The sequence below is a fragment of the Embleya sp. NPDC059213 genome (genome assembly GCF_042754445.1).
In the GTDB taxonomy this organism is placed as follows: domain Bacteria; phylum Actinomycetota; class Actinomycetes; order Streptomycetales; family Streptomycetaceae; genus Embleya.
In genome coordinates, this window is record NZ_JBHZAV010000064.1 from 1 (window position 1) to 51,357 (window position 51,357).

Sequence of the window (51,357 nt, forward strand, 5' to 3'; positions counted from 1 at the left end):
ACCACCGAGCCGATGCCGAAGAACGCGCCGTGGGCGAGGGAGGCCACGATGCGGCCGGCGAGCATCACGCCCATGGTCGGTGCCACGGCGGAGAGCAGGTTTCCCGCCACGAACAGGCCCATGAGGACCATGAGCATCGTCTTGCGGCCGATCCGGGTGCCGAGCACCGTCATCAGCGGGGCGCCGATGACGACGCCGATCGCGTAACCGGTGACCAGGAGCCCGGCGGAGGGGATGGACACCCCGTAGTCGGCGGCGATCTCGGGCAGCAGGCCCATGATCACGAACTCGGTGGTGCCGATCCCGAAGGCCCCGATGGCCAAGGCCAGGAGCGCGAGAGGCATGGTGTGCCACCCTCCATACGATTGCTGTTGCGCCTTACGTGCTCCGACAATAATTGCATGCGCTGGCTAATGCAAATGCGGGCATTCGCCTATAGCTGATGGTGGGCGATGGCGGTGGGCATGCGAACGCGGGTGGGGTCCGGGATCGTGTCGGTCCGGATCCCACCCGCGCCGGTCGGGCGCTTCAGGCGGCGAAGCCGCCCTCGGGCCGGATGATCTCCAGGTTGGTGCCGTCCGGGTCGTTGAAGTAGGCGACCCTGGTGCCGAGCGCCGCCTCGGGCGTCACCTCACCCGCGATGAACGTGTAGTCGTCGCCGAGGAAGCCGTAGCCCGCGTCCTTCATCCGCCGGTACACCGCGTCGAAGTCGTCCACCCGCAGACACAGGTGCATCGAGCCCGGACGGTTGGCGGCGCCCCGGGTCGGCTCGCCGGGCGGGTTGCGGAACTCGATGAGGTCGATGCCGAGGCTGTTGTCGAGGTTGATCGTGGCGTAGCGCAGCTCCGCGGTGGACAGGCCCTGCGACCCGCCGAACGGCACGCTGTGCATGGTTCCCGAGGCGACGGGCTCGCGCCCGGTGAGGGCCTGATAGAACGCGATCGAGGCGTCCAGGTCCGACACCGAGATCCCGACGTGGGCCGCCCGGGTGAGGTTCATCGGGGTGCTGGAAACGGCCATGACGATTCCCTTCGTTCCGAGCCCTGTGCGGCGGCGATCGCCGCGCGGGTGCAGGGGGGATTCCTGGGGGCCAGGTAAGGACGATTCTCCGGACGGGCGGCGGACCGCGCATCCGGGCCGCCTGGAGGCTAATACTTGTATGAGCGGGATACATGCACTGGCCGATATTTGCGTAAGGGCTTATTCTGGAGGCGCCCTACCCGGAAGGAGCCTCGCCCATGACCGCCACGGACCCCGCGCTGACCGCCCTCGCCAACGGATGGGCCGCCCTCTACCTCCTGGCCGGCCGGATCGAGGCGCGCATCGAGCGCGCGCTCCAGGCCGAGCACGACCTGAGCGTGCGCGAGTACTCGCTGCTGGACGTGCTCGGCCGCCAGCACGACGGCGAGGGCGGGCACCTGCAGATGAAGCAGGTCGCCGACGCGGTGGTGCTCAGCCAGAGCGCCACCACGCGCCTGGTCACCCGGCTGGAGGACCGCGGCCTGCTCTCGCGCTACCTCTGCGCGACCGACCGCCGCGGCATCTACACCGATGTGACCGGGCCGGGCCTGGAACTCCTGGAAGCGGCCAGGCCGACCAACGAGGCCGCCCTCCGGGAGGCACTGGACGAGGCCGCCAAGAACCCCGAACTGGCCCCGCTGGTCGCCACCACCGAGGAGATGAACACGTCGCGACGGCTCCCGGAGCCCGCCGCCACGCGCTGAGCACGACGAAGCCCCGCGGCCTCGCCAAGGCGGCCCCGGGGCTTCGTGCCGACCACTGCCGCCCGTCCTCGACCGGGCCCACTCCCGGAAAGCAGCCCGCCGACCTCGACTACCAAGAGGGGCGGCGCCCGACACCGGGAGACTCCGCGATCGCGCGGCGTGCCGGACGCCCCCGCCGCGCGCCCTCCACGCCGCCCGCCCGGCGAACCAGGGGAATGCGGGAACAACGACTTCGAACACCCCAGCGCTCACCCGGCCACACTCAAGGCCCGGGCCGACATGAAACCGCGGCCCACGACGCCGAGCGGCGGGCCGCGGCGGACGCGGCGGAGGAACGGCTGCGGATGGCCCGCGAGTTGCACGACGTGGTCGCGCACAGCATGAGCCTGATCACCGTGCAGGCCGGCGTCGCGCACCTCGTCGGGGCCCGAGCGGCCCGAGGAGGCGCTGCGCGCTCGGCTCGATCGAGGCCACCGGGCGCACCGCGCTGCGCGAGATGCGCCGCCTGCTCGGCATCCTGCGAGAGGGGAGCGATACCCCGCAGAGCGCCGACCTGGCCCCGGCGCCCACGCTCGCCGCCGTCGATGACGCGGCGGCGGCCGGACTACGGGTCGAACTGATCGTGCACGGTGAACGACGTGAACTGCCCGTCGGCATCCCGACGCGTCCTTCGGGGGATCGGGTGCCGGCGGCACGCACGGGCTCGAACTCGTTGCGAAGGGCGCGCGAGATCAGGCCGCGCCCGGGCTCTCGTCGTGGGTGGACCCGCCCCCGTCGAGCAGGTCGCCCGATCGACGATCCGATCGTCGGCCCGCGCGTGACGTACGCCGAGAACACCACGACCTCCGGGCTGCCCGCGACGTTCACCGGAGTCGCCGACGCGAACCTCTTGTCGTTGGTATGCGCGTTGTATACATTGTGTTCATGAGCAGCGTACGAAAGCCCGCCGGCGGTGGATCCGCCCAGGACATCACCTATCGATGGCTCAAGAAGCACATCTCCGCCCTGCCTCGGGACGGGGGAACCTTCCTGATCGAGTCCGAGGTCGCCCAGGCGGCGGGCACGTCGCGAACTCCGGTGCGCGAGGCGTTGCTGCGCCTGGAAACCGAGGGATTCGTGCAGATCATGCCGAAGAAGGGCGCCTTCGTACCGCCCATCTCGGACGCGGAGGTACGCACCGTGATGGAAGCCCGCGAACTGATCGAGGACTGGAGCATGCGGCGCGTGGTCCCGGCCGGCGAAGCGTTCCTGGACGAGCTCGACGCCCTCGTGGCCGCCCAGGAGGGCCTGGTCGACGACGCGGTGGGATTCATCGACTGCGACCGGGCCTTCCACGGCGCGATCGTGCGGCAGGCCGGCAACCCGGTCCTCGCCGACTTCTACGAGGCGTTGCGCGAGCGCCAGGTCCGGATGGGTCTGCGTGCCGTCGTCGGCGACGAGGGCCGTTTCCGCAAGGTCTTGGCCGAGCACGCGGCGATCGTGTCCGCTCTGCGCACCGGTGATCCGGACCGGGCGGCCCAGGCACTGGGGACCCACCTGGGCAGCACGCTCGCCGCGCTGCACCTGCCCGAAGTCGCCCGCCGGGGCTCCGACGACTCCCTGGGGGCGTGATGAGGATCGCCCTGGTCCAGGTCGCCAGCCCGCCGACCGAAACGCCCCGAGCCCGCCGCGAGCGGGTGGGCTCGATGGTCGAACAGGCCCGCGGGGCCGACCTGGTCGTGCTCCCCGAACTGTGGGCGGCCGGCTACTTCGGCTTCGAGTCCTACGCCGAACACGCCGAGCCGCTGAACGGTCCCACGGTCACCGCGGCCCGCGCCTGGGCCCGGGCGCTGGACGCGCACGTGCACCTGGGCAGCTTCGTCCAGCGCGACGACGACGGCCGACTGTTCAACACCGCCGCCCTGATCACCCCGGACGGGCTGATCGCGCACACCTACCGCAAGATCCACGTCTTCGGCCACGCCTCCCGCGAGGCCGAACTGCTCACCCCCGGCGACCGGATCGACGTGGCCGGCACCGCCCTCGGGCGCCTGGGCGCCACCACCTGCTACGACCTGCGCTTCCCCGAACTGTGGCGCGACCTGGTCGACCGAGGGGCCCGCATCGCCGTCGTACCCGCCGCCTGGCCCGCCGCCCGCCGCGAGCACTGGCAACTGTTCACCTCCTGCCGAGCCGTCGAACAACAACTGCTCGTGATCGCCTGCAACGCGGTCGGCGTCCAGGACGGCGGCGTCGAACTCGGTGGACACAGCCGTGTCGTCGACGCCTGGGGCCGCGTCCTGGTCGAGGCCGGCACCGAGGAGGGCGTCACCTTCTGCGACGCCGACCCCGCCGACGTCGACCGGGTACGCGCCCAGTTCCCGGTCCTCGCCGACCGTCGCCCCATCTCGTCGTTTCCACCCCGGGGGAGCGCGCCGGACCCACGCTAAGGAACCACTTGTGAGCACTTCGATACCACCGCTGCGTATGCGCGTGGTCGACACCGACGAATACCTGGACGTGCGGCCGGCGCGCCTGGTCGTGGCGGGCTACACCGCGCGCGACGAGGCCGCCGCACGACGCCACATCGAGGAACTCGCGGCCATCGGCATCCCGCCACCCGCGACCGTGCCGGCCTTCTACGATCTCGACCCGTCCCTGCTCACCACCGAACGAACCGTCGCGGTGGACGGCGAGGCGACCTCGGGCGAGGTGGAACCCGTGGTCATCCGCCACCGAGGCCGCCTATTCCTGGCGGTCGGCTCGGACCATACCGATCGCGAACGCGAACGCCTGGACATCACCTCGTCCAAGGCCGCCTGCCCCAAGCCGCTGGGCACCGACGTGATCGAACTCGACGCCGGCACCCGCCCACCGAACTGGGAACAGCTGACCGCCGAATCCGCGATCGACGGTCGCCCCTATCAGCACGGACCACTGTCCGCGCTGCGCCACCCCCGCGAACTGCTCCACCGGATGACCGCGGCCATCGGCGACGTCGCCGGTGACCTGGTGTTGTTCTGCGGCACCCTGCCCCTGCTCACCGGCGACTTCGTGTACGGCTCCCGCTGGCTGCTGTCCATCGAACTGCCCGGCGGGCCCTCCCTGACCCATGACTACACCGTGCACCAGAGGAGTTCGTGATGCGCACCGGAGCCGAATACCTGGCCTCTCTCAAGGACGACCGTCGTGTCCACGTCGACGGCGAGGTCGTCGCGGACGTCGCCCACCACCCGGCCTTCACCCCCATCGCGACGACGATCGCCGAACTCTTCGACATCGCCGCCGACCCCGAATCCGGCTTCACCCGCCCCGACCCGGAGACCGGCGAGCCGATCAACCTGCTGTTCACGGCCCCGCGAAGCCGGGACGAACTCACCGCCTACCGCACCGCCGCGACCCGCTGGGCCAGACACACCCACGGCTGGGTCGGACGCAGCCCCGACCATGTCGGTGCGTTCGTCGCCGCGTTCGGGGCCCACCCGGAGGCGTTCGCGAGCGGCGAGCGCGATCTGGCCGCCAACATCGTCGCCTACCGACGCCGGGTCGCCGCCGAGAATCTGTACGTGTCCTACGCGATCATCCCGCCGCAGGTCTCCCGGGCGACCACCGCACACGCCTGGGAAGGCGAGTTGGTCCAGGTCGGCGTGGCAGAGGAGCGTCCCGACGGCATCGTGGTGCGCGGCGCGCAGATGCTGGCCACCGGCGGCGCGGTCGCCGACGAGATCCTGGTGTCGTGCATCAAACCGCTCGGCCCCGAGGACACCGACTTCGCGCTGAGCTTCGCGGTGCCCGTCGGCGCCCAGGGCCTGAAGCTGTACTGTCGACGCCCCTACGCGCCGGCCGCCACCAGCGCCTACGACTACCCGCTGACCACGCGCTACGACGAGACCGACGCACTGTTGGTCTTCGACGATGTGTTCATCCCGTGGGAGCAGGTGTTCGTCTACCGCGATGTCCCCGGACTGCGACGCCAGTTCTTCGACACCGGCGCCCACGTGCTGGGCAACTGGCAGGCCCAGATCCGACTGAGCGTCAAGCTCCAGTTCCTGGCCGGCCTGGCCCGCAAGGTGGCCGCCGTCAACGGAGTCGATCGTTTCCCGGGCGTCGTCGAGAAACTCGGTGAACTCGCGAGCCTGGTCTCGCTCGCCGAGTCCGCGGTCCTCGCCGCCGAATACACCGCCGAGCCCGACGAGCAGGGCATGTGGCGCCCCGGCTCCCGGGCCGTCTACGGGGCGATGGGTATGCAGTCGGAACTGTACCCACGCGTGCTGGCGATCCTGCGCGACCTCGTCGGCGGGGGAGTGCTCCAAGTGCCCTCCGGCATCGCCGACATGACCAATCCCGAAACGCGCGCCGACATCGATCGCTACATCCAGAGCCCCGGTGCCACGGCCGAGGAGCGGGTCAAGCTCTTCAAGCTGGTCTGGGACGCCGTCGGCAGCGAGTTCGCCGGGCGCCACCACCAGTACGAACTCTTCTACGCGGGCGCACCGTTCGTGGTGAAGGGCTACGCCTACCGCAACTACGACTTCGACGCGCCACTCGCCGCGGTGGACGCCTTCCTGGCGAGCTACCACGTCGAGAGCACCGTGTGAAACCACAGGAGCGTGACCAAGTGAGCAAGCCCGAACGCGAGTTCTTCCCCGTCTCCGACATCGAGTTCACCCTGTGTCCGGGCGACGACCCGGCGATCACCGAACGAGTCCTGGCCAAGGACCCCGCCACCGGGGTCGCGACCCGAATCCTGCGCTACGCGCCGGGCGCCGATTCCACCCCGATGGGCGTGCAGCGCCACGACTTCTGGGAAGAGGTGTACATCCTGGAGGGCTCGTTCACCGACATCACCCTGGGCCGCACATTCACCGCCGGCATGTACGCCTGCCGCCCGCCGGGCATGCCGCACGGGCCCTGGCGAACCGACGAGGGCGTGGTCACCTTCGAAGTGCGCTACCGCGCCTGAGCATCGGAGACAACGACATGGCTTCCACCCTCGCGTCCGTGGACCCGCAGACGATGCGCCGGACCATGGGCCGTTTCGCCACCGGGGTGGCGGTGGTCACGACCTACGCTCCCGACGGCACGCCGCACGGGATGACGGTCAACTCGCTGACCTCGGTGTCCCTGGACCCGCCGCTGCTGCTGGTCTGCCTCAACATCGGCGCGCGCAGCACCGACGCGATCACCGCTTCGGGTCGATTCGCCGTCAGCATCCTGTCGTCGCGTCAGGAACCGATCGCGATGCGCTTCGCCCGGCGCGCCGAGGACCACTTCGCCGGCCTCGAACCCGCCTACGGAAGGCACCACGTACCGGTGATCCCGGATGCCCTCGCCCACCTGGAATGCGACGTGGAGCGCCACTTCGTCGCCGGAGACCACATCGTGGTCGTCGGCCGCGTCCTGGACACCTGCGAGCGCGCCGGCGAACCGCTGGCCTTCCTCGGTGGACGCTTCGGCGACCTCGTCGACCGCGGGCACGCCCAGGTGCCCTGGTACTTCTGAACCCCACTCGGCCCGACGCTCTCGGGGCCTGATCGCCCCGAACGGCCGAACGGCGGACGCCGCCGCAATCCGGGCTGCCCCCACGGGTCGCAGCCCCCGATCCGCAACCGACAAGCGCCGCCCCGCGGCGCCCCTGCGAAGGCGAACAGACATGCCTCTGACAGTGGAAGACAAGCTGGCGATCCAAGAGCTCGCCGCCCGGCAGTTCAAATACCTCGACGCGCACGACGTCGATGCCTGGGCACAGTGTTGGATCCCCGACGGAACGTTCGTCGCGAACTACGGGACCTTCCAGGGCCACACGTCCATCAAGGAGTTCCTCCGCGGTCACATCGCGGCGGGCAAGGAGGACGGCGCGCGACACCTGGGCGTCAATCACGTGATCGAAGGCGACGCCGAGCGGGCCGAGATGTACAGCGTCGTGGTCAAACTCCAGGTCGTGCAGTCGCCGTTCATCATCGCGACGGGCATCTACCGCGACACCCTGGTCCGCACGCCCGACGGTTGGCGATTCGAGTCCCGCCGGCTCGACATCGACCCGGGTGTCTTCGCCGCCGGCCCGCGTGCCTGAGCAGAACGGAGTACGTCGTTGAACACGCTCGCCTCGGAGCGATGGGGTGATCACGGCCCCCGGCTCCTGCTGATTCACGGCAGCCTGAACTCCGCCGCCGCCGCATTCGTGGAGCAGCAAGCCTTCGCGGACGAATGGACCGTGATCGCGCCCTATCGACGCGGTTACCGTCCGAGCCCGCACACCGATCGCATCGACCCCGATCGCGATGCCGAAGAGATCGTGGAACTGATCGGTTCCGGTGCCCACCTCGTGGGCACCTCCATGGGCGGTGTCGTGGCCATGCGGGCGGCGGCGCTGGTCCCGGATCGTGTGTGGTCCCTCACCGTCATCGAACCACCCGCGCTGCCCAACGGGATCGGCCATCCCGCGGTCGACGAGCTGCGCGAGGCACTGATGCGGCACTGGGAGCGGAACGTCTCGGCCGACGACGAGACGTTCCTGGCGGGATTCCTGGAGGCCCTCGGCGTCAAGCTTTCGCTGCCGAGCCCGCTTCCCCCGGAGTTCGTGGAGGCCGTACACAATCTGAAGACGGAACGGCCGTGGGACACGGGAGTTCCGTTGCCGTTGCTCGCCGGGACCACCTTCCCCAAGCTCGTCGTATCGGGCGGCGGAACCCCCGCGTTCGAAGCGGTATGCGACGTGCTGGCGACACACATGAACGCCGAGCGCAGGCTCTTCCCGGGAAGCCCGCACGCCGTACAGCGGATCGGCCGACCGTTCAACGACGCGCTGAGAGCCTTCCTCACCGCGGCCGAATCCCGACGGGGCAATCCCGAATAGCCGAACACGTCAAGCCGGGACGGCCGCCCGGCGAAGACGACCGATCCCGTCTCGACACGAGAGGCGCGAAGCAGCCGGGGCGACGACCAACGTCGCCCCGGCTCCTCGGCATGCGGCCGGCGCCGGTGAGCCCGTCCTGCGGTTGTTTTCGGGACCCCTGGCCGAGAACGCCGAACAGGCAGCCCCTTTCGTGCGCGCGACGGCCCTCGCCCGCGGGGACTACGCACTCGCCCTCCTCGAATCCTGCGCGGACGACAAGCGCTACCAGGCCTCGGCGGCGTGTTGGAGGAAGGCATGGCGCGGCAAGGGGCCGTGGCCGAGCCGGCGTGCGTCCATCGCGGCCTCGATCACCGCCCTGGTGCCGGGCAGGTCCCGGGCCTTGCGGTAGCGCTCGATCACGGCGGGAGCGTCCGCCGGATATCGGGTGACGCCCCCTGGGGAACCCCGGCGACCTGCGCGACTGCGCCTCCGCGGGCACCCCGGGCGGCGACGACGACCCCCGCCTCGTGTCGTCACCGTTTCCGGCGCCGGGCGCGCGGTCGTGACCGCAGCGGGGCCGGACGTTCGGGCGACCGCGTCGGTGGGGGTGGCCTCGCGCCGGTCTTTGTCCGACCGCTCCCCGTACCGATGTCCCTCTTCGTTCGGTGGCGCCCGGCAAGCAGGCGCGGACCTTGCCGGGCGCCTCGGGCGGATCACGGGGCGGCCCCGGCCGGACCGGCGGGGCCGCCCCCGGCGTGGGCGGGACGGGTCAGGACTGTTGTGCCGGGCCGAACGAGGCGATCGGGGACCACGTCGTGCCCAAGGTGGGCGGTGTGACGGGGTCGGCGGGCGGCGGCGGGACGTAGGCTGCGAGGATCGGCGCCCAGGCCGGGTTCCTCAGGATGGACAGGGCCTGCTCGTCGGTCAGCGGCAAGGTGCTGCGGGTGGGCTTGCCGTTGTCCGACAGTTCGCCGTTTCCGTAGCTCAGTTCGACCATGGTCTCCCCGGTGACGTAGTTGACGCTCTTCCAGGCGATGCCCTTGTCCGGAAAGGGCTTCTCGAAGGTGCCGAGCAGCGTTCCGTCCGGTGCGTTGCGGCAGCCGCCGAAGTTGTTCTCCTTGGGCTTGGGCCTGCCGTCGGCCATGGTGCACCCGAAGAACCGCTTGCCCACCATGTGGAAGGTCACCTCGACCACGCCCTGGCCGGTGTCCCAGGTGACCTTCGCGTAGAGGCCGCCGTCGACGGCGGTGTTGGTCGTGATCTGCTTCGCCCCCCCGGGCAGCAGGTTCCTGATGATCGGACCGAGCCGATCGGCGAGGGGATTCGGTGCCACCGGCTGCGCCGGCAGTTCCGGGTTCACGCCCCCCAACCGTCCGTCGATCCGGGACGGCGACGGATCCGCCGCGGGCCCCGCCTTGGTCGCCGGACTCGTCCGCAGCTGTGCCGCGCCCAGCCCGCCCGCCACGATCACTCCCACCGCCAGGGTCACGCCAACGGTCTGCCCCAACGCACGCCGCCGCGCCCGGCGGCGGCCGCCCTCGGCCGCCCGGGTAGCCAGCCCCGCGCCCGGCGGGATCACCAACTCGTCCACTTCGGCGCGCAGTTCGCTGCGAAACAGGTCCTCGGTCTCCACTGCCTGCCCTTCCACGACGTCGGTTCCCCTCATGTGTGCCACTGTGTCCGCCGCCGGCCATTCCGTTGTGCGCCGTTTCCTCACGGCTGTCCCTCCGCAGCGGCCTCGCGGGTCAGCTCCGGCACGCGCTCGCGCAGCCTGGCGAGCGCGCGCATCGTGCCGGTCTTCACGGCGGACACGCCCATACCCAGCCGCCGTGCGGTCTCCTCGACGCTCAGGTCCTCCCAGTACCGCAGCACCAGCAGGGCGCGGTCGCGTGGTTCGAGGGTGCGCAGCGCGCCGACGAGGGTGAGCCGCAGTTCGGGGTCGCCGTGAACGAGGGCGGGGGTGCGGGCCAGCACGTCGGCGTCTATGCCCGTCATCTCGCCGCTGCTCTTGCGGCGGCGCCCATCCAGGAACGCGTTGATCAGGACGCGCTTGGCGTAGGCCTGCGGGTGCTCCTGCCGCTCGAGCTTGGGCCACACGACGTAGACCTTCTCCAACGCGGTCTGCGCGAGGTCCTCGGCCGCATGCCAGTCGCCGCAGAGCAGGAAGGCCGTGCGGCGCAGTACGGTCTGGTTCGCCTCGGCGAACTCGGCGAATCCGATGCGCTCCCTGTGGAACCAACCCATCCTTCTCCCCGCTCCGTCGTCGACCTCACAGAGTCTTGACGGGTCGAACCGCCGGTTCGGTCACACCTGGCTGCGCAGGCGAGAACGAAGAGCGGTCGATTGATCATGTGTTGACCATTGGATTTGCAGGATCTGGGACTTTGGATCCTGGCTGCGTGGCCTGGGTTTTGCTGCGGTGGTCCGATATCGCGTGCGGTTCACCGACAGCGCCGAGAACAACATCGCGAAACTCCCCGCCGCGCGCCGGCAGCAGAGCAATAGTGCGGCCGACAGCGCACTCGGTTCCGACCCGTACGGCAACGGCTCCTCACCGGTGCGTGGCGACCGGGACCGCCGCGACGTCACCCTCGCCGACGCGATCCCGACCTACGAGGCCGGCCCGAACGTGGTGGTCGTCGCCCCCTTCGGGTGACCTCCGCCCCCGGCGGTGTCGCGTGGCGCTGTCCGACCCGGTGGTGGGGGTTGGGCCGGGTGCGGGAGGTCGCCACCCGACTCGAAACCTGGACGGGTTGAGTCGATCACCGTGACCCGCGAGGATGGTCGCGTCACGCTCGGTCGTCGAACCCCCACCCCGGAGGCGGATGTGCGCGCATGTGTGAAGCGTCGAATCGTGTTGGGCGTCGCGTCGATCGCGTTGGGCGGTGGCGTCGTGATCGGCGCCGCGGCCCAACTGGCGAAGATGATCGTGCCCGGCGCGGCGTGACGTGGGGCGCCGGGCCGCGGGCGTCACCCGCCCGCGCCCGGCGCGGCCGCACTGCCCGACACGGCAGGAGCCTCGTTCTCTCTACCGGGTGCGGCGCCGCGTGTACCGAGTCCGAGAGACCCGGACATCCCTGCCCGGGTGGCGGGTGGGCGGGGCGACGCCGCGATTACTCTCGCGCGCACTGCGGGTTCGCCCTACGCGAGCACTGTTCGGGGCGGGTCTGAAGATGAGGAAGGGGTTCGCGGTGCCCCTTCCGCAACAGCCGACGTGCTCGTCGTAGTCGGCGAGCAAGGGGGCGGGCGGGGGCGGACGAGGGGAGGTCTGAGGGGTGCCGCTAGCGTGGCCGCATGGTGCGCAGCCCGCTGGACGAATGGCAAGCGATGCGTCGCGTCGTCGACGGCGTTCGGCGCGACGGCGCGTTCGAGGCGCGGACCTCCACGAAGGCCCTCGCGGCCATTGCCGGCTGCACGGTGCCGTTGCTCGCGGCGATGGCGGGGTCGTTCGCGAGTCCGAATCCGGACATGCCGAAGGTGCTCGTTCCGGTCGTGGCGGTGCCGCTGGTGGCCGTCGTCGTGTGGATCGTGTGGCTGGTCGTGCCGCGCGTGCGGCTGCGGGTGGACGCGGACGGCATCGCGGTCCGCGGGCGGCGCGTCGTGGCGTGGGGGGACGTGGCCGAGTTCCGGACCGGGATCGCCGCGGGGCGGGCACCGCAAAGCTACGTGCTGGTCGAACGCGGCGGCGCCGCCGGCCCGCTGCCGCCCGTGAAGCTGCCGATTCTGCTCGACGTCGACACGGCGATTCTGCGCGCCGCACTCAACACCCTCCTCGTCGAGCGGCGCGAAGGAACACGGCCCGGCCCCGGGCCCGTCCGGCCGCGCCCGAGCCGGCCCTGACGCGGCCCACCGCGCACGCGCTTCCCGCACATCGAATCGGACGAACTGGCTTGCGCGGTCCAGGCGTTCGTCGCCCACTCGGTCTCGGAGTGACCAGCGCGGCGGCCTCGGCGGAACTTGCCGGCGCGCCGCCGCGATCACCGCGCTCACCCGCGCTCGGGACTCCGACCGCCACGGGCACGACGTCCGCGCCGCCCGCAAGCGCCTTTCTCGACCGACCCGGCCCCGCCCGACTCCGCGTCGTCGTATCCGAGAGGACAATGAATCGCCCAACTCGAGGCGGTCCCACAATCGGCCGTCACCGCCAAGCGCGACGCCATGCCTGCCGAGGTTCGTCACGACATTCCCCAGGCCCGGATCCTCGACAGCAACGACAGCTACGGCGGTTCGAGCCGGACACGAAGTCCCACCTCGTCCGTGCCGCCGCGGCGTCCACGGCGCGCGGCCTGCGCACCGCGTTCGATACACGGACGTCCGAACCGGCGGAGGGGGCTGCGACAGGGTCTTCCCGAAGATCGGTACGTCGCCGCTGTCCTGGCCCCTTCGGGGAGTGGCGGGGGAGTCGGCCGAAGCCCCGACGCCGCGCGGCGCCGGGGGCTGTATCCGGGCAGTCGAGTCATGCGGAGGGAGAGGGGTGCGGGGCCGGGGTCGGCTCGGTGAGCCGGCCGGTGCGGCGGGCCCAGGTTTCGAATGCCACGGTCATGAAGGGAGGTATGGCGGCGAGCAGGGCGAAGAGAGTCGTCCGGCCCAGCCGCCACTTGAGCCGGATCGCCACCAGAACGGTCAGGAGCAGGTAGGCGATGAAGGCGGCTCCGTGGAGTGTTCCGAGGATCCGTACGCCGAGTTCGGTGGTCTTCGGGATGTACTTGACGTACATCCCGATCAGCAGGCCGGCCCAGGTGCATGCCTCGATGACCGCGATCCGGGTGAAGGCGCGCAGCAGGCGCCCGGTCGGGATCGTGGTTCCGCCGGCGGGCGGGGCGACGGCGGGCGTGGGAGGTGTCTTGCGGCTGGGGCGTGCGGGCCACAGGGCGTGGTCACCGAGAAGGCGGACGATGGCGGGGACCAGGAGCGGCCGGATGAGGAAGGTGTCCAGCAGGATGCCGAAGGCCATGGCGAAGCCGAACTGGAACAGTTCGCGGATCGGTTGGGTCATCAGGACGGCGAAGGTCGCGGCAAGGATGAGGCCCGCGGAGGAGACGACGCCGCCGGTGCGGGTGAGGGCGGCGCTGATGGCCTTGTCCGGGGGCAGGGTGCGCAGCTCCTGTTTGAACCGGCTCATGATGAAGATGTTGTAGTCGACGCCGAGTGCGACGAGGAAGACGAAGATGTATGCGGTGACGCGGTTGCCGATGCCTTCGTCACCCAGGACGGTGACGGTGAGGAAGGTGGTGGCGCCCAAGGTGGCCAGAAAGGACAGGAGGAGGGTTGCCACCAGGTAGAGCGGTGCGAGGAGCGAGCGCAGCAGGAGGATGAGGACCGCTGTGACGATGGCGAGGACCAGGAACACGATGAAGGTCGTGTCGCGGTCGAGGGCTGAGCGGATGTCGGCGGTCTGTGCCGTCTCTCCCGCGATGAACACCGTGGTGCCCGTCACGCCGGCGGCATCGGCCGCGGCCCGCGCGGTCTCCTTGAGCGGACCGATGGCGTCGAGTGCCTTCGAGCTGTACGGGTCGAGGCTGAGGACGACGTCGTAGAAGACCGTTGTGCCGTCGGGCCCGAAGCGGGGGTGCCGTCCGACCCTGCCGACGTCGTCGACGCCGGCGAGCGCGGCGGCGATGGCGGCGGGCGCGGTGCCGGATCTCAGGTCGTCCCGGGACCGGACGACGACGGTGCCGGGCGCGATCTCACCCGGGCCGAACTTCTCCTGGATGAGGTGCTGCCCGCGCTCGGACTCGGTGGCGGCACGGAAGCCGCCGAGCGTGTTGAAGCTCTCGTGGTAGCCGAGCAACCCGGCACTCATCACCACGAGCAGCGCGACCACGGCCATGCCCACTCGGACCGGGGCCCGGGCGACGAGAGCGGCAACGCGGTGCCAGACGCCCGTGCCGCGGCTTCGTTCGGCGGCTTTGGTCGCGCCACCGGGCCAGAAGACGCTCCCGCCCAGCAGCAGGATCAGGGCGGGGACGAAGGTGAACGCCACCGGCGCCATGACGGCCACGCCGAGAGCGAGGTAGGGCCCGAAGCCGTGCAGCGCCGGGGAGACGGCCACGAGCAGGGCGAACATGGCGAGCACGATGGTCAAGGCGCCGGCGAGGACGGATTCGGTCGTTCGGCGCACGGCGGTCTGCATCGCGCGCGGACGGTCCGTCTCGTCGAGGAGGGCCTCGCGGTAGCGGGCGGTGATGATCAGCGCGTAGTCCGTGCCCACGCCGAACAGCAGCACGGTCATGATCGAGGCGGTTTGGGAGCTGACCGTGATGATCCCGGCGTCCGCGAGGAGTGCTCCGGTCGTCTCCGCCACGCGCATGGCCACGCCGACGGCGAGGAGGGGCACGAGGGCCATCAGGGGTGAGCGGTAGACGGCCAGGAGGATGACGAGGACGAGCAGGATGGTGGCCAGGAGCATGACCTTGTCGCCGCCGCTGAAGACTTTCACGGTGTCGGTGGCGATCCCGGCGGGGCCGGTCACGGCGACTTCGGTGGGACCCGCACGGTCGGCCGCGAGGGCGCGTACCTCGTCGACGGCGTGCTGGAAGGACTCGTCCGAGGGGCTTCCGGTCATGGGCACGATGACCAGTTGGGCGCTGCGGTCCTGCGAGACCAGTTCGGCTACGGCGTCGGGAGCGGTCACCGTGGAGATCACGCTCGCCACATGGTCGGGCCGGGTGGATTCCGAGAGCGCCGAGGTGATGCGAGTGACGGCCTCCCCGGCGCTTGCCGCGGCGTCGGTTCCCTCGCCGCGCACCACGATGATCGCCGGCGTCGCGTCCTGGCCCGGAAGCTGCGCACGGACGAGGGCGCGGGCCTTCATGGAATCCGAGGCGGCGGGCGGAAGGTTGGCGGAGGCGTTGTCCTCGACGGATTCCAGAGCGGGGGCGACCCCGGCGAGGAGGCCCGCGATCAGTACCCAGAACGCGACCACCACGGCGGCACGTTTTCTTGATCCCAGGAGACATCGGAGCATGCGGGAGTACATCGGTTGCATCGGGAAGCCTTCGGCCGGAAGCACGGACAGAACTTAGCGACAGGGGTGTCGCTAAGTTGCGGCCAAGTTAGCACGGGCTCTCTCGGCACCCCGGATACGGCGGTAGATTGGCGCGGGGGACAGCGAATGGCCGAGGCGGAGCGGGGAGAATGCCCAAGATCGAAGCCGGCAGTGTGCGTGAGCACCGGGCCAAGCGGCTCGCTCGGCTGATCGACGCGGCCGAGGCGATCCTGAACGAGGACGGCGTGGAGAACCTCACCGCCGGCGCGGTCGCCGCGCGGGCCGGTATCGCCCGCAACAGCATCTACCGCTACTTCGACTCCATCGAAGACCTGCTCGAACTCGTCGTGACCCGCGAGTTCCCCGCCTGGGTCACCGTCGTCGAGGACGCCATCGCCGCCGAGGCCACACCCCGGGCCCGGGCCGCCGCGTATGTGCGGGCGAATGTCGAGCAGGCGGCCCGCGGTACCCACGGCCGGCGCGCGTCGCTGTCCCGCGGCTCGCTGTCCGATCGCGTCCGGCAGCGGGTCAGGGATCTGCACGGGTCGCTGCACAGGGCGCTGGAGGGCGTGGTCGCCGAACTCGGTACGGCGCAGCCCGAACTCACCACAGCGGTGATCCAAGCGGTCGTCGACGCGTGCGTCCGCAGGATCGACCAGGGCGACGACCCCGCGGAGGTCACCTCGTTCGCCCTGCGCGCCGTGCACCGATTGCTCGCCCCGGACGCCGACCGACAGTGAGCGTCGGCGTACACCTGTACGTCGCCCCGTGTCGGGGACGCCGAACCCGGTCGCCGGCGTCGGCTGTTCGTTCGCCGTCGGTGCCGGCCTCGGGTCGCCGGCCCCGCGCGGTTGGGGTCGGTGCCGGCCGGTGCGCGGGGCGGTGTCGTCTTCCGGGCCGGCTGCCCGCTGTTCCCTGATCGCCGTCTCCACCAGGGCGCGTGCGGCCCAGGTGATGGCCTCCTGCTCGGCCTGTGGGCCGAGTCCGCGGACGTCGCGCAGGGCGATCGGTTGCGTGCGGCCGACCAGCATCCGTCGAAGGCGATGCACCTGCGGATCCCGACCGTCGGATGGTCACATTCCGACGAAGCTCACTGTTTCGGTCGTGTCCGCCCGCCCGGTGCGCAGCCGTGGCGTGCCTTCCTTCTCGAATCCCACGGAGACACCGCAGAACAGCACGAGCCCCTCGTCGGCTCCGACCATTTCGTTGACGGTCTTGCGATACATCGTCCACATCACCTGCGGACAGCTGTGCAGCCCTTCCGCCCTCAGCAACAGCATGACCGTCTGCAGGTACATCCCCGCGTCCGCCCACTGCCCGGGACCCATCGTCTCGTCGAGGTAGCAGAACAGCACGACCGGCGCCCCGAAGGCCCGCGAGTTCAAGGCGGCGATCTTCATGGGCCTTTCGGGGTCGTCGCGCTCGATGCCCAACGCTTCGTAGCGCTGGGCGGCCGCGGCGGCGAAGCGGTCCGTATACGGCGAGGTCAGTTCGGCCGGGTACATCGGATACTCCCGCTCGTCGCCCGGGTCGCCCGACAGGGCCCTGGCCGTCGCGCGCCTCTTCAGTTCGGCCAAGGGCTCGCCCGCCACGACATAGGCATGCCACGGCTGGAGGTTCCCGCTCGACGGAGCCCGCGTTGCCGCGGTCAACACTCGTTCGAGAACCTCCCGGGGTACCGGCTCGTCGCTGAACGCCCGCACGGCCCGGCGGCCGTCCACCGCTTCATACACATCCACGTGGTTCTCGTCCTCTCAGTCGACGCAGCTCGACCTGTCGGTCGGCAAAGGCTCTTCGTCGGTCCCGGGTCGTTTCGGTTCAGCTCTTCCTCGACGGTACGGATGGTGGTCACGGGGTTGTCGGCCGGCTCGCGGAAACGGTGTCCTTCGTCGTCAGCGTGTTGCCGGACCAGCACAGCCGGTAGAGGTCGACCTCGGTCAACAGGTCGCGGCCGGATCGGTAGAACTCGCAACGGACACCGGGCGGTTGAGGTGCGAAACGGGCATGGTCGGGCGGGTACGGGTAGGCGTGGTCCGGCAACAAGGAAGCGAGTTCGGCGCGGGGCCGGCCGATGGTCAGCTCGTCGAACCGGGACGGCGGCAGCACGCTGGTTGTCAACTGCCAGGCCAGGTAGACGGCTGAGGGTACGAAGAAGGCGGCTGCGACGACGGGAGCCGCGAAGGCGGCGACGGAGCGGCGGCGGGCGGCATTTCGTACGGAGGCGAGCCGTCTGACGGACTCCGGTACGACGGTGTTCGTATCCGGCCGCGCGGATCCTGCGTGCGGCCCGCGAGGTGCGGGCGCCGTCTTCGGGTGCGGCGTCGGCGTTCCCGGGCAAGCCGCGACCTGGTGCGGGAAGACGGCGGTGACGCGGAATCCGCCCTGGTGGGGGCCGGTCCACAAGGAGCCGCCGAGTACCGTCACCCGTTCCCTGAGCCCCGTCAGGCCCCGGCCGCCGGCACCGATCGTCGGGCCTTCGGCCGCGAACGCCGGCCGGTCGGCCGGCGGAGCTGCGTTCACGACGTCTACGCGGGTACGGTCGGCCGCGTGCGAGATCCGCACCCGGATCTCGCCGTCCGGTGCGTGCTTGACCGCGTTGGTGAGTGCCTCCTGCACCGCCCGGTAGACACCTCCTTGGACCAGGGCGGACAGTATGGGCATCGCCCCGTGCCGCTCCCAGCGCACCGGCACTCCGCAGGCGGCCGCCCGCCCGAGGAGGTCCTCGACGGTGTCGGTGACGGGCAGGCCCGTTTCGGCCGGGTCGTGCAGGACCGCGACGGTCTCGCGCAGTTGCTCCACGGCGTCCGCGATCGTCGCGCGCAGCTCGGCGAGGTCGGTGCGGTCGCGGTCGGTGAGGTCGGGAGAGAGTTCCAGGGCGCCGGCGCGCAGGGCGACCAGGCTCAGCACGTGCCCGAGAGAGTCGTGCATGTCGGCCGCGATGTCCGCGCGTTCGGTCAGCCGCGCCTGCTCCGCGACCAGGTGCTGGTGTTCCTCCAGGCTCCGGGCCAACTGCCAGCCTTCCCTCACCAGTTCGTGCCGCCCGCGCCAGTGCCGTCCGGCCAGCCAGGGCAACACGAGAGCGGCGGGCAGCACGGTCGACGCGTAGAACCACCACACGGCCGGCGTCCGCAGCACCGCGCACGTCGCGAGAACGACGGCGAAGCAGCCGGCCAGCACCAGGAGCGGGCGTCGGGCCGCAGCGACCCGGAGTCCCAGCAGAAAGCTCAGGGCGGCCAGTGACAGGACGTGGGCGTTGGCAGGGGTCGCGGGGTCGGCCATGCCCAGCGCGCACAGTCCGTTGACCAGGACGACCGCGGTTCCCGGCCGGCGGCGGGACAGCGGGACGGCCACCGCCAGGACGGCCAGCGGCAGACACAGGTCCTCGACCGGCGAGGCCGCGGCGCCCGCGTCCCGGAACCCGTAGCCGGTGGCAGCGGCGAGCACGCTCGACAGGGCCACGTCACCGCACACCTGTCTGACCGGGGGCATCCGTATGTAGGGCATGGTGCGTCGATCGTCCTTCCGGCTCATGTCCTCACCTTTCGGGTCGATTCTGTGGGACGGCCCCGGACGCCCGGCGCGGGAGTGGGCCCGACGAGGGCTGCGGGTCGCCCCGGCGCCGGTCAGGCGTCCCGTCGACGCAGCACGTACAGGCCGATCAGGTGTGCGGTCGCGGCCCACGCCGTCACGATCAGGACCGCCGTTGCCGGCCCGTACGGTGCGTCGGCCTCCAGACGCATGAAGTGGCCCCCCGCACCCTGCGGTAGCCGGTCGTCGAGGTCCGCGAGCGTCGGGCCTCCCAGGCCCAGGAGGATGCCGGGCAGCGCCCACAGGAGGGTGGCGAGGATCGAGAGAGCGCCTGCCGGATGACGCGTGGCGAACGCCACCCCGATGCTCAGCACAGCGACCAACGCCTCGTAGAGACCGACCGCGAGGACCTGACGCAGGCTCGCGCCGGCCGCGAAGGAGGCCCGTCCGTCGAACCCCACCCAGGCCACGGCCGTGCCCACGACGGCGAACGTGGTGCCGGCGACGAACGCCACTACGGCTGCCACCAGGGCCTTCGCGGCGTGGACCCGATGCCGCCGAGGAACCGACAGGAGGGAAGTCCGCACGCTGCCCGTCGCGTACTCGGAGGTGACCGCGACCGTGGCCAGGACGACGACGGCGAACTGCACGAGGACTGCGGAGGAGGCCGCCGCGTTCCCGACGGGCTGCACCGGATGCTCGTTGATGCGGGCGATCGAAGCGTAGTAGTAGGTGAAGACACCGGTGAACGCAAGGCCCGCCACAAGACAGAGATAGGAGGCTCGGAGGGACCACAGTTTGGTCCACTCGGCGGCGACGGCCCCGGCGAAACCTGCGGGTGCGCCCCGACCCGGAGCCTCAGGAACGGCGTGTGGCGGGTCCGCGCGCCTGACGGGTGTCGTCGGGATGGTCATGCTCGTCCCGCTTCGTTCGGCGCCGCGAGTGCGGCGGTCGGGTCCGCGGCGCTGCTGCCCGCGGTGTACTCGGCGCTGCGTGCGGTCAGGTCCATGTACGCCTGCTCCAACGAGACTTCGACGTCGCTCAGCCGGTGCAACCGGACTCGGCAGTAGTGGGCCAGGTCGCCGATCTCCGCGGCGGTGCGGCCCTCGACGGTGAGTTCGCCGGACGCGGACACCTCGACGCTCACCCCGTCGATGCTCGTCAGGCGACGGATCAGCGTCGCCCTGCCCTCGGGGTCGGGCACCACCGTGCGCGCCGACGCCAAAGAAGCGGCGGCGAGAAACTCCCCCATGGAGGCGTCGCTCAGAAGCCGGCCACGTCCGATGACGACGAGATGGTCGGCCGTCAGTTGCATCTCGCTCATCAGGTGGCTGGAGAGGAACACGGTGCGTCCTTGGGCCGCCTGCTCACGGACCAGCCGGCGGATCCACCGCACGCCATCCGGGTCGAGGCCGTTGACCGGCTCGTCCAGGACGAGTACGGACGGGTCGCCGAGCAGTGCGCCCGCCACCCCCAGCCGCCCGTTCATGCCGAGCGAGTACGTGCCGGCGGGCCGCCGGGCGGCCTTGGCCAGGCCCACGCGCTCCAGCACCTCGTCCACGCGCCGCGCCGGGATTCCGTTGGCCCGGGCTTGGGCGACAAGGTGGGTGCGGCCGGAACGGGCCGGGTGGACGGCCCGCGCATCCAGCATCGCGCCGACCTCGCACAGCGGCCGCCGCAGGCTTGTGTAGGGCCGGCCGCCGATCAGGGCCTCGCCGCGCGTGGGGTGGTCCAAGCCGAGGATCATCCGCATGGTGGTGGATTTGCCGGCCCCGTTGGGGCCGAGGAAGCCGGTCACCCGGCCGGCTCGGACATCGAAGGTCAGGTCGTCCACGGCGAGGATGTCGCCGTGGCGTTTGGTGAGTCCTCGGACGGTGATCACGGAGATCCTTGCTGTCGGCCGCTGACCGCGGAAACGAGCTCGCGGAAGTCGACAGCGGCGCACACCGACGCACGGTGGGTCTGGGCCGGCCGCTTCGTTTCCCGTACGAAGCGACGCTAGGAGTTCGCGGCGTCGGTGCCCATCGGTCGAACGGCAGGGATGCCCTGCCGTTCGTCGGGGGTACGCTCCGACCCGGGGCGGATCCGAGGTCTCCCGGTCCGCCGCCGGAGCACGCCGCCCGTAGGCTCGCCGGGTGACGGATACGACACCCGGCGATCGACCGGTCCGAGTCCTGGTGGCCGACGACGAGGCGATGGTCCGGGCGGGAGTGCGGGCCATCCTGGCCAGGGCCTTGGACATCGACGTGGTCGCCGAGGCGGGTGACGGGCACGAGGCCATCGCGCTCGCCCGCCGACACCGGCCCGATGTGGTCCTGTTGGACATCCAAATGCCCGGCCTGGACGGGCTCACGGCGGCTGCGCTGCTGCACCGGGATCGGACGGCGGCCGGTGTCGTCATGCTGACGACCTTCGGTCAGGACGAGTACATCACCCGCGCCTTGGAGGAGGGCGCCGACGGCTTCCTGTTGAAGGCGGACGACCCGAGGGAACTGCTCAACGGGGTACGTGCGGTGGGAGCCGGCGGGGCCTACCTGTCCCCGCGGGTCGCGGGCCGGGTCGTCGCCGGCATGCGTGCGCACCGCGCGGCACATCCCCACCGCTCTCTGGAACGGCTCACGGATCGGGAGCGCGAGGTCCTGGCCGGACTCGGGACCGGCCTCTCCAACGCGGAGATCGCGCGCCGACTGCACCTGGTCGAGGGCACGGTGAAGGCACACGTGAGCGCGGTACTCGCGAAACTGGGCGCTCGCAACCGGGTCGAGGCGGCCATCGCCGCCTACGAGGCAGGCATGGTCCCATCACGCCGCGGCTGATCCGACATCACGTCACGGGTCACGTTTCCGTCATGTCCACGGCCGCGTGATTACGCGTCGAGCGCGAGGCGTGCCCACCCTCCAGGCCCTGGAGGCGCCGCCCGGGCGGAGATCCTCGCGCTCCTCCGTGCCGCCTTGGCGCACGGACAGAGCGACGCCCCCACCACCCCGAATACGGAGAACCTCAAGCATGCGAATCACCGAGCCGCAAACCGGCGAGCTGACCTACACCGACCTGATGGAGGGATGGCGCAAGGTCGGCGTCCGGGACGGCATGTCCGTAATCGTTCACTCGTCCTTGTCCAGCATCGGCCGTGTCGACGGCGGCGCAGCCACCGTGGTCGACAGCCTGCGCGCCGCACTCGGACCGGCCGGAACGCTCCTTGCCCCCACCTTCACGTGGCAGGTCGCCGATCCCGACCCTGATCACGTCGGTATCCCCGACGCCGCAGTGATCGAAAGGCGCGCGGCCGTGCCCGTGTTTCATCCCGACTTGCCGTCCACCGGGATGGGCGCCGTCCCCGAACTCTTGCGCTCCTTGCCCGGGAGCGTGCGCAGCTCGCATCCGCAGGCGTCCGTCACCGCCATCGGTGTTCGGGCAGTCGACGTCGTTCGCCGCCAGACGCTCGGGTTCGCGGTCGGCCGCGCGTCGCCGTTCGGGCGTCTGCACGACCTCGGGGGCCACGTCCTCCTCGTGGGCGTCGGCCACGACCGCAACACCTTCCTGCACCACGCCGAAACACTCACGCCCCGTCCGCGCCTGAAGGTCCGCCGCTTCCCCCGGGAACTCGAAGGCGAGCGGGTGTGGGTCGAGGCGCTCGACGTCGGCAACGACAACGGCAGGTACTTCCCGACGATCGGCCGCGAGTTCGAGGAGCAGGCCGGCATCGTCGAAGTCCTGGTCGGCGACGCTCCATGCCGACTGATCCCGGTGCGGGAGCTTGTCGCTTTCGCGGTTGGCCGTCTCACCGAACTACTCGACGCGGAGCGCACAACCAACAGCCTCCGGTCCATGGATGCCCGCCCGCGGCCTGGTGAAGACCGCCCCTGACGTCGACCGGCCCACCAGGCCCGCCACGCGCAGAACACGCGCGGAAGAGCGCCGAGGATTTCGATTTCCGAGCCGTAAACGAACGGGAACTCGACGCGGAGCGCGAGCAGATCGCGAAATCGGTACTCGACATCCACAACGAAGCGAACCGGGTCTCTGTGCGGGATCTCTCGTCGGCTGCGGCATCTTCGACAGCGGGCGCAGGAACCGGGGGAGAACTCGTACACAGGCTTCCATCCGTTCGGGCGTTCGCCCACTTCGACGGGCGCTAAAGCCGTACGCTGACACAACCACGCGTGATCCGGATCCTCCCGGGCCGTAGCGCTACCGGATGGTCCCGTCCCGGCGCGGGCGTGTCGTGCGGCGAGTCTTGGTCTTTGTCAGGCCGAGGTGGGGAGGTGGAAGCGGCGGCCGGTGTCGGGGTCGCCCTCCCACACGTACTGCTCGTCCCGGCCGATGGTGATGCCGTGGTCCCAGCGGCTTACCTGCCCGTGCGCGATCCATGCGTCCCAGGCGGTCTCGAGCGCGTCGAGCAGGCGCAGGGGACCGCCTTGTTCGGTGCGGGCGCCGCCGTCGGGCTCGGTGGTGACGACGGCCCAGGAGGAGGTGCCGTCGTGGATCCAGGCGTTGACGCCGTCGTCGTCGGTGTCGGTGGTGTAGAGCACGTCGGGCAGCGCCATGCGCAGCGCCCACAGGAGGTTCGGGTCGGTGTGCAGGGGGGTGATGTCGCGGTGGACGGCGCGTTTGTCGTCGGGGGCCCGGCCGGCGCGGACCTGGGTCCAGGAGCGGACGGTGGCGGCGGGGGCGGGGGTGCCGCGTGCGTGCATGAATTGCGCGAGGCCGTGCATCCAGCCCCGGGCGCTGCGATGGTCGTCGGCGACGGTGACGGCGAAGTGCCCCATGCGGCCGAGGGGGAAGACCAGGTCGCCGCCGGGGACGGTCTGTTCGATCCAGGCCCAGGGGACGTGGTCGACGGCGTAGGTGGCGATCACCCTGTCGTAGGGGGCCGTTTCGGGCCGCCCGAGGTTGCCGTCGCCGACCGAGACGTCGACGCGAACCCCGGAACGCCGCAGCCTCCCGTCCGCCGCGTCCGCGAGTCCCGCCGCAGCCTCCACACCGGTCACCCGCCCGGAGCCGCCGACGCGGTGTGCGAGCAGTGCCGCGTTCCAGCCGGTCCCCGTGCCCAACTCAAGCACGCGGTGGCCGGGTTCGACGTCGAGGGAGTCGAGCATGGTCGCCACGACCGCAGGCGCCGACAGCGACGACGACGGGATGCCGTCGGTGATCTCGGTGACGGCCGCGTCGTCGGGCCCGGCGTAGACGAGTTCGGCCCATCGGTCGGGGTCGGCGGTGCGGTCGACGGGTACATAAGCGGTTTCGTTCCAGTCCCAGAGCCGGTCCGGTGCGAACGCGTGGCGGGGCAGCGCGTCGAACGCGTCGCGAACCCAGGGGGCGTCCTCGGGCCAAGCGTGACGCGCCCGCATCGCCTCGTCCAGGGCACGGCGACGAACTTCGAGGACGCCGGCCATCTACTTCGGGTCCTTCTTGTGGCGGCCGTCCGGGGTCGGCTCCGGAGTGGGCTGCCCGTCCTTGTTGCCTGGCGGGGGGTTGCCCTTGGACGGGTCGGGGGCCGGTTTGTTGTGCTCGCCCATGATGGTGGTCGCCCCTTCTCGGGTCGTCACAGTCCGAAACCTCATGATGACGCAACCGGGAGCGGAGGGGGAACGGTTCGTGACGACCGAAGCCATCACGCGACAGGACACAGTGTCATGGCCGCCTTCCCGTGCCGCCGCCGTCGAGGACCACCTCGCTGTGTTCGTACGCATCGCGGCGGGTCGGGCGGACGCGGTGGTACTCCTGCATGAGTAGAGACGCCGAGGTCATCGTGCCGGCCCGTCATGCGGACGAGGTCATGGAGCCGCTGACCTGGCAGGACACGGAACGCACCTGGCGGGGCCATGTCGGGCCGATCTCGGGTCGGTGGGGCTTCGACTTCGGGTGGGCCCTGGAGTTCGACAAGGCCCGGGCCCGCCACGGCCTGCTCAGGCATCTGGAGTCGCTGCCGTCGCCGTATCCGGGAACGATGCGGGTGCTGCTCCGCGACCAGGACGACGACTGTTTCGGGTTGTGGATGCTCCGGGACGGCAGGCTCGTGGAGATCGCCATCGAGCGCACGGAGCGGTTTCACCGAGCTTCTCCGCCCAACGAGCGGTTCGAGCCCGCCCCGGGGCTGCTGCTGCGGACCGATCCGGGCGCGGATCTGCCCGAGCAGACGCCGGAGGAACTCCGCGATCCCCGCCCGGCCCGGTAGGCCCCCGACCACGACCTCGTCGGGCCCCGCCGCCCGGCGCCGAGGGCCGGCCTTCGATCCGCGCCGAACGGCCGAGGGTGTGGTGTCAATGCCGGGCGGGCCTTCCCTGCGGGTGTCTGCTGCTCGGCGCGGACGCGGACCTGCTCGAGCGCGTTGCCCGTGGCCTCTGCGTGTGACGCTTATGAAGCAAATATGTGGGCGCCTGGCGCTCCTGTGCGCGGTGGTGGCCGTGGTCGTCGGCAATCTGCCGCTCTTCCTCGTCCCGCCCAAGGGCGCAATGCTGTATCCGGCCGTCGCGGCGCCCGCGTTCGCCGTCGCCTGGGCCGCGTTGTCCGCGTCCGACCGGCGCGGTATCGCGCGTGTGGACCTCGACAAGCCGGACACCCCCCGCCAGGCGCGTCCCGGCTCCGCCTGGCCCGTACGCATCGGCCTCGGCAGCGGTGCCGCGCTGATCCAGGTGATCGGACCCGACGGCGAGTACGGGCGCCGCGTGGCCGAGGTCCGCGAGGCCGGCGGCGGACGCCACACCCTGCCCATCGACAGCGTCGTCGGCACGGCGCGCCGAACCGGCACGAGCATCAACGAGCAGGACCAGTACGCCGCCACGGTTACCGTCACCGTCCCGTTCACCGACGGCCCGCGCAGTGTCACCGTGTCGGGGGTGCGCACGCTCGATGCGCCCGCCCCTGGTCGCGCCGCACATCTGGTCTATGCCGCCGATCACCCGGAACTCGGCGTCCACGACGACCCGTACGGGTTCTTCGACACCACCTTCCCGATGATCTTCATATGGGCGTTCACCGGCGTTCTCACGCTCGTCCTCGCCGGCGGCCTCGCCACCGTGAACATCGGCCGCCTGCGGATCTTCCATCCGCGTGTGCACCTGCCGGCCATGCTGATCCTCGGCGCGGGCGGCGCGCTGCTGCTGCCCCTGGTACTCGGCCACCCGGACGGCAGCACGGACATCCTCCTCGCCGTCCCGGCCGCCGCGGCGCCCTGGGCCGCGGCGGTGTGGATGATCGTCAAACTCGGGCGCCTGCACGGCACGGACGCGGTGTTCGCGCCCACCCACTTCGATGCCTGAGTCGCGATATCGCCCGGGTATCGGAGTTCCGAGGTAGTCCTCCCAGGTCCGGACGCCCACCGCGTTCTCCGGCGTAATGGCTTCGTCCACTTCCAGGAGGAGCATTTGGCGATGGGTTCGACGGCAGCAGACGATCATCAGGGCCAAGGATGTTCGCCGATTTCGACGGCACGGCTGAGGCGGGTGTTTCGGGGCGATGATGCCTTGTGGTGTGGACGTCACGGCTTCCCCGTCCTCGGGGCCGCGTCATTGCCTGGCGTGTGGCCCTGCGCGGGCCGTTCCGACCTTGCCTGGCGGAGGAACTCGTTGTGGGCGTCGCCCGGGAAGAGCGTGTCGTTTCGGAACGAGGCGTCCGAGGACTCGAACAACACCGCTGCATGCGGCGGTCGAGGCTGCGGCGGACGATCGGCGACGACGTCCCGAAGGATCCGCCGGATCGGCGGATCTTCGCTCTCAGGGGTTGCCGCCGCAACCGGCCCGCATCCCTCTCCCGCCGTCTTCGTTGGTCTTCGTGCTGGTGCTCGGAATTTCCGGGTGCCGCCTTGACGGGTCGGGTGCGAGGAAGGTGTGCCGGTGACGTCCCGGTTGCGGGTGATCCGAGGTGGCGGTGTCCCGCTTGAACCGGTGACCGCCGATCCGTTCGACTGCGGCGCCCCGGTCGCGGTCGGCATCATCGGCGGCGAACACCGCTGCCGCGTCCACCGCATCCGCGACGCTCCCGCTCACCAGCCGGTGGGTATGTCCGCCAGTGCGTACTCGTCCTGTCCGCGGGCGCAGAGCGCCAAGCGGACGTCGTTGCCGCTGCGGTCCCTTCCGATCATCGACGCGACGGGTGGCTCGGTGCAGTCGCTGCCGTGCAGGCTGCATCGTTCCCGGTGGGCGACGGTGTTCTTGCGGTGGTGGTCCGGGCTGTATCGCGTCCACCTGATCGGTGTGTAGCGTGCCATCGCCGGTCGCCCCCTCGGTCGGTGCGAGGTCTTTCACGGTCGTGTCGGGGCACGGGGAGGAACATCGGCCGATCGAGGTCGCGATTGACGATCGGCGACATGCGGCTCCGGTGACGCGTCCGCAGGCGCCCCGACTGTGCGACACACCGTACGCTCCGCGGTTGCTCTTCCTTGTGGAACCCGCCGATTTGCCAGGAGCGTTCGCGATTCTGCCCCGGCGGGTGCCGCCGTCGGGCGTGGTTGGGGCCTCGTCACCGATCACGCCACCACGGGAGCGCCGGAGGCGCGGTATCCGGCCCGGATCCGTGTCAGGTTGCCTCCGTGTGTGAGGGGTCGCGTCGGTGCGCACCTCGTATGCCGGTTCCGCCGCGAACAACTGGGTTCGCGTGTCATCGTGAGGCGGAGGGCCCCGCGACGGCGGATGGGCGGTGTTGCGCGCCGTCGCTCTCGTCGGGGCCGTCGTGCGGGCGCGATCGCACCGATGGGGGATGCGGGGCCACTCGGACTCCGGGCCGCAGCGGTGTCGATATGCCGGAAGGGGCCTCGAGCTCATGTCCACGACCGTTTCGTCCCACTTACGTCTACCGCGAACGCGGCGGCGCCTGGGCGCCGTCGTCTCCTCGTGTGCGCTGTTGTGCGGGGGCCTGGTGGCTCTGGCGGCGTCCCCGGCGTCGGCCGCCGGAGTGTGCGCCGTCCCCGTGGTGACCGCGACCACCACCACGATCACCTGCACGGCCGGCGGCACCGGCAGCCTGACCGTGCCGGCCGACGTCACCTTCGGGCAGGTCGTCCTCGACGGCGCGGGCGGCGGCGCCTCGGCCGACGGAGTACCCGGCGGCAAGGGCGCCCACGTCGAGGCGACCCTGGCCGTGACCGCGGGCACCACACTCAACGTCGTCGTCGGCTCCCGCGGGGGACGCTTGAGCGGCTACCGCGGTTCCTCCGGTCTCGGCGGTGGCCTCGTCGCGGTCACCGACTCCGGCGGCACCCGTCTGCTGACCGCCGGTTCCGGCGGCGGCGCGGGCGGGCCCGGTGTCGCGACCCCCGCCTTCCCGGGCACGCCCGGCGGCGACAGCGGTGCCGCCGGGTCCGCCGGTGCCGGCGACTCCGTCGGAGGGGGAGGGGGAGGCGGCGGCGCCGGGAGCGCGACCGCGGGCGGCGCCGGCGGCACGGGAGCGGGCGCCGGACAAACCCCCGGACCCAGCGCGGGCAACCCGGGCGCGTGGCCGAACGCGGCCGGAGGGTTCCCCAGCCCCAACATCTACGACGGCGCCGGCTACGGCGGCCAGGGCGGCGCGGGCTACGGCTCCGGCGGTGCCGGTGGTGGCGGCGGCGTGAACGTCGTCCCCGGAGGGGGGCAGACCGGTGGTGCCGGCGGCAGCGGGGGCGGCGGCACCAGCCTGGTGTCCGGAACCGTTCCCGGTTCACCTTCCTCGGTCACCGACGGCGTCAACGCCGGCAACGGCCTCGTCGTCTTCACCTTCCCCAACCCCAAGGCCGACATCGACGTCGACGTCACCGCGCAGCCACACCTGGGCATCCTGGTGCCGTACCTGACCTACACGCTGACCGCGCACAACACCGGACCCGACGCCGTCACCTCGGCCACCCTCACCGCCACGCTGCCCACCGGCGCGACCGCCACCGACCTCTCGCCCGGATGCACCACGACCACCGACACCGTGACCTGCTCCTACGGCGCCATCGCCAACGGTTCCAACTCCGCCAAGTCGTTCCGCGTCCCGCTGCACCTGCTGTCGTTGGGACACGTCTCCGTCACCGGCACGCGCACCGCGTCCGCGCCTGCCGACCCCAACTCCGCCAACGACAGCGCCACCGCCACTTGCACCGTGGTCTCCGTCGTCCTCGCCATCTGCCCCTGACCGCCCCACCCGCCCATCCGGACACGGCTCAGCCGGGTCCGGATGGGACGCTCGTTCGACGTGATCGAGACCCGCCGGCCTAATGCCCGCCGCGGCAGCGCGTGTTCGACCGCCTCCCCACCCGCACAAGCGGGCGCCTCGGCGCGGAGCGCCACGAGGGAGAGGGCGGTGCGCGGGTGGACCGAAACGGTACATGTCGTCGGCCGGGCGTCGAACGCGGAGGGGAATCCGATGTCGACGTCGTCCCACGGGCGTTCCTCCGAGACCTTCCGCACGCCGTACCCGTCGGGGCATGCGACTCGGCCTCGGGACGCCGTCGCCGGGCACGGTATCCGCGCGGAGGGCCCCCGGCGCCCCGGCTCCCCGAACGGGCCATGCCCGCCGGGCCGTCGGCGCTCCCCGGCGGCGGCCGCGGCCGCCGCCGGCGACATCCGCCCGTCCAGGTACGGCGCAAGTATCCGGTAGCGGGCCATCGCCACCGCGCCGACCGCGGGCTCGGAGGCGGCGAGGCGGCCGGCGTCGCCCGGGATCCGGCACTCCCGGCTGGATCGTGGACGGCCGGATCGTTCCGCGGCGCGCCGCCCGCGGACCCACCGAACGATTCAGTCGCCCATGGCGATAGCGAAGAACGGCTTCGGCGCCGCTCGGGCTCAGAGGCGGACGACCTCGGCGGCGGGCACGGCCGGTGGGAGTTCCACGGTGATGCGGAGCCCGCCAGTGGGGCGCGGGGTGAGCGTGAGGGTTCCGTTGTGTGCGCGCGTGATGGTCTTGACGATGGTCAGGCCGAGGCCGACGCCCGCGTGGTCGGCGTGGAGGCGCTCGGTGCCGCGCTGGAACGGTTCGGTGAGTGTCGAGGCCAGTTCCGGGGTGACCATCCCGCCGGTGTTCTCGACGGCGAGGACCGCGGCGTCGGGGCGAAGGCTCGTATGCACCCACACGGTGCCGTGGGCGGGCAGATTGTGGACGATCGCGTTGTGCACGAGGTTCGTGGTCAGTTGCAGCAGGAGCGCGGGTGAGCCGAGGGCAGGGGTGACGTCGCCGGAGGTCTCGAGGGTGACGTCGTGCTTCTCGGCCAGGGGGAGGAGAGTTTCGACGGTCTCCTCCGCCATCAGGGACAGGTCGCCGGATTCGAGGGTGAAGGACCGCCGGCCGGCGCGGCTGAGCAGGAGCAGCGCCTCGGTGAGGTCGATCGCCCGGGTGTTGACGGAGTGGAGACGTTCGATGAGTTCGGCGGCATCGTGGTCCGGATCGTTGCGGGCGACGTCGAGAAGTGTCTGCGCGATCGCCAGCGGGGTGCGCAGTTCGTGGGAGGCGTTGGCCGCGAATCTCTGTTGTTCGGCGACGTGTGCTTCGAGCTGCGCGAGCATCGTGTCGAAAACGTCGGCGAGTTCGCGGAACTCGTCGTTGGGGCCCGCCAGACGGATCCGGTGGGTCAGTGATCCGTGCGAGGCCATCCGCGCCGCGTCCGCGATCCGGGTGAGCGGTGCGAGCATGCGTCCGGCGAGGATCCATCCCCCCACGAGGCCGAACACGAGGAGGAAGGCCAGCGCCGCGACGGCGGCAGGGGTGAAGCCGCGCAGGAGTTCGGAGCGGCCGGGCCCGGTGACGATGATCACCGAGTCGTGCTCCTGCTTGTACTCGTCCGGGTGGGTGCGGGTCGGCACCCAGCGCAGTACGAACACCCAGAACACGGCCAGCATGAGGGTGCCGGCGACGAGGACGAATCCGGCGTAGCTGAAGGTGAGCTTCAGCCGGGCGCTGAGCCCCGCTCGTCTATGCATGAGTGCCGCCGGGTCCGGGGGTGTCCAGGGTGTCCGTGCCGGTGTCGATCCGGTAGCCGACACCGGGAACCGTGGCGATCAGCCACGGTTCGCCGAGACGTTTGCGCAACGCGGAGATGGTGATGCGGACGGCGTTGGTGAAGGGGTCGGCGTTGCTGTCCCAGGCCCGCTCCAGGAGCTCTTCGGCGCTGACCACACCGCCTTCGGCGGCGACGAGCACTTCGAGTACGGCGAACTGCTTCCGGGTGAGCGCGACGTAGCGGCCGTCGCGGTAGACTTGGCGGCGGAACGCGTCCAGCCGCAGGCCCGCGATCTCGCGCACCGGCGGCCTGCTGTACGCCCGCCTGCGGTCGAGTGCCCTGAGCCTGAGCACGAGTTCCCGGAGTTCGAACGGCTTCGTGAGGTAGTCGTCGGCGCCGAGTTCGAACCCGGTGGTCTTGTCGTCCAGCCGGTCGGCGGCGGTAAGCATGAGGATCGGCATGCCGCTGCCGGAGGCGACGATGCGCCGGGTGATCTCGTCGCCGTCGGGGCCGGGGATGTCCCGGTCGAGGACGGCGATGTCGTACGCGTTGACGCTCAGCAGCTCCAGGGCGGTGTCCCCGTCCCCCGCGATATCGCCGGCGATCGCCTCCAGGCGCAGACCATCGCGGATCGCCTCCGCCATCAGGGGTTCGTCCTCGACGATCAACACACGCACGCTCCGAGGCTACGAGGCGACGCGTATCGTCGGCGTATCGAAAACCGGATACGTGCCGACAACACCGCGGCGAGTCGACTGGGCGGATGAACCACAGCGAACCGGCACGACCGGCGGGTACGCGTCCGAGCATCCGGCCGATCAGCGACGCCGAGCACTTGGCGTTCGTCCGGACCCAGCGGTCGGTCAGCTTCCTGCAGACCCCGGCGTGGGGCCAGGTCAAGACCGAATGGCGCAGCGAGTCCCTCGGCTGGTACGACGGGCGGCGGCTGGTCGGCGCCGGGCTCGTGCTGCACCGCCCGGTGCCGCGGCTGGAGCGCTACACACTGGCCTACCTGCCCGAAGGCCCGGCCATCGACTGGACCGGCGACATCGGCGCGTGGCTCGACCCGTTGGCGGCCCACCTCAAGGCGCACGGCGCGTTCGCGATCCGGCTCGGACCGCCCGTGCGCACGGATGCCTGGAGTGCCGCCCAGGTCAAGGAGGGCATCGCCGACCCGGGCAGCAAGCGGCTCACCGACATGCCCACCTGGCAGGCCCATCCGGTCGGCGCCCGCGTGGCCGCCGGCCTCAGGGACGCCGGCTGGCTGCCGCAGAGCCCCGAGAACGGCTTCGGGGTCGGGCATCCGCAGTTCAAGTACGAGATCCCGCTGGCAGGCAGGACCGAGGACGACCTGCTCGGGGGCATGAACCAGCTCTGGCGCCGCAACATCAAGAAGGCCGCCAAGGAAGGCGTCGAGGTCACGGTCGCCGGGGGACCGACAGGTGCCTCGGCGGAAGACGGACAGGCAGGTGCGGGCCGCGTCGCTGCGGACCTGAAGGCGTTCCACGACCTCTACGTCCACACCGCCGAACGCGACCGCTTCAGGCCCCGGCCGCTGCGCTACTTCGAGACCATGTTCGCGGCGATGAGCGCCGAGGACCCCGAGCGGATCAGGCTCTACCTGGCCCACCACCAGGGCGACCTGGTCGCCGCGACCATCCTCGTCCGCGTCGGCGCCCACGCGTGGTACTCCTACGGCGCCTCCTCCACCCGCAAGCGCGAGGTACGCGGCTCCAACGCCTGCCAGTGGGCGATGATCCGCGACGCGCTGGCGGCCGGCTGCGACGTCTACGACCTGCGCGGCATCACCCCCACCCTCGATTCCGACGACCCACACGTCGGACTGATCCGGTTCAAGGTCGGCACCGGCGGTCAGGCGGTCAGGTACGCCGGCGAGTGGGACCTGCCGCTGCGGCCGATGGTCTACCGGGCCTTCGACCTGTACATGCGGCGGCGGGGGCGATGAGGGCGGATCGGGTACACGGATCGCCCGGCCCGCGCCCCGGCCGGGCGCCGACCCACCGAGCAACCGGCTACGCCAACGCCGCGGCGACCTCGTCGAGGCGTGCCCCGCGCGAGGCCTTGACGAGCACCACGTCGTCGGCGGCGAGGCGGCCGCGCAGCCAGTCCACGGCCGCGGCGTTGTCGGTCAGTGCCACCGCCCGCTCGCCCGCGCCGTCGGCGATCGGCCGGGCGGCCTCGCCGACCGCGGCGACCACGTCGGCCCGGGAGGCGGCGTACTCCCCGATGGCGCGGTGCTCGGCCCCGCCGGCGGCACCGAGCTCCAGCATTTCGCCGAGGACGGCGATGCGGCGCCCGCCCTCGATCGTGGCCAGCGCGTCCAGGGCCGCGCGGGTCGACTCGGGGTTGGCGTTGTAGGAGTCGTTGAGCAGCGTCGCGCCGCACGCGAGGCCGCGCAGCTCCATACGCCACTTCGACAGCGAGGCGGAGGCCGCCGCGGCCGTCGCCACGTCGAGGGGTACGCCCAGCGCCAGCCCCGCCGCCACGGCGGCCGACGCGTTGAACGCCTGGTGGGCGCCGACGAACGGCAGTGCCAGGGGAGCCGAGGCGTCGGCGGTCCGCAGCGTGCAGGACGGCCGGCCGAGCCGGTCCAGCGCGACATCGAGCACTCGTACGTCGGCGTGCGCCGCCCGGCCGAAGGTCAGCACCGGGCCGTCGGTGAGCGCGCGCATGGCGGCCACCCGGGGGTCGTCGGCGTTGAGTACGGCGGTGCCGCCGGCCGCCAGCCCCTGCACCAGCTCGCCCTTGGCTTTGGCGATGGCCGCGCGCGACCCGAACTCGCCGAGGTGGGCCTGGCCGACGTTGAGGACGACGGCGACGTCGGGCGCGGCCAACGCGGTGAGGTCGGCGATGTCGTCGATGTGGCGGGCTCCCATCTCGAGGACGAGGAAGCGGGTGGCCGCGTCGGCGCGCAGCATGGTGAGCGGCACACCGAGCTCGTTGTTGAGCGAGCCGAATGTGGCGACCGTCGGTGCGGTACCCGAAAGCACCGCCGCCAGCAGGTCCTTGGTGCCGGTCTTGCCCTGGGAACCGGTCAGCCCGACGACGGTCAGCCGGTCGCGCAGCCGGGCCACGACGTGAGTGGCGAGGGCTTGCAGCGCGGCCTGGGCGTCCTCGACGACGACGGTGGGGAGCGCGGTGGGCCGGGAGCCGAGCACGGCCACCGCACCGGCCCGGCCGGCCTGGGCGGCGTAGTCGTGGCCATCGACCCGCTCGCCGGCGACGGCGACGAAGAGGCCGCCCGGCTCGGCCTGCCGACCGTCGAGTACGGCCGGCGCGGTCACCGTGACGCAGGAGTCGCCCTTGACCGTCCCGCCGACGATCGCGGCGATCTCGTCGAGGCCGAGCGGGATCATGAGGTTGCTTCGCGGTAGGTCATGCCTCCAGTGAAAGCGGCGCGGCGTTGCGCGAGCGTATGCGGATTTCCATACACCGACGAAATGCTATCGAGAAGTAGCTTATTGTCGGCATATCGAAAACCGCATACGCTCGCGCAACGCCGCGCCGCTTTCACTGGGACGCATGACGTACAGCGAACCAGCGCGAACAGGCGCCCGCCGCACCCGATCGCCGGCGCCGCTTTCCTCCTCGGTCGCCGCGACAACGGGGATCACCATATATGGATGCGGGCCCGACGAGGCCGCATTGTTCCGGGAGCTGGCGCCTCCCTTCGGTGTCCTGCCGACCATTGCCGAGGCCCCGGTATCCGACGCCAATATCGACCTGGCACTCGGAAACCGATGCATCAGCATCGGACACAAGACCCGGATCGCAAACTCCACACTGCTCGAGCTCCGCCGAGCCGGCGTCACGTACGTCTCCACCAGAAGCATCGGCTACAACCACATCGATGTGCCGTACGCGGAGAGTATCGGCATTTCCGTGGAGAATGTCACCTACTCGCCCAACAGCGTGGCCGACTACACGCTCATGCTCATGCTCATGGCGGTACGCCACGCGAAATCCGTCATTCGCCGCGCGGACGTGCACGACTACCGGCTGCACGACGTGCGCGGGAAGGAACTGCGGGACCTGACCGTGGGTGTGGTCGGAACCGGACGCATCGGTGCGGCGGTCATCGACAGGCTGCGGGGCTTCGGCTGCCGAATACTGGCCCACGACACCGGCCCCAAGACCACCGCCGACTACGTCCCCCTCGATGAATTGCTGCGCCGGAGCGACATGGTGACGCTCCACACGCCGCTCACCGCGGAAACCCACCACCTCCTCGACCGCCGACGCATCCGGCACATGAGGCACGGTGCCTTCATCGTCAATACCGGACGCGGCGCACTGCTGGACACCGAGGCCCTCGTGGCGGCCTTGGAAAGCGGCAGATTGGGTGGTGCCGCGTTGGACGTCCTCGAAGGCGAGGAGGGAATCTTCTACGCCGACTGCAGCGACAAACCCCTGCGCAGCGATCTCTTGCTGCGACTGCAAAAACTTCCGAATGTGCTGGTCAGTCCGCACACCGCCTACTACACGGACCGCGCCCTGCGCGACACCGTCGAAAACTCCATGGCCAACTGCCTGAAACACGAGAGCGGGAACCAGCATGGCTAGGCCCAGGGTCGGCATCATCTTCGGGGGCCGTTCCGAAGAGCACTTCATCTCCGTCAAATCCGCACAGGAGGTCGCCGGAAGCCTCGACACCGAAAAGTACGAGCCGTTCTACATCGGAATCACGAAGAGCGGCGCCTGGCTGCTCTGCGACCGTCCCGGCCCGGGCTGGGAGAACGGTGGCGCCCGTCCGGCCGTGCTGGCGCCGGACAGCGGCGTGCGCGGCCTGCTCGTGCTGGACCGGGGGCGATACGAAACCATCGGCCTGGACGTCGTGTTGCCCGTGCTGCACGGCAAGCTGGGCGAGGACGGTGCGATACAGGGCCTGCTGGAGCTCTCCGGCATCCCCTACGCGGGCTGCGACGTACAGAGTTCCGCCGTGTGCATGGACAAGTCCCTCGCCTACGTCGTCGCCCGGAGCGCCGGAATCGCCACCCCGGACTTCCGGATCGTCGCGGCGGACGAGAACATCGACCCCGACCGGCTCACCTATCCCGTCTTCGTGAAGCCGGCCCGTTCCGGGTCGTCCTTCGGCGTCAGCAAGGTGTCCCGGGCGTCGGAACTGCAGTGCGCGGTGGAATCCGCGAGGCAGTACGACACGAAGGTGCTGATCGAACAGGCCGTCGTCGGCAGCGAGGTCGGATGCGCCATCCTGGGGAACGGCCTGGACGTGATCGCCGGCGAGGTCGACCGCATCGCGCTGTCCCACGGCTTCTTCCGCATCCACCAGGAGGACGAGCCGGAAAGCGGCTCCGAGAACTCGACACCCGTCGTTCCCGCCGACATCTCGGCGGCGTCGCGAGCACGTGTCCAGGACACCGCAAAGGCCGTATACCGCGCCATGGGCTGCCGGGGGCCGGCACGGGTGGACATGTTCCTCGCGGGCGACGGAAAAGTGATCCTCAACGAGGTCAACACGCTGCCCGGCCTGACCTCCTACAGCCGCTACCCGCGCATGATGGCGGCTGCCGGGCTGCCGCTCGCCGAAGTGCTCGACCGGATGGTGTCGCAGGCTCTGACGGGAACAGTCCGATGAACGACGACTTCGTCTTCGCGGACGAGTTCGTCCCCGGAATACGCTGGGACGCCAAGTACGCCACCTGGGACAACTTCACCGGCAAGCCGGTGGACGGCTACCTGGCCAATCGCATCGTCGGGACAAGGGCATTGTGCGCGGCCCTGAACCGAGCACGAAAAGAGGCCGAGACCCTCGGCTTCGGCCTGCTCCTCTGGGACGGCTACCGCCCGCAACACGCCGTGGACTGCTTTCTGCGCTGGTCACAGCAGCCGGAGGACGGCCGGACGAAGCCCCGGCATTATCCGAACATCGACCGAACCGAGATGTTCGACCATGGATACGTGGCCGCCAAGTCGGGCCACAGCCGGGGCGCCACCGTCGACCTCACGCTCTTCCACCTGGACACCGGTGAACTCGCCCCCATGGGCGGCGACCACGACCTGATGGACTCGATCTCCCATCACGGAGCACCAGGGATCACACCGGTCGAAGCGAGGAACCGCCTGCACCTTTCCGCGATCATGGAGGCCTGCGGTTTCAGCTCCTACGACCGCGAGTGGTGGCACTACACCCTGAAGGACGAACCGTATCCGGACACGTATTTCGACTTCCCCATCACCTGACCTCGACGTTTCGTGACGGCCCGTCAGCTTGCCGGCGGGTCGTGGGTGTCCTGGGGTGTGTGGATGTCCGGTGCTTGGGTGTGCCGGCGGCCCGGCTGTCGCGTCGGGTGGGCGCCGGCTCCCACGGCCCGGGCGCGTGGTGCAGTGCTCGAAGGCCGCTGGTCAGCCGGGGGTTCGGGAGTGTGTCCAGGCGGCCGGCCGCGCCGGTGACCACGTGGGTTCACGGCCAGTGGCGGGCGAGCCGCAGGATCGTTCGACGGCCGGTCGTGACGATCTGTGCGGCGGAGAACAGCCGCAGGCGCAGTCGCTCGCCGGTCAACCCACCCACGGCGTACCGGCTGACTGCACCGACCCGGATGCCCTGGGCCGGCTCGGGGTCCCCGAATTCCACAAGCGCTCGTGGCCATCGGCACCGTCCCGCGCTGGTGGTGTGGATGGCCATCGGCCTCACTCCGCCGCCCGGCTGTTGGTCGCGCTGGAAGCGGTTCTGCCGGGGAGGTCGGCGAGGTAGCCGTTGGCGGATTCCCCGCGCATGGAGCGTGCCAGCTCGGAGACGTGCCGTGCCTGGGCCGCGGACAGGCGCCGCGTCTCCCACAGCAGGGCGGCGGCGTCGACCGCCTCCGGGCGCGGGGGTGGTGGCACCTCGGGCAGGTGGACGCCCGTCAGCGCCGCCAACTCAGGGGCGTTGATCCCCAACACGGCCGCGAAGTCCGTCACCAGACGAGGTGTCAATTCCTTGCGACCGGAGCCGATCGAACTGTACGTGGAAGCCGACAGGAGGGTGGGCGTCGCGACCGTCAAGGCCCTTTGCATGCCGGTCCAGCTCAGATTGCGGTACTGGAGCATGCGGATGACCGCTCCGCCCCGGTCCGCAAGGGTTGCGAGCGGCTTCGGGACGAAGACCGAGAGCCTTTGTTCCTGCGGAAGTGAACGGATGAGCCGCAGGAGTTCACGCCGCGCCGCCGCCGGGAGGTGTACCCCGTCCATCACGATGTAAGGCGCCCACTCCTCGGCCGCGCCGTCCAACGGCGCCAGGTCGTCCGGGACGGCCGGCCCCGCGAGGATGAACAGATCGACGGTCCGGAATTCCATGACAGGCGCAATCCGTCGCAGCAGCTCCTCGCCGGGGGCTCCCCCCGCGAGCACTGTTCGGACCTCGTTTGCCGTCACCTTCGCACGCTCGGCCGGCTCCTCTGCGCCAAGCTCTCTGCGGTCCAGCAACCACGCCAGTAGTACACCGAACCCGGAGTCGTTCGTCATACCCGCATCGTAGGTGCGGTGCCGCTCCACCATGACGGCGTGGCTTCGTCCACGTGAAGTGGCTCCGACCGGGCCGATCGAACGGCCCTGGGCTCATCCCCTGATGAGGCACCGCCTCTCCGGCCGCCTGCACGACGAGCGCACCGTCCACACACACCGGCGGCCGAGCGGGCCGGGCTCTGCAACGCGATGGAGCGTACGGGCGGTCTGTCGTACGGGCCGGAACGGGTTGAGGCGTTCGGGCAATCGTCGTACTTCCGGGAGGGCATCGCAGAGGAGGACTTCACCTTCGACCGGGACAACCGCACGGGCGATCGCCGGCGCGGTGATCGAAGAACTCGTCGAGCAGGCCGATCAGTTCGGCCGCGGCGTGCTGCTCGTTTTCGGGTGACCAGGGTTGCTCGGGACGGCCATCGGGAAGGATCGGCTTCTCGGCCAGGGCCCGGTACACCAGCTTCGAGCCGAATCCCGGCCTGGCGGCGAGCCACTCCTGGAACCCGCCCGGCAGGGCTCCTTCGGAGGCGGCGTCAACGCCGTTGAGGAACCCGACCACCGCCCCGAATCCGACACGGCCGGCGAACACCCCCGGACGCGTCTCGAGTTGGAGAGCGGGGAAAAACCGTCGGAGGTCGGCCTTGCGGCCTGACCTTCCACACATTCCCCCGGTCTTCCTTTCGAGGTTCTCTGCTCGGTGAGCGCGTCTTTCCGGCCACCGACGCGGGGCGGCGTGTGCGGGGCGGTCGGGACGGCCCGTCCGACCGTCGGTCGCAGGTCCGGGTCGTATGAGGCGGTGGTGGGGTGGTGCCGGTCGGTGTCGGGGCGGACGTGTCAAGGCGAGCCGGATCCGTGTCCCCCTCCTCGGGCGGCTGCCTCACCGGAAGCCCCGCAGCGAGAAGTGCCCGATGGCCGTCGCCGAACTCGCAGCTGTACTCCCTTGATGCGGCGGAATGGCATCGGTCAATCCGGGCTCGACGTCACAGCAGTCGGCGGCGGCGAGCACGCGCGCGGCCCCCGACCGCGGCTTCACTCCCTCGACCGAACGCGCCCGCATCCGCGCCGCCGCCCATCACCGGGTGGGGCCGAACGCCACGCCGCCCCGGCCCTGGCCGCGATGCTGCGCGCGGCGTGGCCCACGCACAGCCCGGGCGCGATAGCCTCGACGTCCCCGCCGGTCGGCGCGGACCCGGTCGCCCCGGTCAAGGCCCCGGATCGCCGTGCCGAGGGATACCCATGACCGCAGCCACCACCCCGCTGTTGCTCGTCGACGGCCACCACCTCCTCTACAACGCCTGGTTCGGCTTCCGCGCCCGCATCACCAGCCGCGAGAGCGCCGACCTCACCGGCGTGTTCGGCACCCTCGCCCTGCTCCACAAGGCGGACCGCGAACACGCCCCCGACCACGAGGTCTTCGTCGCCTTCGACGGCGAACACGGCAGCGCGGCACGCGCCGAGACCGACCCCGACTACAAGGCCAACCGCGCCGACGCCGACCACAGCCCCATCGCGTCCCTGCCCTGGGTGAAAACCGCCCTCGACACGATCGGCGTGCGCTGGATCGAGCACGACACGGCCAAGGCGACGACACCATCGCCACCCTGACCACCCGAGCCCTCACCGAAGTCCGCCCGGTGCGGATCATGTCCGGCGACCGCGACCTCCTGCAACTCCTCACCGACCCCGCCGTCAGCGTCCTCAACCGCGGAGCCCCACCGGAGCGACGCGTCCAGACCCGGCCCGACGTCCACACCCGCTTCGGCGTCCACCCCGAGCAATGGCCGTGCTTTCGAGCCCTCACCGGCGACCCGGCCGACAACATCCCCGGCATCCGCGGAGTCGGAGCCCTCACCGCCGCCCGACTCCTGTCCGGCGGCCCCACCCTCGACCAACTCCTGGCCTCCGACCGCCTCGTGGGCGCCGTCGGCACGCGCATCGCCGCCCATGCCGAACACCTGCGCCGATGGCGCGACCTGATCCGCCTCGATCACAACGTCGACCTTCCCGACGACCTGACCACAGGACACCCCACACCACACCTCGCACCCGCCGCCGCGACCCTGGACGAACTCGCACTATGGGACACCGCAACACTGAACACGCCGTCGCCCACCGAGAAGGACCGGATCGCATGCTGAGCCCGGCCGACGGCGCACCCGTGACCTACGTCGAGATCGTGACCACCAGCCTCGACGAACGCCACCGCCGCCCCTGGGAAATCGCGCTCATCCGCCACCACCGGGGCATCGAGACCGAACACGTCTTCCTCATCGACGACGTCGACCGCGCCCTCACCGTCGGCCGCCTTCCACGCCCGCCACCCCCGGGCCAACGCCGCCGCGCCCCGGGGCGGGCCGTGGAAGACGTGTTCGGGCCGTGGAAGGTCAACTACGAGACGCTGGGCAACGCGTTGCCGCATCTGCACACGCACGTGATCCCCCGGCACCGGGACGACCCCGCGCCGGGGGCCCGATGCCGGGGGACCGGCTGGACGCGCCGCCGCTCGGCGGCGAGGCGCAGTTCACGGCGGATGTGGAACGGCCTGCGTCGGGCGTGGAAGGCTTGAGCACGTTCGGGGCCGTGCGTGTGTCGTACATGACCGACGGGCACGTCGCCGCACGGCGCCCGGCTCTTCGTTCCGCTTTGGTCCGTGCAGCCGGGTTGTGACTCGTGGGCGAGGCAGCCGTGGTCGACGGCCTTGACGGCGCGGGACCCGCCGCCGCATACACGCGAGGTCGATTGTCGGGGCCGGTCCCTATCGTGCGGCGGATGAACGTTGACGAACTCCAACGCCAGGAGGACTTCTTCGACGGGGTGCCGCCACGCACCGTCGATCTCCTCCTCGAGCAGGGACACTTGGACGCGGTGGTGGAGGCGGCCCGGCTGGGGGAGTGGTGGTGTGCCCGGGGCGCGGTGAGGTATTTCGTCACACGTGGCGAGTACGAGGCGGCGTGGGAGGTGATGGCCCCGTTCGCCGAGACGCGGTGGTGGCCCGCCGTCGAGCAGGCCGCGCGGGTCTTGAACGCCCGGGGGCGCGGCGAGGAGGCGATCGCGGCGGTGCGGGCCCGGGCCGAGGCCGGCGAACGCGACGCGTGGAATCCCCTGGCCCGACTTCTCGCCGACAACGGCCGTATCGACGAGGCGATCGAGGTGCTGCGCCCGCGCCTGGGCGACTGGTACCACCTCGAGGCCCTGGTCGAGACCACCGAGGGTCGCGGGCGTGATACCCGGGTGATCGACCTGTTGCGTCGACTCGTTGGCGGCGGCGGGCCGTGGAACGGCACCGTCATGTTGGCCCGGGTGTTGGAGCGTGGTGGGCGGGTGGACGAGGCCGTCGAGGCGCTGCGCGCGCGGATCGACGGGGCGCGGTACACGTCGACGAACGACGTCGAGGAGTTGACCGCGATCCTGGCCCGGAATGACCGGCTGGACGAGTTGCGTCTGCTCGCCACGGGACCACACGCCCGCTGGGCCGTCGCCTCCCTGGCCGGGCGGCTGGAGGAGTCCGGCCGTGTCGAGGACGCGGTGGCGACGCTGCGATCCGCCGTGAAGGCGCGAGTGCCTTGCGTCGAGGGCCGGTTGGCGCTCCTGTTGGCGCGCATCGGTCGCCTCGAGGAGGCGGTGGAGGCGGTGCGCCCGGAGTTGGACGACGCGGACTGCTCGTGTCTGATCGTCGAGTTCCTCGACCTCCTGATCGCCGGCGGCGGCGCGGCCGCGGCCCTGGACCTCGCGGCCGAGACGGCGAAGCGGAACCCGCACGTCGCGGAGTACGTCACGGGTCTGCGGCCGTGGTTGCTGTCCGAGGTCGGGCGGGGGGAGGAGGCGATCGCCGAGGTGGTCGCCCGGATCGAGGGCGACGACGACAGGCGCGGCGTCGAGCAGTTGGCCGGACTGTTGGAATCGCAGGGCAGGATCGACGAGGCGATCACCGCGTTGTGGGACTACGCCGCCGACACCGGTTACGGCCGCACACACCTGGCCCGCATGTTGATCGGGCGGGGGCGGGTGGAGGACGCGATCGCGGTCCACCGCCTGCCGACGCCCCCTCCCGCTCCATGCCCGGCGGACGATCCCTGGGCCGACCTGGCCGAGGAACCCCCGTCCTTGTGAGTTCCGGTGCGGAGATCGGGCTCGGTCGGTCGGATGTCGGGCCCGTGCGCCGGTGGGGGTGGGGCGTTACGCTGCACGGCACATCGCGACGCGGGGGTGGGTGATGGGCGCGGTGCGCGCGTCGGGTGGATCGCGTCGTATGTGTTCCTCGGGATGGTGTTGCTGGCGATCGCCGTCGTCATGCTCCGCCTGACCCTGTCCGCGCGGGAATCGCTCCCGGCGCGAGCGTGGGTCATTCCTGTCGGTTTCGTCGCGATCGCTGTCGGCTTCGTGGCGATTCCGTGGCGGCTGGCCCACGTGCAGGCGAAACGGTGCTTCGAGGCCCCGGCGCGCTCGTGCTGCGCGACGCGACCGGCCCCGCGGTACTGCCCTGGAGTCACATCGCCGAAGTGACGCTGACGCTGCGCACCGGGCGACGCACGGACGCCGGGAGGGTGCGCCTGCAGGTGCGGTTGCGCGACGGGACGCTGACCGGTCGCTCGATGTACTTCGTCGAGGAGGGCATGTTCCGGGCCCTCGCGCTGGACCTGTTCCCGGGGGTCGCCGTCTGCGGGGCGCGGTACACGATCCACGGACCCCAGGTGATCTCCGACGAGATCGCGGCCCTGACGGCAAACGCCAGACCGCCGCGGCCGCCGGCTCCGCCGCACGGACCGGGAACCGTCCCGCCCCGTCCACCCGCGCCGCCACCGTGACCGCGTCCGCCCGGCGTGCGTTCGCGTCCCCGAGAAAACCCCGTGCCCGCTCGAACCTCGTTCGCTGCGCCCCGATCACCCGGCGACCTGCCGGGATCCGCGGCACTTCGCCGGGGCGACCGGCGGACAACGCCCAAGCCTGACCGCACGGCAAAAGCAAACCGTCATCGAACACGTCGCGGCCGGAAACTCACTCCGATCCGTCGAAGCCCTCGGACGCTCGCGTTCGGCCGTCGACACCGCCCGGCGCGCGGACGACGCCTTCGACGGTGCGTTGATCACCGCATCCGACGGCCGCATACGCCCCGCCAACAAGCCCGGCACCCACAACGCATCGGGAAGTAGCCGAATCGATACGAGCACGAGCCGGGCGAGGGCCCGGCGGGGGTGCCGCGGTTTCGGGGCCGGCGGTCGGCGTGTGTGGTCGGCCGCCACCCGACCTCCCATCCCGCTTGTGCTCGACGGCCTCGTGCGGATTCCGCGCGCAGGTGTGGAGACTCGGCGTGGCGCCGTAACCGAGGCGCCGAAGAGGGCACTTCGGTGCCGGTTGGAATGAGGAGCAGTTGTCCGGCCGCTTCGAGTTCCGCCCGGTGTCACGCCGAACGGCCGGCGCTGTGATGGTCCGCGTCCTGGTTCACGTGAGACCGCCGGCACCTCGCCCGAAGGTTCTCCGGAACGTGGTCCAGGCGTGCGGTGGTGAGGACGACCCGGGATCCGGTTTCACGGGCAGGTTCACCGTGAACGTTGACACAGCGTCCCTCGTGAGCGGCTGGGCTTCCGCACTCGCCCAGGAATTCGCATTGCCCAAAAGTGCGTTCGTTGATGGCTCGGGAGACGGCCGCCCAGTCCGACGGGTACCGACTGCGGTTTTCGACGCCGATGGGCACGACATGTCGGTGTCCTCATGCGGCATCGCCTGTCCGGCTCCGTGGGTCGCACGCACGGGTCGGTCAGGTGGGAGCCGTCGGCGATGGGGCGGCCGCGGGGCTGTTCGTGGTCCTTCGAGGGGCCGTTGACGAGTTGGTGGTGATCCGCGAGGAAGCATCGAACATGCTTGTTGTTTCCCGTATCGGTGGTGATCGTTTCCCAGCGCCGGTCGGCCGCTTGGTGTCCCCTCTGGTTGACCCGTGGGTGCGGGCGTTGTCCCGTTTCGGCTGCGTCGTCGGAGCCTGTCGCAGAGCCCCGACGGCCCCGCCCGAAGCCGGCACCGGCGGGGCTTTCAGACGCCTGTGTTCCGCAACGCGGCGACGGCCTGTGCGGTGGCGGTGCCGATGGCCGCGCTGATGGCGGCGTCGTCCGAGCCCGGTCGGGAGCGGGTGAAGACGGCGGCGGCGTATCGGCGGCCGTCGGGGTAGGAGATCACGCCGATCTCGTTGCGGATCACGCCGACCAGGCTGCCGCTCTTGGCCGCGACCCGCACGGGAGGCCGGAATCCGCCCGCGATTCGGTGTCGGGTCACCTGCCTCGCCATCACGGCGCGCACCCGTGCGCAGGCGGCTGCGGGGGCCGCCCGGTCGGTCCAGATCAGCCGCAGCAGGTCGACCATGTCGCGCGGGGTGGTCCGGGTGCCCCGCAACGGATCCAACGCGCGGCAGGCAAGGAGCCGTTCGTCGGCCCGCGCAGCCTCGTCCTCCGAGGCACCGGCCGCCCAGGCGAGCGCGTCCTTCCAGCCGAGATGCCCCAGGTCCCGGCCGATGGAATCGAGCATGCTCCGCAGGTCGGACTCGATCACCGTGCCGGTCAGCCCGAGCCGCGCCGCGGTCGCGTTGAGCGCGTCGACGCCGACTCGCCGCAGGAGCGCGTCCGTGGCGTGATTGTCGCTGACGGTGAGCATCAGCACGACCATGTCCCGCCACGAGAGCACGGCATCGTCATCGAAGAGCGAGATCCCGACCGGGCCGGGAGTCCGGTCGGCAACGCTCAGCGTCACGGGCTCCCGCGGGTCCAACCGGCCTTGGGCAAACCAGGCCTCCGCCTCCAGCGCGATCTGTACCTTGACCACCGAGGCCGAAACCACCGGCGCATCCGGACGCAGGCCGAACTCGGCCTCGCCTCCCAGCGGTTGAACACACAACGCACCCTCACAGCCGGCCCGTTCGAAAATCTCTCGGATGTCGTCCGCCACGGCATCGATCCTGCCGGCACCCCTTCGGTCCTCGCTGCCATGAGTGTTCCGGATTCGGTGAGCACCCGGGACTGTCGGTCGGGTACGGCACATTGCCCGCATGTTCACCGGACTTGATGACATCGACTGGGCTTCGATGGAGCACGCGTACGGCTCGGCCGAGGGGGTGCCGGCTCTCCTGCGGTCCATGGGCTCGGCGGACGTGGAGGAGCGCAACGAGGCGTTTGGCGAGTTCTACGGCGCTGTCTACCACCAGAACAGCGTGTACGAACCGACCGCCGCGAGCCTGCCGTTCCTCTTCGAGTTGGCCTGCGATCCTAAGACGCCCGACCGTGCGGCCGTGGTGAGGCTGATCGTCGGTATCGGGGACGACGCCATGGCATCCCTGGACCACTGGACCGACGGCCCTCTCCCGGCATGGCTGGACGCGGTGGCCGAACTACGGCGACGCGCCGACACCCTCGTCGCGTTCACGGCCGATCCGGACGTGTGCGTGCGGCGTGCGGGGATCCCCGCCCTGGCACTGTTCGTCGACGACGGCGGCGGCGCCCGGGCCGTCGCGTTGCTGCGTGACCGGCTGCGGGCCGAACACGGGCTCGTCGAACGGTTGGCGGTCGTCGAGGCCATGGCGACGCTCGCCCTGCGGCTCCCGGCCGCCTCCGAGCACGCGCGTACATGGCTCGCCGCCGTGGCCGTCGACCCGGACGCGGACGTGCAGACCCGACTGGCGGCCCTGGCCCAACACACCCGCTGCACCCCGGACGCGGCCGGGCGGGAGGTCGTCGCGGCGGCCGTCGAGCTGCTCGAGGAACTCGCGATCCACGCCCCCTCGGAACGGACATGGCGGCATCCCACACCCGAAACGACGACACAGGATGTACCACCGCAGGTCGTCGCCGCGTTCGACCACCTCGAACGGTCCAACCGCGTGTACGCGTACACCACCCGTACGCTCCGCACCCTCCACGAGGCGCTCGCCGAACGCGTCGCACCGCGCACCGAGTTGCTGACGGCGCAGCTGCGCAGTCCGGACCCGGGCACGCGCCTGGACGCGATACGCATGGCCGGTGATCTGATGAAGGACTGGCGCGGCGACCACACACCCCTGGTCCTGCTGGTCGCGGAACAACTCGGCGCGCGGGATCGGGAGGTCGCCGCGGAGGCCGCCGCCGTCCTGGACGCCTGTCACGCGATCGCGGGGCAGGCCCGGGAGGCACTGGGCGCGCACGTCGCGGCGCAGCGCGCCGAGCACGGCCCCGACGTGTGGGCGGATCCCGACCCGGAGTTGCGGCGGGCGCACCAGACGGCGGTGTGTGTGCTGGCCCGGTTCGGGGACGCGCGGGCGCTGCCGTCTCTGCTGGTGGCGTTGGACGGCGGCGTCGACGCCTGGCGGGCGTTCCAGGTCGCGGGCGGGCTGCCGCAGGCGTCGTCCGTGCTGGTGCCCCGGTTGTGCGGGCACCTGCGCGACGCCGACCTCACGCGGTCGTGGTTCGAGGGGACCGCGCCTGCGCTGATGGATGCCCTGTCTCGACTCGGGGACGCGAGCGCGGTGCCCGCGATCGTCGACACGCTGGCGGTGGCCGCACGCGACGAGCACCGGGACAGCACCGTCGCGGCCCTGAAGGCCCTGGCACCGTTCGGACCGGCCGCCGCGGACGCCCTGCCCCTGGCCCGGCGATTGACCACGGCCCCCGAGACCCACGTCCGGATCGCCGCCGTTCAAACCCTGCACGCCCTCGGCGGCGACCGCGACGAGGTGCACGCGGCAATCGTCGAACTGGCGGAATCCGAAGGGGACTACTGGATTCGCGAGGTGGGCGACCTGCTGGGACGCATCGGCCCGCCCGTCCCGCCCGTCCTGGTGACGCACCTGCGGGAAGCGCTGACGGACAACTACGAGTGGCAGCGCGTCCACGCCGCCACCGCACTGTGGGACCTTTTCGGGGAACCCGAGACACAGACCGTGCTGGACACACTGCTGCGGGCGTGGGAGGTGAACTCCTCGACGGCCAACCACATCGTGAAGTGCCTGGACCGCATGGGCGCGGCCGCGGAACCCGCGGTGCCGACGCTCCGGGCCGCCCTGGCGCTCGCGCACCGCGACGGCTGGGCCAGGGCGATCGACAGCGACGAGGAACTACAGCGGAACACCCGGCGGGTCCTCGCGAAATTCGACTGACCGCGCGATCGGACACCACGGGCCCCGACGCGTCGAACTCGTCCGGGCCCGGCCCCGGCACTCCGCTCCCGCTGTGTACCCAGCGGCTGCCGGCAGCGTGTCCACAGAAGTGACCGGACTGCCCCCACTGCCCGGGCCCCCGCGTCGGAAGCAACAACGCGGCGACACGACCGCCCGACGGTGTGCTCGCGCCGGTTCGATCCGACGCCTGCGGGCGGTCAGCCGAGAAGCAACGCCGTGACAGCCGAGGTGTCGGGCAGGTCGGCGACAACGTGCGCGGCGCCCGACAGTTCCCGGGCGTCGCTGCTGCCGGTGGCGACCGCGACGACCGTCGCGCCGCCGTGTAGGCCCGCGTCCACGTCGGCCGGGGTGTCGCCGACGATGACCGTGTGGCCGCGATCGAATGCGACGCCGTGGCGCTCGCCGGCGAGACGGCGCGCCGTGCGGACCAGTTCGGGGCGTTCAGTGTGATCGTCCCCGTACGCCCCCAGGGAGAAGTCGATGGCCGTTTCCAGGCCGAACACCGCGAGCTTGACGAGACTCACGGTGCGGGGGTTGCCGCTGACCACGGTCTGCACGACCCCCTCGGTCGCGTCCAGCGCGGCCAGGATCGCCGCGGCCCCTGGCAGGGCGTGCCCGCGCTCGCGCATATCGCCGGCCCGCTCGCGGTACCCCTGGGCCAAGGCCTGCGCGAAGGCCGAGAAGTCGTAGCCCTCGGCGTCCAGTCCGTGGAGCTCGGCGGTCTCGGCGAAGATGACCCGCTCGGTGCGGCCGTGCACGCTCGCCATCTCCCGCAGCGGCGTGCCCGTGACCTCGTGGAACGCGGCGGCGAAGACTTCCCGACCCACCCCACCGGTGTCGATCAGGGTGTGGTCGATGTCCCACAGCACGAGACGAGGTCGGGGCATGGTCACACTCCGGGGCATTGTCGAGCGCGTTCGCCGGCATGGCAGCCAGACGACGGCCGTTTCCTCCCACCCGGGAACACCGGGCGGGCGAACCCCGCGCGGCCAGCCCGGCGGCGCGATCCCGTCCCGCCCCCGCCGCTTGGGAGCGGTCTCCGCCAGGGTCCGCTCAAAGCGGCCCGATCCCTCCCAGGCCGGCTTGTTTGGGTCACTCTTGTCGATTATGTGTTCGAGTATGAGTGCCGATTGGTTGGAAATGCACGCGGTCGGCGTGTCGGGATGGTTTCGTGACGAGGTGCCGCCGAGCTTCGTGTGCAGGAGGCCCCGGCGAGTGCCCCGGCGGGCGGACTACGCCGATGCGGATCGCACGTGCGCAAGGGCGCGGACATCGTCGGACTTCGCCCAATGATCGGGCAACCTTCCGATCTGCTCGTCGTGCCGCCGCCGGGCGAAACGCTGTCGCGCCGGGCTCGTACCCGGACCGGCGGTCGGCTGCCGACCCAGGTCGGGAAACTGCCCCAACGACGCGTCGATGAAATACATGGCCGGGGACGATTGTCCTCCGGGCCGATACTCGCACCAGGTGTGACCGAACTGCCCGGCGTGAGGGTCGTCGAAGCTGCCGGTGAACAGCCACCAGGTGCCGAGACCCCGATCGTGGAGCACGTTCGCGATCACATACGAGGAGATGTCGCACGAGCCGCGCGGGAACCTGCGCAGCCAGAAACACGCGTCGCGCTCCGGCCACGCCAGCAATAGGTCGAGTGTGTCGCGCCAACACCGCTCGACGGACGCGATCCACGCCTCGGAGAGTTCCACCATCCTGTAGAAGGTACGGGCATCGGCCTCCTTGCGAGGCGCCGTCGCCGGCCTGGCCGAGCAGACTCGTGGTCATGGAGGAGATGGACGCTGACGTACTCCTTGTGACCGGGGGCGGCGTCGAGATCCCGGCGACGGCGGATCTCACCGACTGGTACCCGCCCGGTGCGTTCCGCCCGTCGATGCCCCGGAGCAGTGGACGGCGATGATCAGCAGCAGCCACCGCCTGGACGTCGTCCTGGTGGTGGGTGACGTCGTCGATCTGCAGCTCGATGCCACGGCCACGGACGGGGCGCCGTCGAGCAGGTGTATCCCTTCGCGGCACAACTCGCCGGACGCGGAGCCATCACTCCGTGAGCACTCTCCTGCGCGACGTCAACCGCCGGCGGGGCGGTTGCCGACGCCGAACGGTGCCACGTCGGCGGGGGCGAGGTCGTCGCGGAGGCGGAGCAGCCGGATCGGGTGGCGCCATCTGCCGTCGTCGAAGGCGGTGTCCACGGCGATCTCGGCGACCAAGTTCGGCTCGACCGGGATCATCGGGTGCCGTTCCCGGGAGCCCCAGGCGGGGGAGAAGGTGCGCCCATGCCAGGGTGGTCGGCGTCCGCCGGTGCGAGCCGTGCGGCGAGGGTGGCCGTCACGTCGCGGTTCAGGGTGCTGCTTCGGCCGACGAGTCGCAGGCGCCCGGTGTCGTGGTAGCGGCCGAACAGCACCGTGGTGGGACGGCGCAGGCTCCCCGCGACCGCGCCCACCAGGGCCTCGGTGGTGTCCCTCGACCGATACTTGCGCCACCGGCGCTCTCCGGGCAGGTGTCGCTGCCGGGCGTCCTTGATCATCAGGCCCTCGATTCCAGCCGGAGCCCAGTCCCGCATCCATCCTTCGGCGATCGTCCGGTCGGTGGTGGAGGGGCACAGTGCTCAGGGCGGGCCGAGGTCGTGCTCGGCGAACAGTGCCTCCAGTGCCGCGCGGCGGTCGGTGTACGGCAGCGCGGCCAAGTCCTCGCCGGCGCGGTGAAGCAGGTCGAACGCCACGAAGTTCGCGGGGCTCGTGCGTGCCTCGCGCGCCGCTGCGGCGAGGGTGCGGTTCATGCGCTTCTGAAGCAGGTCGAACGCGAGCTTGCCGTCGTGTCACACCACCAACTCGCCGTCCAGCAGCACCCCTTCCGGCAGATCGCGCTCGCCCGCGGCGGCGATGTCGACGAATCCGTCCGTCAGGCGGGTGCCTCTGCGCGAGATCACCTGGACCGGTCCGTCGGTCGGGCGCAGCAGCCAGGCGCGAAAGTTGGGAACAGTTGAGGTGTCCCATGGGGGTAGATGTCTCAGTCCGGGGCCGCGCCTCGCGCATCGCGTCGCCGAGCCGTTACAGCGTCGGTTGTTTCCACGGCCCGGCTTCGTTGTCACGCGAACCGGACCGTCTTCCGACAGTGGCGGGGAGAGGCCACGGACGGGCTCGCTCCTCGACCGCCGGTGCGTTCAACTCATCAACCCGCCTTCATAGGCGGCGATCACCAACTGGGCCCGATCACGCGCGTCGAGCTTCAGCAGCAGCCGGCTGACGTGGGTCTTGGTCGTGGACAACGACAGGTGCAGCCGCTCGGCGATCTCGGCATTGGACCGGCCACGCGCCACCTCGTGCAACACCTCGCGCTCCCGATCGGTGATGCCGCCGAGCAGCGCCGGAGCACGCACCGCGGCGAGCGGGCGCTGCGCGAACTCCTCGATCAGGCGCCGGGTGACGCCGGGCGAGAGCAGACCGTCCCCGGCCGCGACCACCCGGATCGCGGCGAGCAGGTCGGCGGGTGGGGTGTCCTTGAGCAGGAAACCGCTGGCCCCCGCGCGCAGTGCGGCAAACACGTACTCGTCCAGGTCGAACGTGGTCAGCACCAGCACCCGGGTGGTCGGCGGTTGCGGGCCCTCGGCGAGTACCTGCCGGGTCGCCTCGATGCCGTCCACCTCCGGCATCTGAATGTCCATCAGGACCACGTCCGGTCGTTCGCGCCGGATCAACTCGACGGCCTGCGCCCCGTTCGCGGCCTCGCCCACCACGGTCAGTTCGGGGTCGGACTCGACCAGGACCCGAAAGCCCGCCCGGACCAGCGCCTGGC

At 71.0% G+C, this 51,357-nt stretch carries 54 protein-coding genes; 28 read left to right on the top strand and 26 right to left on the bottom strand.

Annotated elements, in window-relative coordinates; all coding sequences use genetic code 11:
• Both ACFXMF_RS23380 and ACFXMF_RS23385 read right to left on the bottom strand, forming a co-directional pair.
• Positions 1-344 (bottom strand): MFS transporter (locus tag ACFXMF_RS23380; RefSeq protein ID WP_380020756.1); only part of this gene is annotated, 344 nt, incomplete at its 3' end.
• A 184-nt stretch (positions 345-528) separates the two neighbouring features.
• On the bottom strand, positions 529-1,020 hold the full coding sequence (locus ACFXMF_RS23385; RefSeq protein WP_379992661.1) for a VOC family protein: 492 nt from the start codon (positions 1,018-1,020) through the stop codon (positions 529-531).
• Between the two features lie 218 nt (positions 1,021-1,238).
• Between ACFXMF_RS23385 and ACFXMF_RS23390 the strand changes: the two genes are divergently transcribed.
• The 10 genes from ACFXMF_RS23390 (at position 1,239) to ACFXMF_RS23435 (ending at position 8,559) form a co-directional block, all read left to right on the top strand.
• Entirely contained in the window at positions 1,239-1,724 is a 486-nt protein-coding gene (locus ACFXMF_RS23390) for a MarR family winged helix-turn-helix transcriptional regulator (RefSeq protein ID WP_379992660.1), read from the top strand.
• 344 nt (positions 1,725-2,068) lie between these two features.
• The gene (locus ACFXMF_RS23395) at positions 2,069-2,344 is read left to right on the top strand and encodes a histidine kinase dimerization/phosphoacceptor domain-containing protein (protein WP_379992372.1); all 276 of its coding nucleotides are present in this window, start codon (positions 2,069-2,071) and stop codon (positions 2,342-2,344) included.
• Positions 2,345-2,648: 304 nt separating this feature from the next.
• The gene (locus ACFXMF_RS23400) at positions 2,649-3,335 is read left to right on the top strand and encodes a GntR family transcriptional regulator (protein WP_360317955.1); all 687 of its coding nucleotides are present in this window, start codon (positions 2,649-2,651) and stop codon (positions 3,333-3,335) included.
• Positions 3,335-4,153 (top strand): nitrilase-related carbon-nitrogen hydrolase, encoded by an 819-nt coding sequence (locus tag ACFXMF_RS23405; RefSeq protein ID WP_360317952.1) that lies wholly within the window; start codon positions 3,335-3,337, stop codon positions 4,151-4,153. Before ACFXMF_RS23400 ends, ACFXMF_RS23405 begins: the two co-directional genes overlap by 1 nt.
• Positions 4,154-4,163: 10 nt before the next feature.
• The gene (locus tag ACFXMF_RS23410; protein ID WP_360317949.1) at positions 4,164-4,847 is read left to right on the top strand and encodes a DUF2848 family protein; all 684 of its coding nucleotides are present in this window, start codon (positions 4,164-4,166) and stop codon (positions 4,845-4,847) included.
• Positions 4,847-6,301 carry a 4-hydroxyphenylacetate 3-hydroxylase N-terminal domain-containing protein gene (locus ACFXMF_RS23415; protein WP_360317946.1) on the top strand — a complete coding sequence of 485 codons (1,455 nt, stop codon included), beginning with the start codon at positions 4,847-4,849 and terminating at the stop codon, positions 6,299-6,301. Before ACFXMF_RS23410 ends, ACFXMF_RS23415 begins: the two co-directional genes overlap by 1 nt.
• A 20-nt stretch (positions 6,302-6,321) precedes the next feature.
• The gene (locus tag ACFXMF_RS23420; RefSeq protein WP_379992368.1) at positions 6,322-6,666 is read left to right on the top strand and encodes a cupin domain-containing protein; all 345 of its coding nucleotides are present in this window, start codon (positions 6,322-6,324) and stop codon (positions 6,664-6,666) included.
• 17 nt (positions 6,667-6,683) lie between these two features.
• The gene (locus tag ACFXMF_RS23425; RefSeq protein WP_360317940.1) at positions 6,684-7,205 is read left to right on the top strand and encodes a flavin reductase family protein; all 522 of its coding nucleotides are present in this window, start codon (positions 6,684-6,686) and stop codon (positions 7,203-7,205) included.
• Positions 7,206-7,356: 151 nt separating this feature from the next.
• A complete protein-coding gene (locus tag ACFXMF_RS23430; protein WP_379992369.1) occupies positions 7,357-7,776 on the top strand; it encodes a nuclear transport factor 2 family protein in 420 nt (139 codons plus the stop codon).
• An 18-nt stretch (positions 7,777-7,794) separates the two neighbouring features.
• Positions 7,795-8,559 carry an alpha/beta fold hydrolase gene (locus ACFXMF_RS23435; RefSeq protein ID WP_379992371.1) on the top strand — a complete coding sequence of 255 codons (765 nt, stop codon included), beginning with the start codon at positions 7,795-7,797 and terminating at the stop codon, positions 8,557-8,559.
• Positions 8,560-8,820: 261 nt separating this feature from the next.
• Here the strand turns inward: ACFXMF_RS23435 and ACFXMF_RS23440 are convergent, their stop codons facing one another.
• The 3 genes from ACFXMF_RS23440 to ACFXMF_RS23450 form a co-directional block, all read right to left on the bottom strand.
• Entirely contained in the window at positions 8,821-8,958 is a 138-nt protein-coding gene (locus ACFXMF_RS23440) for a hypothetical protein (RefSeq protein ID WP_360317934.1), read from the bottom strand.
• Positions 8,959-9,307: 349 nt separating this feature from the next.
• Entirely contained in the window at positions 9,308-10,204 is an 897-nt protein-coding gene (locus ACFXMF_RS23445) for a hypothetical protein (protein WP_379992851.1), read from the bottom strand.
• A 47-nt stretch (positions 10,205-10,251) separates the two neighbouring features.
• Positions 10,252-10,782 (bottom strand): SigE family RNA polymerase sigma factor, encoded by a 531-nt coding sequence (locus ACFXMF_RS23450; protein WP_360317930.1) that lies wholly within the window; start codon positions 10,780-10,782, stop codon positions 10,252-10,254.
• A 175-nt stretch (positions 10,783-10,957) separates the two neighbouring features.
• Between ACFXMF_RS23450 and ACFXMF_RS23455 the strand changes: the two genes are divergently transcribed.
• Both ACFXMF_RS23455 and ACFXMF_RS23460 read left to right on the top strand, forming a co-directional pair.
• On the top strand, positions 10,958-11,194 hold the full coding sequence (locus ACFXMF_RS23455; RefSeq protein ID WP_379992850.1) for a hypothetical protein: 237 nt from the start codon (positions 10,958-10,960) through the stop codon (positions 11,192-11,194).
• 638 nt (positions 11,195-11,832) lie between these two features.
• Entirely contained in the window at positions 11,833-12,378 is a 546-nt protein-coding gene (locus ACFXMF_RS23460; RefSeq protein ID WP_379991401.1) for a hypothetical protein, read from the top strand.
• A 616-nt stretch (positions 12,379-12,994) separates the two neighbouring features.
• Here ACFXMF_RS23460 and ACFXMF_RS23465 read toward each other — a convergent pair.
• Positions 12,995-15,505, bottom strand: a complete 2,511-nt coding sequence (locus ACFXMF_RS23465; RefSeq protein ID WP_380020758.1) for an MMPL family transporter — start codon at positions 15,503-15,505, stop codon at positions 12,995-12,997.
• Positions 15,506-15,675: 170 nt separating this feature from the next.
• Here ACFXMF_RS23465 and ACFXMF_RS23470 point away from each other — a divergent pair, with 170 nt between their 5' ends.
• Positions 15,676-16,266 (top strand): TetR/AcrR family transcriptional regulator, encoded by a 591-nt coding sequence (locus ACFXMF_RS23470; RefSeq protein WP_379991403.1) that lies wholly within the window; start codon positions 15,676-15,678, stop codon positions 16,264-16,266.
• 333 nt (positions 16,267-16,599) lie between these two features.
• Here ACFXMF_RS23470 and ACFXMF_RS23475 read toward each other — a convergent pair whose 3' ends face one another.
• From ACFXMF_RS23475 to ACFXMF_RS23490, 4 genes are all read right to left on the bottom strand, one after another.
• Complete coding sequence (locus ACFXMF_RS23475) at positions 16,600-17,265, bottom strand: nitroreductase (RefSeq protein WP_379991404.1); 666 nt, start codon at positions 17,263-17,265, stop codon at positions 16,600-16,602.
• Between the two features lie 109 nt (positions 17,266-17,374).
• The gene (locus tag ACFXMF_RS23480) at positions 17,375-19,030 is read right to left on the bottom strand and encodes a sensor histidine kinase (protein WP_379991411.1); all 1,656 of its coding nucleotides are present in this window, start codon (positions 19,028-19,030) and stop codon (positions 17,375-17,377) included.
• Positions 19,031-19,149: 119 nt separating this feature from the next.
• Complete coding sequence (locus tag ACFXMF_RS23485; protein WP_379991405.1) at positions 19,150-19,818, bottom strand: ABC transporter permease; 669 nt, start codon at positions 19,816-19,818, stop codon at positions 19,150-19,152.
• A gap of 146 nt (positions 19,819-19,964) precedes the next feature.
• The gene (locus ACFXMF_RS23490) at positions 19,965-20,936 is read right to left on the bottom strand and encodes an ATP-binding cassette domain-containing protein (protein ID WP_379991406.1); all 972 of its coding nucleotides are present in this window, start codon (positions 20,934-20,936) and stop codon (positions 19,965-19,967) included.
• A gap of 313 nt (positions 20,937-21,249) precedes the next feature.
• On the opposite strand from ACFXMF_RS23490, the gene ACFXMF_RS23495 reads away from it, so the two are divergent.
• Entirely contained in the window at positions 21,250-21,870 is a 621-nt protein-coding gene (locus tag ACFXMF_RS23495; RefSeq protein WP_379991412.1) for a response regulator, read from the top strand.
• A 190-nt stretch (positions 21,871-22,060) separates the two neighbouring features.
• Positions 22,061-22,921 carry an aminoglycoside N(3)-acetyltransferase gene (locus ACFXMF_RS23500; protein ID WP_379991407.1) on the top strand — a complete coding sequence of 287 codons (861 nt, stop codon included), beginning with the start codon at positions 22,061-22,063 and terminating at the stop codon, positions 22,919-22,921.
• Positions 22,922-23,301: 380 nt separating this feature from the next.
• Here ACFXMF_RS23500 and ACFXMF_RS23505 read toward each other — a convergent pair whose 3' ends face one another.
• Positions 23,302-24,450 carry a methyltransferase domain-containing protein gene (locus tag ACFXMF_RS23505; protein ID WP_379991408.1) on the bottom strand — a complete coding sequence of 383 codons (1,149 nt, stop codon included), beginning with the start codon at positions 24,448-24,450 and terminating at the stop codon, positions 23,302-23,304.
• Complete coding sequence (locus ACFXMF_RS23510; RefSeq protein ID WP_360317907.1) at positions 24,451-24,603, bottom strand: hypothetical protein; 153 nt, start codon at positions 24,601-24,603, stop codon at positions 24,451-24,453.
• Between the two features lie 179 nt (positions 24,604-24,782).
• Between ACFXMF_RS23510 and ACFXMF_RS23515 the strand changes: the two genes are divergently transcribed.
• Both ACFXMF_RS23515 and ACFXMF_RS23520 read left to right on the top strand, forming a co-directional pair.
• Positions 24,783-25,232 (top strand): hypothetical protein, encoded by a 450-nt coding sequence (locus tag ACFXMF_RS23515; protein ID WP_379991409.1) that lies wholly within the window; start codon positions 24,783-24,785, stop codon positions 25,230-25,232.
• Positions 25,233-25,413: 181 nt separating this feature from the next.
• Positions 25,414-26,316 (top strand): hypothetical protein, encoded by a 903-nt coding sequence (locus tag ACFXMF_RS23520; RefSeq protein WP_380018082.1) that lies wholly within the window; start codon positions 25,414-25,416, stop codon positions 26,314-26,316.
• A 722-nt stretch (positions 26,317-27,038) separates the two neighbouring features.
• Here ACFXMF_RS23520 and ACFXMF_RS23525 read toward each other — a convergent pair.
• A complete protein-coding gene (locus ACFXMF_RS23525) occupies positions 27,039-27,263 on the bottom strand; it encodes a hypothetical protein (protein ID WP_379992789.1) in 225 nt (74 codons plus the stop codon).
• Between the two features lie 551 nt (positions 27,264-27,814).
• Between ACFXMF_RS23525 and ACFXMF_RS23530 the strand changes: the two genes are divergently transcribed.
• On the top strand, positions 27,815-29,146 hold the full coding sequence (locus ACFXMF_RS23530; RefSeq protein WP_379992788.1) for a hypothetical protein: 1,332 nt from the start codon (positions 27,815-27,817) through the stop codon (positions 29,144-29,146).
• A 650-nt stretch (positions 29,147-29,796) separates the two neighbouring features.
• On the opposite strand, the gene ACFXMF_RS23535 is transcribed toward ACFXMF_RS23530, so the two are convergent.
• Both ACFXMF_RS23535 and ACFXMF_RS23540 read right to left on the bottom strand, forming a co-directional pair.
• Complete coding sequence (locus ACFXMF_RS23535) at positions 29,797-30,927, bottom strand: sensor histidine kinase (RefSeq protein WP_379989510.1); 1,131 nt, start codon at positions 30,925-30,927, stop codon at positions 29,797-29,799.
• On the bottom strand, positions 30,920-31,624 hold the full coding sequence (locus ACFXMF_RS23540; RefSeq protein ID WP_360317895.1) for a response regulator transcription factor: 705 nt from the start codon (positions 31,622-31,624) through the stop codon (positions 30,920-30,922). Before ACFXMF_RS23540 ends, ACFXMF_RS23535 begins: the two co-directional genes overlap by 8 nt.
• A gap of 86 nt (positions 31,625-31,710) precedes the next feature.
• On the opposite strand from ACFXMF_RS23540, the gene ACFXMF_RS23545 reads away from it, so the two are divergent.
• Complete coding sequence (locus ACFXMF_RS23545) at positions 31,711-32,913, top strand: lipid II:glycine glycyltransferase FemX (protein ID WP_379989511.1); 1,203 nt, start codon at positions 31,711-31,713, stop codon at positions 32,911-32,913.
• Positions 32,914-32,980: 67 nt separating this feature from the next.
• Here the strand turns inward: ACFXMF_RS23545 and murF are convergent, their stop codons facing one another.
• Complete coding sequence (murF, locus tag ACFXMF_RS23550; protein ID WP_379989512.1) at positions 32,981-34,324, bottom strand: UDP-N-acetylmuramoyl-tripeptide--D-alanyl-D-alanine ligase; 1,344 nt, start codon at positions 34,322-34,324, stop codon at positions 32,981-32,983.
• Between the two features lie 166 nt (positions 34,325-34,490).
• Here murF and ACFXMF_RS23555 point away from each other — a divergent pair, with 166 nt between their 5' ends.
• The 3 genes from ACFXMF_RS23555 to vanX are packed head-to-tail and all read left to right on the top strand — an operon-like array spanning position 34,491 to position 37,169.
• Entirely contained in the window at positions 34,491-35,531 is a 1,041-nt protein-coding gene (locus ACFXMF_RS23555) for a D-isomer specific 2-hydroxyacid dehydrogenase family protein (RefSeq protein WP_379989513.1), read from the top strand.
• On the top strand, positions 35,524-36,564 hold the full coding sequence (gene vanA, locus ACFXMF_RS23560) for a D-alanine--(R)-lactate ligase (protein WP_379989514.1): 1,041 nt from the start codon (positions 35,524-35,526) through the stop codon (positions 36,562-36,564). Before ACFXMF_RS23555 ends, vanA begins: the two co-directional genes overlap by 8 nt.
• Positions 36,561-37,169, top strand: coding sequence for a D-Ala-D-Ala dipeptidase VanX (gene vanX, locus ACFXMF_RS23565; protein WP_379989515.1), 609 nt, complete (start codon positions 36,561-36,563; stop codon positions 37,167-37,169). The genes vanA and vanX overlap by 4 nt, the downstream gene beginning before the upstream one ends.
• A 220-nt stretch (positions 37,170-37,389) precedes the next feature.
• Here vanX and ACFXMF_RS23570 read toward each other — a convergent pair whose 3' ends face one another.
• From ACFXMF_RS23570 to ACFXMF_RS23580, 3 genes are all read right to left on the bottom strand, one after another.
• Positions 37,390-37,560, bottom strand: a complete 171-nt coding sequence (locus tag ACFXMF_RS23570) for a hypothetical protein (RefSeq protein ID WP_379989516.1) — start codon at positions 37,558-37,560, stop codon at positions 37,390-37,392.
• Positions 37,561-37,616: 56 nt separating this feature from the next.
• Positions 37,617-38,429: a hypothetical protein gene (locus ACFXMF_RS23575; protein ID WP_379989517.1), complete on the bottom strand. Its 813-nt coding sequence runs from the start codon at positions 38,427-38,429 to the stop codon at positions 37,617-37,619.
• A gap of 283 nt (positions 38,430-38,712) precedes the next feature.
• Positions 38,713-39,012, bottom strand: a complete 300-nt coding sequence (locus ACFXMF_RS23580) for a hypothetical protein (RefSeq protein ID WP_379989518.1) — start codon at positions 39,010-39,012, stop codon at positions 38,713-38,715.
• Between the two features lie 647 nt (positions 39,013-39,659).
• Between ACFXMF_RS23580 and ACFXMF_RS23585 the strand changes: the two genes are divergently transcribed.
• The 5 genes from ACFXMF_RS23585 (at position 39,660) to ACFXMF_RS23605 (ending at position 43,228) form a co-directional block, all read left to right on the top strand.
• Entirely contained in the window at positions 39,660-40,028 is a 369-nt protein-coding gene (locus ACFXMF_RS23585) for a hypothetical protein (protein WP_379989519.1), read from the top strand.
• Positions 40,029-40,066: 38 nt separating this feature from the next.
• Positions 40,067-40,561 (top strand): 5'-3' exonuclease H3TH domain-containing protein, encoded by a 495-nt coding sequence (locus ACFXMF_RS23590; protein ID WP_379989520.1) that lies wholly within the window; start codon positions 40,067-40,069, stop codon positions 40,559-40,561.
• Entirely contained in the window at positions 40,555-40,989 is a 435-nt protein-coding gene (locus tag ACFXMF_RS23595; RefSeq protein ID WP_379989521.1) for a hypothetical protein, read from the top strand. Before ACFXMF_RS23590 ends, ACFXMF_RS23595 begins: the two co-directional genes overlap by 7 nt.
• A 203-nt stretch (positions 40,990-41,192) precedes the next feature.
• Positions 41,193-42,533, top strand: a complete 1,341-nt coding sequence (locus tag ACFXMF_RS23600; protein WP_379989522.1) for a tetratricopeptide repeat protein — start codon at positions 41,193-41,195, stop codon at positions 42,531-42,533.
• Between the two features lie 311 nt (positions 42,534-42,844).
• Positions 42,845-43,228 carry a hypothetical protein gene (locus tag ACFXMF_RS23605; protein WP_379989523.1) on the top strand — a complete coding sequence of 128 codons (384 nt, stop codon included), beginning with the start codon at positions 42,845-42,847 and terminating at the stop codon, positions 43,226-43,228.
• Positions 43,229-44,447: 1,219 nt separating this feature from the next.
• Here ACFXMF_RS23605 and ACFXMF_RS23610 read toward each other — a convergent pair.
• Positions 44,448-45,353 (bottom strand): serine hydrolase, encoded by a 906-nt coding sequence (locus ACFXMF_RS23610; protein ID WP_379989524.1) that lies wholly within the window; start codon positions 45,351-45,353, stop codon positions 44,448-44,450.
• Between the two features lie 100 nt (positions 45,354-45,453).
• Here ACFXMF_RS23610 and ACFXMF_RS23615 point away from each other — a divergent pair, with 100 nt between their 5' ends.
• A complete protein-coding gene (locus ACFXMF_RS23615; protein ID WP_379989525.1) occupies positions 45,454-47,532 on the top strand; it encodes a HEAT repeat domain-containing protein in 2,079 nt (692 codons plus the stop codon).
• Positions 47,533-47,750: 218 nt separating this feature from the next.
• Here the strand turns inward: ACFXMF_RS23615 and ACFXMF_RS23620 are convergent, their stop codons facing one another.
• From ACFXMF_RS23620 to ACFXMF_RS23645, 6 genes are all read right to left on the bottom strand, one after another.
• Positions 47,751-48,440, bottom strand: a complete 690-nt coding sequence (locus ACFXMF_RS23620) for an HAD family hydrolase (protein WP_379989526.1) — start codon at positions 48,438-48,440, stop codon at positions 47,751-47,753.
• A 345-nt stretch (positions 48,441-48,785) separates the two neighbouring features.
• Complete coding sequence (locus ACFXMF_RS23625) at positions 48,786-49,259, bottom strand: hypothetical protein (protein WP_379989527.1); 474 nt, start codon at positions 49,257-49,259, stop codon at positions 48,786-48,788.
• A gap of 372 nt (positions 49,260-49,631) precedes the next feature.
• Positions 49,632-49,793, bottom strand: a complete 162-nt coding sequence (locus ACFXMF_RS23630; protein WP_379989528.1) for a hypothetical protein — start codon at positions 49,791-49,793, stop codon at positions 49,632-49,634.
• The gene (locus ACFXMF_RS23635; RefSeq protein WP_379989529.1) at positions 49,790-50,125 is read right to left on the bottom strand and encodes a hypothetical protein; all 336 of its coding nucleotides are present in this window, start codon (positions 50,123-50,125) and stop codon (positions 49,790-49,792) included. Before ACFXMF_RS23635 ends, ACFXMF_RS23630 begins: the two co-directional genes overlap by 4 nt.
• A gap of 45 nt (positions 50,126-50,170) precedes the next feature.
• A complete protein-coding gene (locus ACFXMF_RS23640) occupies positions 50,171-50,356 on the bottom strand; it encodes a hypothetical protein (protein WP_379989533.1) in 186 nt (61 codons plus the stop codon).
• Positions 50,357-50,725: 369 nt separating this feature from the next.
• Positions 50,726-51,357 (bottom strand): response regulator (locus ACFXMF_RS23645; RefSeq protein ID WP_380020760.1); only part of this gene is annotated, 632 nt, incomplete at its 5' end.

Coding starts and splice junctions, on each gene's coding strand:
- murF (WP_379989512.1), bottom strand. CDS start 34,324: ATGATCCCGCTCGGCCTCGACGAGATCGCCGCGATCGTCGGCGGGACG.
- ACFXMF_RS23470 (WP_379991403.1), top strand. CDS start 15,676: ATGCCCAAGATCGAAGCCGGCAGTGTGCGTGAGCACCGGGCCAAGCGG.
- ACFXMF_RS23585 (WP_379989519.1), top strand. CDS start 39,660: ATGACCGCAGCCACCACCCCGCTGTTGCTCGTCGACGGCCACCACCTC.
- ACFXMF_RS23620 (WP_379989526.1), bottom strand. CDS start 48,440: ATGCCCCGACCTCGTCTCGTGCTGTGGGACATCGACCACACCCTGATC.
- ACFXMF_RS23600 (WP_379989522.1), top strand. CDS start 41,193: ATGAACGTTGACGAACTCCAACGCCAGGAGGACTTCTTCGACGGGGTG.
- ACFXMF_RS23495 (WP_379991412.1), top strand. CDS start 21,250: ATGGTCCGGGCGGGAGTGCGGGCCATCCTGGCCAGGGCCTTGGACATC.
- ACFXMF_RS23430 (WP_379992369.1), top strand. CDS start 7,357: ATGCCTCTGACAGTGGAAGACAAGCTGGCGATCCAAGAGCTCGCCGCC.
- ACFXMF_RS23425 (WP_360317940.1), top strand. CDS start 6,684: ATGGCTTCCACCCTCGCGTCCGTGGACCCGCAGACGATGCGCCGGACC.
- ACFXMF_RS23530 (WP_379992788.1), top strand. CDS start 27,815: ATGTCCACGACCGTTTCGTCCCACTTACGTCTACCGCGAACGCGGCGG.
- ACFXMF_RS23460 (WP_379991401.1), top strand. CDS start 11,833: ATGGTGCGCAGCCCGCTGGACGAATGGCAAGCGATGCGTCGCGTCGTC.
- ACFXMF_RS23575 (WP_379989517.1), bottom strand. CDS start 38,429: ATGACGAACGACTCCGGGTTCGGTGTACTACTGGCGTGGTTGCTGGAC.
- ACFXMF_RS23500 (WP_379991407.1), top strand. CDS start 22,061: ATGCGAATCACCGAGCCGCAAACCGGCGAGCTGACCTACACCGACCTG.
- ACFXMF_RS23625 (WP_379989527.1), bottom strand. CDS start 49,259: ATGGTGGAACTCTCCGAGGCGTGGATCGCGTCCGTCGAGCGGTGTTGG.
- ACFXMF_RS23385 (WP_379992661.1), bottom strand. CDS start 1,020: ATGGCCGTTTCCAGCACCCCGATGAACCTCACCCGGGCGGCCCACGTC.
- ACFXMF_RS23515 (WP_379991409.1), top strand. CDS start 24,783: ATGAGTAGAGACGCCGAGGTCATCGTGCCGGCCCGTCATGCGGACGAG.
- ACFXMF_RS23400 (WP_360317955.1), top strand. CDS start 2,649: ATGAGCAGCGTACGAAAGCCCGCCGGCGGTGGATCCGCCCAGGACATC.
- ACFXMF_RS23465 (WP_380020758.1), bottom strand. CDS start 15,505: ATGCTCCGATGTCTCCTGGGATCAAGAAAACGTGCCGCCGTGGTGGTC.
- vanX (WP_379989515.1), top strand. CDS start 36,561: ATGAACGACGACTTCGTCTTCGCGGACGAGTTCGTCCCCGGAATACGC.
- ACFXMF_RS23535 (WP_379989510.1), bottom strand. CDS start 30,927: ATGCATAGACGAGCGGGGCTCAGCGCCCGGCTGAAGCTCACCTTCAGC.
- ACFXMF_RS23450 (WP_360317930.1), bottom strand. CDS start 10,782: ATGGGTTGGTTCCACAGGGAGCGCATCGGATTCGCCGAGTTCGCCGAG.
- ACFXMF_RS23520 (WP_380018082.1), top strand. CDS start 25,414: ATGAAGCAAATATGTGGGCGCCTGGCGCTCCTGTGCGCGGTGGTGGCC.
- ACFXMF_RS23390 (WP_379992660.1), top strand. CDS start 1,239: ATGACCGCCACGGACCCCGCGCTGACCGCCCTCGCCAACGGATGGGCC.
- ACFXMF_RS23505 (WP_379991408.1), bottom strand. CDS start 24,450: ATGGCCGGCGTCCTCGAAGTTCGTCGCCGTGCCCTGGACGAGGCGATG.
- ACFXMF_RS23525 (WP_379992789.1), bottom strand. CDS start 27,263: ATGGCACGCTACACACCGATCAGGTGGACGCGATACAGCCCGGACCAC.
- ACFXMF_RS23595 (WP_379989521.1), top strand. CDS start 40,555: ATGCTGAGCCCGGCCGACGGCGCACCCGTGACCTACGTCGAGATCGTG.
- ACFXMF_RS23415 (WP_360317946.1), top strand. CDS start 4,847: ATGCGCACCGGAGCCGAATACCTGGCCTCTCTCAAGGACGACCGTCGT.
- ACFXMF_RS23545 (WP_379989511.1), top strand. CDS start 31,711: ATGAACCACAGCGAACCGGCACGACCGGCGGGTACGCGTCCGAGCATC.
- ACFXMF_RS23480 (WP_379991411.1), bottom strand. CDS start 19,030: ATGCCCTACATACGGATGCCCCCGGTCAGACAGGTGTGCGGTGACGTG.
- ACFXMF_RS23630 (WP_379989528.1), bottom strand. CDS start 49,793: ATGATCCCGGTCGAGCCGAACTTGGTCGCCGAGATCGCCGTGGACACC.
- ACFXMF_RS23615 (WP_379989525.1), top strand. CDS start 45,454: ATGTTCACCGGACTTGATGACATCGACTGGGCTTCGATGGAGCACGCG.
- ACFXMF_RS23590 (WP_379989520.1), top strand. CDS start 40,067: ATGTCCGGCGACCGCGACCTCCTGCAACTCCTCACCGACCCCGCCGTC.
- ACFXMF_RS23445 (WP_379992851.1), bottom strand. CDS start 10,204: ATGAGGGGAACCGACGTCGTGGAAGGGCAGGCAGTGGAGACCGAGGAC.
- ACFXMF_RS23635 (WP_379989529.1), bottom strand. CDS start 50,125: ATGCGGGACTGGGCTCCGGCTGGAATCGAGGGCCTGATGATCAAGGAC.
- vanA (WP_379989514.1), top strand. CDS start 35,524: ATGGCTAGGCCCAGGGTCGGCATCATCTTCGGGGGCCGTTCCGAAGAG.
- ACFXMF_RS23395 (WP_379992372.1), top strand. CDS start 2,069: ATGGCCCGCGAGTTGCACGACGTGGTCGCGCACAGCATGAGCCTGATC.
- ACFXMF_RS23405 (WP_360317952.1), top strand. CDS start 3,335: ATGAGGATCGCCCTGGTCCAGGTCGCCAGCCCGCCGACCGAAACGCCC.
- ACFXMF_RS23555 (WP_379989513.1), top strand. CDS start 34,491: ATGACGTACAGCGAACCAGCGCGAACAGGCGCCCGCCGCACCCGATCG.